Genomic DNA, 57,671 nt, shown 5'->3' on the forward strand with positions numbered 1-57,671 from the left:
GAAATCGCCCAGCGCTATAAGGAACGCTGGGGCATCGAACTGTTCTTTAAGTGGATCAAACAGCATTTGAAGATCAAGTCGTTCCTGGGCCGCTCGGAAAATGCAGTCAGAATCCAGATCCTGACTGCCCTGATCACTTACTTGCTCGTGGCTCTGCTGCACCATTCAAGGCAAGCCACCAACTCGCTGTGGGACTTTCTCTGCCTGATCAGCGCCACCCTTTTCCAACGTCCTGACGCGGAAGCCGCTGCTGTCCGAAGGCGACGAGAATGGCAGACGCACGCCAAAAATCAGGGGTGCCTATTCTGATGAAGAGGTCAACAGAATTATTCCGGACAGCAGTGCGCCTGCGCGGGGATGACGGTTTTTAGGCCAACATACTAAGCACGTCGTTCCCGCGAAGGCGGGAACCCAATCTTGCGTGAACAGCCTCTAGCTCAGGCCACTAGCGCCACTTCCTCACCCACCCATCATAAAACCCCAAATCCCGCGGCACCGCCCCCGGGATCGCGCAGATCGCCCCCGCGAACTCGTTGGCCCGCGCCAAGCTAAGCTCCAGCTCCCACCCCCGCATCCTGCCCAGCAGGAAAATCGCCGAGAACGCATCCCCCGCCCCCACCGTGTCGATGACAAACGGCGGCGCCGGATTGTCGCGGTTGAGCAGCACGCCGCCGTCGGCGCTGAAGTAGACCGAGCCGCGGTGGCCCAGCGTGACGATGAGGCCATCGAGCGAGAACATCTGGAGCAGCGCCTGGCACGAGGCGCGCACTTCGTCGGCCGCCAGCGCGCGCTCGTCCGGCGCGATCTGGAAGTACCACTGGAACATCGCCTGCAGTTCTTCCTCGTTGACCTTGGCGATGGAGGCCGCCTGCAGCGAGCGCGTGACGCAGCGTTCGTCGTACTGGCCTTCGCGCAGGTTCAGGTCGAGGTAGCGCGGGACCGCCGTGGCGCCGAGCAGCGCGGCCAGCGTGGTGCGCGAGCGCTCGCTGCGCTGGGCCAGGGTGCCGAAGTACAGGATGCCCGGCTCGACAGATGCCAGCGCGCCGAGCGCCTGGGCGCGGTCGATGAAATCATAGGCCTGGTTGGGCAGGATCGTGAAGCGGTGGCCGCGCGCGCCGCGCTCGACCAGCACGCGGCCGGTGTCTTCGATGGCATCGACCTGCAGCCCGGCTTCGCTCATCGCGAAGCGCTCGAACTCGGCGCGCACCGCCATGCCCGGCTGGTCGTTGCCGATCCGGGTGATCATCAGCTGCGGGGCCATGAAGGCCGCCAGATGGCGCGCCACGTTGAAGGGCGCGCCGCCAACCACCTGCTCGGTGCTGAAGTCGTCGACCAGCGCTTCGCCGAAGACGACCGTGGCGAGGAGTGCGCTCATGCGGCGAACGGCACGGTGTCGCGGAAGGACGCGCGCTCGGACAGTTTGTCGAACAGGCGCGCCAGGTTCGGATACTCGCCGCGCCAGTCGATCTCGGGGAAGCGCAGCGCCAGCCAGCCCAGGGTGCAGCCGACGGCGACGTCGGCCAGCGTGTAGTGCACGCCCATGCAGTGCGGCGACTCGCCCAGCTTGTCGGACATCACGCGCAGGCCCGCATGCACCTTGCCCATCTGGCGTTCGATCCATTTGGCGCTCTGCTGCTCCGGCGGGCGTTCGCGGCGCTCCAGGAAGACCGTGATGGCGGCATCGATCACGCCGTCGGCCAGCGCTTCCCACACCTTCACTTCGGTGCGCTCGCGCTTGATGGTCGGCAGCAGCTTGCACACCGGCGTGAGGGTGTCGAGATATTCGACGATGACGCGCGAATCGTAGAGCGTGGAGCCGTCTTCCATGACCAGGCAGGGGATCTTGCCGAGCGGGTTGACCGCCTGGATGGTGGTCTCCGGGGCCCAGACGTTTTCCAGCACCAGAGTGAAATCGAGCTTTTTCTCCGCCATCACGACGCGGACTTTGCGTACATAGGGACTGGTGACTGAACCGATGAGTTTCATAAGTGCCCGGGTAAGAAGATTGGATGCCAGTATAGCATCGCCGTTTTGCCTGCCGCCGGTGCGGGGCGGGCGGCGGCGGCACAATCGGCCCGATGGTAAAATCGACGTTTTTGCACGGACCGCCCGCCATGACCTCTACCGTCCCCTCCCCTACCCTGTCGGCCCTGTCCCCGCTGGACGGCCGCTATGCGTCGAAAACCGACAAGCTGCGCCCGATCCTGTCGGAAGCGGGCTTCATGCACCACCGCGTGAAGGTCGAGATCGCGTGGCTGCAGGCGCTGTCGCAGGCCGGTTTCCCGGAGATCAAGCCGTTCTCCAGCGAGGCCAACGCCCACCTGGAAGGCATGGCCGCCAGCTTCGGCGACGCACAGGCGGCGCGCATCAAGGAGATCGAGGCGGTCACCAACCACGACGTCAAGGCGGTGGAGTACTGGCTCAAGGAGCAGGTGAAGGACGTGCCGGAACTGGTAGCGGCGAGTGAGTTCATCCACTTCGGCTGCACCTCGGAAGACATCAACAATACCTCGCACGGCATGATGCTCAAAGCCGCGCGCGACGGTGTGATGCTGCCGATGCTGCAATCGATCATCGCCAAACTCACCGAGATCGCCCACACCAACGCGGACCTGCCGATGCTCTCGCGCACCCACGGCCAGACCGCCAGCCCGACGACGCTGGGCAAGGAGTTTGCCAACGTGGTCGCGCGCCTGCAGCGCGCCATCGAACGCATCGCCGGCGTCGAGATCCTCGGCAAGATGAACGGCGCGGTCGGCAACTACAATGCGCACTTGTCGGCCTACCCGGGCTTCGACTGGCCGGCCTTCTCGAAAGAAGTGATCGAGCAGCGCCTGGGCCTGGTGTTCAACCCGTACACCATCCAGATCGAGCCGCACGACTACATGGCCGAGATGTTCGACGCCTTCGCCCGCGCCAACACCATCCTGCTCGACCTGAACCGCGACATCTGGACCTACGTCTCGCTGGGCTACTTCAAGCAGAAGCTGCGCGCCGGCGAAATCGGTTCGTCGACCATGCCGCACAAGGTCAACCCGATCGACTTCGAGAACTCCGAAGGCAACCTGGGCCTGGCCAATGCGGTGCTGCGCCACATGGCCGAGAAGCTGCCGGTCTCGCGCATGCAGCGCGACCTCACCGATTCGACCGTGCTGCGCAATATCGGCGTCGGCTTCGGCTACACCCTGCTGGCCTACGACAGCTGCCTGCGCGGCCTGAACAAGCTGGAAGTCAATGCTGCCCGCCTGGAAGCGGACCTGGATGCGAGCTGGGAAGTGCTGGCCGAGCCGGTGCAGACCGTGATGCGCCGCTATGGCATCGAGAACCCGTACGAGCAGCTCAAGGAACTCACCCGCGGCAAGGGCATCACGAAAGAGGCGCTGCAGGAGTTCATCGGCAAGCTGGCGGTGCCGCAGGAAGCCAAGGACCTGCTGCTGGCGATGACGCCGGCGAACTACACCGGCATCGCCGCGCAGCTGGCCAAAGCCATTTGATGTCGTTGCCGGGCGGGTGGCATGGCCGCCCGCCCGGCATTGCATCGTCAGTTAGTCCACACCAGCTTCACTCCCACCCGGCGGCCGATCTCGGCCCGCGTCTCGCGCGGCCCGTATTCGCCATGGCTGCCGTTCAGGTTCTGTCCCACCACCGACAGCTCCAGATTGCGCGCCAGGCGCCAGCCGAAGCGCGCGTCCAGCGCCCAGTAGCCCGGCACCGCCGGATTCTCCAGCGCCGCCACCTTGCGCAGCGCCACTTCCAGCTCGCGCCGGTCGTCAAAAGCGTAGTGGGAACGCAGCTGCAGCGTGTGTTCCGGGTCCTTGCCGGTCGAGCCGGGGCCGGCGGCGTCGTTGCTGCCCGGTTTCAGGCGCAGCCGCTGATGCAGCGCCGTGAAGCCGGCCGACAGGCGCCACGCGCTTGACGCCTGGTAGCTGCCCCACATCTCGATGCCGGTGGCTTCCCCTTCCATCAGGCTGCCGAAGGTGAGGAAGGTCTGGGTCGGATCGATTTCCTGGGTGCGCAGGTGGTCGTACTGGTTGTGGAACATCGTCGCCGAATAGGACAGCCCGGCAAACGGCTGGCCGCGGTAGCCCAGTTCGGCCACGCGCGCCACTTCCGAGCGCACCTGCGGCCCGCCGCGCAGCAGGTAAGGCGGGCGGCCCGGGATGAAGGCGTCGACGTCGAGCCGGGTGGGCCCGCGCACGGTGCGCGACAGCGCGGCCCAGAGCGCGTGGCGCGGCGCCAGGCGCCACGACAGGCGCGCGGTGGGCAGGAATTCGTTGCCGGTATAGTCGTTGCGCTCGACCCGGGCGCCCAGCGTCAGGCTCAGGTCGGGGCGCAGGGCGATCTCGTCCTGCGCGTACAGGCTGGCCCAGGTCTGCTCTTCGCTCGCCGGCAGGAAGGCGATCACTTCGCTGTTGTCCACCTCGTCCCAGCTGTGGCGCAGGTTGGCTCCCCACATCAGGCTGTGGCGGCCCCAGGCCGGCAGGGTGTGCTCGAGCTGAAGGTCGGCAATCTGGAGCGACTCGGTAAACGTCGGCGGCACCGCGCGCCGCGTGTGGTCGAGGTAGGCCTGCACCGAGAGGCGCCCGCCGTCGTCCAGGGCGCGTTCCCAGCGCGCGCTCAGGTTGGCGCCTTCGGTGTCGATGTCGCCCAGGCGCAGCGCGGTGCCGGTGACCGAGATCGCGCCCGGCTCCGGCTGCCCGAGCGTGCCGCGAAACACGTTGCCGTTGACGCTGAAGCTGTCCGCGCCGCGTTCCCAGTCGGCGCGCATGCCCAGCTGGGCCTGGCGCCAGTCGTCCTCGATACGCAGGCCGGCGGCGGTGTCGCTGCGCGCATGGCGCAGCAGCTTGCCGTGCACGCGCCAGCTGGCCTCGCCGCTGCGCCCGCCCTGGCGGAAGGCGGCGTCGCCGCCATCGCTGCCGGCGCGCAGCACCGCCAGGCTGCCCTGGGTCGCGCCGGCCGGGCGGGTCGTGATGTTGATGACGCCATTGACGGCATTGACGCCCCACATGGTGCCGCCCGGGCCGCTGATGACTTCGATGCGTTCGACGTCTTCCAGCATCAGGTCCTGCATATCCCAGAACACGCCCGAGAACAGCGGCGCATACACCGAGCGGCCGTCGATCATCACCAGCAGCTTATTGGGAGCGCTGTTATTGCTGCCATTGAGGCCGCGCGCGCTGATGGCATAGCCGTAGCTCGAACCTTGCGCCACGTGCAGGTTCGGCGCCAGGCGCAGCGCTTCCGGCAGGCTGCGCGCGCCGGCGCGGCGGATATCGTCGGCGGTAATCACGAACACCGAGGCCGGCGCATCGAGCAGGCGCTCGGGCTTCTTCGACACCGACGTGACCTGGATATTGGCCAGCTCTTCGATCGACAGGTCGGCGAAATCGTCGGAGCCGGCAGCCAGCTGGTCTTCGGACGCGGCGGTGGCGGGAAGCGCCAGCATGGCTGCCAGGCAGGCCACGGCGAGGCGGCTCGGGGTGGGGTGGAACGGCAGGCGTCGGGTGGCGGACATGGTGTGCTCCCTGGCTCTTATATTGCCGCCAGCAATCTGTAATAAATGTCTAGTGCGATGGATTTTACATTCCGAACGCGGCAGCTGTGCAGTTTTTCCGAACCGTGCTAGTGTACCCAGCGGAAATAAGCACCCGCAGTGGGCTTCCGTAAACACTGGTATAGTTAGTCCTAATGCGTACAACTTTCCAAAATACTATGCATCGCTACACGCTTCCAGCCATCGTCCTGCACTGGCTGATCGCCTTGCTGATCGTCGGCACCTTCACGCTCGGCCTCGTGATGACCGACATCCCGGGCCTGACGCCTACCAAGCTCAAGTACTACTCCTGGCACAAGTGGGCCGGCGTGACCGTGCTGGCGTTGGCCGCGCTGCGCCTGCTGTGGCGCCTGCTGCGCCGGCCGCCCGCGTATGCCGATCCCATGCCGGCCTGGCAGCGCGGCGCCTCACATGGCCTGCACTGGCTGCTCTATGCGCTGATGTTCGCGGTGCCGCTGTCCGGCTATTTCTACAGCCTGGCCTCGGGCATCCCGGTGGTATGGTTCGGTATCGCCGAGCTGCCGGTGCTGATTGCGCCCGACCCGGCGCTCAAGGCCGTGCTGAAAGATGTCCACTACTGGCTCACCATGCTGCTGGCCGCCCTCGTCGGCCTGCACGTGGCGGCCGCGTTCAAGCACCTGCTGGTCGACCGCGACGGCGTGATGGGACGCATGCTGCCTTTTTCCACCCGTAAGGAACGATGATGAAACCATTCACAGGCCTGCTGCTCGCCTCCCTGCTCGCCAGCGCCATCGCCGGCGCCGCCCCGCTGAAAGCCGACCCCGCCAGGAGCAGCGTCACGGCTGTGTTCAAGCAGATGGGCGTGCCGGTCGAAGCGAAGTTCAAGCAGTTCAGTGCGCAGATCGACTACGACGCCGCCAAGCCGGCCGCGTCGAAAGCCAGCGTCGACATCATGACCGCCAGCTTCGACCTGGGCGACGCGGACATGAACAAGGAAGCGACCAACAAGGACTGGTTCAATGCGGCCCAGTTCCCGAAAGCGAGCTTCGTGTCCTCGAGCATCGTGCCGGCTGGCGCGGGCAAATTGACCGTCAGCGGCAAGCTGAGCATCAAGGGCCGCAGCGCCAACGTGAGCTTCCCCCTCACGACCAAAACCGAAGGCGGGAAACAGGTATTCGAGGGCCAGCTGCCGATCAGGCGCCTGGCCTTCAATATCGGCGAAGGCGAGTGGAAGGACACCAGCATGGTCGCCGATGAAGTTGTCATCAAGTTCCGCGTCACCGCGGGCCAGTAATCACCACGTACGTCAACAAGGATAGATTCAGATGAAAATCAAACACATGATCGCGGCCATCGCCGCCCTGAGCGCCGGCGTCGCCTTCGCTGCCGATACCTACAAGATCGACCCGAACCACACCTACCCAAGCTTCGAAGCCGACCACGGCATCTCGGTCTGGCGCGGCAAGTTCAAGAAATCCGAAGGCAGCGTGACCCTGGACCGCGCGGCGAAAACCGGCAGCATCGACATCACCATCGATACCAGCAGCGTGGACTTCGGCCACGACGGCATGAACGCACACGCGAAGAAAGCCGACATCCTCGACGCCGTCCAGTTCCCGACCGCCACCTTCAAGGCAAAATCGATCAAGTTCACCGGCGATGTACCGACCTCGGCCGACGGCGAATTCACCCTGCGCGGCGTGACCAAGCCGCTGACCCTGACCATCAACAAGTTCAAGTGCGTCGAGAACGCCCAGCTCAAGCGCGAAGTGTGCGGCGCCGACGCCAGCGCCGTGTTCAACCGCGGCGACTTCGGCGTGAACATCGCCCTGCCGCGCTTCGCGCCGGAAGTGAAGCTGGCCATCCAGGTGGAAGCCGTCAAGCAGTAATCGGCATTCCCATAGAAAAAGCCTCGCTGCCATAAGGCAGCGAGGCTTTTTTTCATCCGTACACCGCCCCGGCGGGGCGGCGCGGGGGAGGATTAACGGCCGTCGCGGTCCAGGTCACCAGGGATGGCGCGTTCGACCTTGTGCCATGCGGCGCGCGAAGCGTGCTTGGCCTGGTCCCAGCTCAGGCGCGAAGCACCCTTGGTACGGTCCCACTCGCTCGACAGCTCGTTTTCGTGCATGTCGTAGCCGCCTGGATAGCGGCCGGCCGAGTTGTAGCCCAGCGCATAGGCCGGTGCATAGTCGTCGTAGGTATAGCCAGGGGTGTAGTACGGCTGGGTCTGGTACTGGGTGCGCCAGTGGGCGTCTTCCTCGGCCGGGTTGACCATCTTGGCCACGCCCTTGCCCGCCATGCCGCCGATGGCCGCGCCGATGCCGGCGCCAGCCACCGCACCGATCGGGCCGCCCAGGGCTGCGCCGATCACGGTGCCGCCGACTGCCGCGCCGCCGGCTGCGCCGACGCCGGTGCCCAGGTGGTGGTCATTGAGTTCGTCGCCCGCTTTCGGGTTGACGACTTCGCCCGTCCCTTGGCCGGCCGCGCCGCCTGCCAGGCCGCCGATGATGGCGCCCGCAGCGGTGCCGATCGGGCCGGCCACCGAGCCGACCGCCGCGCCAACCGCTGCGCCGCCGGCGCCGCCGACGCCTTGCGCCAGGTGGTGGTCATTCAGGTCGTCGCTTGCTTTCGGGTTCACGACTTCGCCAGCACCCTTGCCGGCTGCGCCGCCCGCCAGGCCGCCGACGATCGCGCCAGCCGCCATGCCGATCGGGCCGGCGGCAGCGCCTGCCATGGCGCCGACTGCCGCGCCGGTACCGGCGCCGGTGCCCTTGGCCAGGTAGTGTTCCGACAGGTCGTCACCGGCCTTCGGGTTGACCACTTCGCCCACGCCCTTGCCGGCCATGCCGCCGGTCACGGCGCCGATGGCGGCGCCCGCCACGGTGCCGATCGGGCCGGCCACCGAACCGATGCCTGCGCCGACGATGGCGCCGCCGACCGCGCCGATGCCGGCGCCGATCACGTGGCTACCGCCGTTGTCGGTAAACGATTGTTCGATGTGGCGTGCATCTTCGTCCGAACGGGCGTTCACGCCCATCACGATGCCGCCCTGCTTGATGCCTTCTTCGTAGTGCGCAGCACGGTCTTCAGGAATGCCTGCGCCGATCAGCGCGCCGATCAGGCCGCCGGTGAGGCCGCCGGCGCCGGCGCCGGCCAGTGCCGCGGCCAGTGGGCCAGCGACGACCAGGCCGAGGCCCGGCAGCACGAGGGTGGTGCCGACGGCGGCGATACCCGCCAGCACGGCGCCGATGGTGCCGCCGATGCCGGCGCCGATGCCAGCACCTTCGGCGGCTTTGCTGCCCAGGTCGGTATCGGTGTCGTTGAAGTGGGTCTTGCGTGCGTCGTCCGACATCATCAGGTTGACGTCGTCCTTGGTGTAGCCGCGGGTCGAGATCGAGCTGTAAGCGCGTTCGGCGCTGGCACGGTCAGGGAACAGGCCGGTCACCATACGGGTATTCTGGTTGTTATTCGAATCGAAGTTGCTCATGGCGAATCCTTTCAAAGGTTCAGGTGCGAGGTCGTGCAAACAGGTATGTCGTTGCAAGTTATGAAACAGTATTCCCCGCGCCTCACCTCTTCTGTTCGCTGACGCACCTACCCGATCTTTTCGCGAGAACGACCGGTTTGAAAGAACGGGAAATGAGATTCGCCGTCTAACGTTCGTTGCCGCACCGACTTGAAGGGGAGCGGTCTTTAGACTTTTCTACATGGCCACGGCAATTCATCGGCCTGGGGGTATGTTTTCTTACTTTGACGGAGGTACACCATGTTATTCATCATTTGGATCGTTGTCGGTGGCATTCTGGGCTGGCTCGCCAGCATGGTCATGAAAACCGATGCAGAGCAGGGCATGATTCTGAACGTAGTTGTCGGTATCATCGGCGCCTTCCTGGGCGGCTGGCTCCTGTCTCCACTGTTCGGTTCCGGCACCATCAACTCGGACGACTTCAGCGTTTCGTCGCTGCTGGTCTCGTTCCTGGGCGCCGTCATCCTGCTGGCCATCGTGAACCTGCTGCGTCGCGGCCGCGTTCGTTAATCGGCACAGTGGATAGTATTTACTGAAAAACCAACGCCTTGTGCGTTGGTTTTTTTTTCGCCTTGATAAGCATATGAGCCCAAAATTGTTCTGGATAATCCTGGTAACGAGTGCCCTGACCCTGGTGGCAGGCATTCTCGTGCTCAATTTCATGCCGGGCGAGAAGCAGATCGAGACCCGCCTCACCCGGCATTACGATTCCAACGACCCCCAGTTCCGCCGCTCGCTCGGCGTGCTGCTCGGGCCACCCATCCTCGAAGGCAACAAGGTCGAGGTGCTGCTCAATGGCGACGAGATCTTCCCGTCGATGCTGGAAGCGATCCGCGCGGCTGAAAAGACAATCACCTTCGAAACCTACATCTATTGGTCCGAGACGATCGGACAGGAATTTTCCGATGCCCTGGCCGAGCGCGCCCGTGCCGGCGTCAGGGTGCACCTGATGCTCGATTTCATGGGCAGCATGAAGATGGACCTGGCCCAGATCGACGCGCTCAAGAAAGCCGGCGTGCTGGTGCAGCGCTACCACAAGCCGGTGTGGTGGAAACTGGCGCGCCTGAACAACCGCACCCACCGCAAGCTGCTCGTGATCGACGGCAAGGTGGGCTTTACCGGCGGCGTCGGCATTGCCGACCAGTGGCGCGGCAAGGCCCAGGACGAGAAACACTGGCGCGACACCCATTTCCGCATCGAAGGTCCGGCGGTCGGGCAAATGCAGGCCGTGTTCAACGACAACTGGCTCAAGGCCACCGGCACCGTGCTCGATGGCCCCGATTATTTCCCGGCCCTGCCGCCGGTGGGCGACATGCCGGCCCAGGTGTTTTCCAGCTCGCCTACCGGCGGCAGCGAATCGATGCACCTGATGTACCTGATGGCCATCACCTCGGCGCGCAAGACGATCGACCTGTCGGCCGCCTACTTCGTGCCCGACGACCTGACCATCCGCACCCTGATGGAGGCGGCCAAGCGCGGCGTGCGGGTGCGCATCATCATGCCGGGCAAATACATCGATTCCGACCTGGTGAAAGCGGCCTCGCGCGAACGCTGGCCGCAGTTGCTGGCCGCCGGCGTCAAGCTGGCCGAGTACCAGCCCACCATGTACCACGTGAAAGCGCTGATCGTCGACACGCTGCTGGTGTCGGTCGGGTCGACCAATTTCGACAACCGCTCCTTCAGCATCAACGACGAAGCCAACCTGAACGTGCTGCATCCGGAATTCGCGCGCCAGCAGGAAGCCATCTTCGAGGCCGACTGGCGCCTGGCCAAGGAAGTCACCAAGGAAGCCTTCCGCGAACGCCCCTGGTGGCAGCGCGTGACCACCGGCGTGGCATCGCTGGTCAAGGCCCAGCTGTAAATACGGTCGAAATAACGGTTGACGGTAGGGATAGGTATTGCCGATACTCTTGGATGCTCCGCGGAGCCCCAAGAGTGATCCCCTTCCTAAAAGACTGACGACGCGAATGAAAAAGACTCTCCTCTCGCTGGCCATCCTCACCAGCTTCGCCGCACACGCGGATGAAGGCATGTGGATGCCGCAGCAGCTGCCACAAGTAGCCAAGCAACTCAAAGCCGCCGGCCTCAAGCTGGACCCGGCCGCCCTGACCAAGCTGACCGAATTCCCGATGGGCGCGATCGTGAGCCTGGGCGGTTGCTCGGCCTCGTTCGTCTCCCCGCAGGGCCTGGTGGTGACCAACCACCACTGCGTGTACAACAGCATCGCGGTCAACTCGACCCCGGAACGCGACCTGCTCGCCAACGGCTTCCTGGCCAAGACCCTGGGCGAAGAACTGCCGGCCGCGCCAGGCAGCCGCGTCTACGTCACCGAGGAAGTGGCGAACGTTTCCGACCAGATCATCACCCCTGAAGTCGCCAAGCTGAACGGCAAGGCCCGCATCGACGCCATCGAAAAGAACCAGAAGAAACTGGTGGCCGAATGCGAAAAGGACGCCGGCTACCGCTGCACCGTGGCCAGCTACTACGGCGGCCTGGAGTTCTACCGCCTGAAACAGCTCGAAATCCGCGACGTGCGCCTGGTGCACGCGCCACCGGCCGGCGTGGGCAAGTTCGGCGGCGACACCGACAACTGGATGTGGCCACGCCACACCGGCGACTACGGCTTCTACCGCGCCTATGTGAGCAAGGACGGCAAGGCCGCCGAGTTCTCGAAGGACAACGTGCCTTACCAGCCGAAACACGTGCTGAAGATCGCCAAGGAAGGCTCGAAGGAAGGCGACTTCATCATGGTGCTGGGCTACCCCGGCCGCACCAACCGCCACCGCCTGCCGTCCGAAGTGTCGTCGACCTTCGACTGGAACTACCCTGCCTTCGTGGCAGCATCGGGTGAAACCCTGGCCATCATCGAGCGCGAGACCAAGACCGACCCGGCCGCCAAGCTCAAGTACGCCGGCCAGATCGCCAGCGTCAACAACTACTACAAGAACCGCAAGGGCATGCTGACGTCCTACGCGGGCAGCGACTTCCTGCAGCGCAAGACCGCCGAACACGCGGCCCTGAAAGCCTGGGTTAACGCGACCCCGGCCCGCAAGGCCCAGTTCGGCGCCGACATCGAGACGGCCGAAAAACTGATCGCGGAACGCGACGCCGGCGCCAAGAAGGGCTTCTACCTGGCCTACGCGCAGCCGAAATTCCTGTCGTCGGCACGTTCGCTGTACCGCCTGGCCAACGAACGCACCAAGCCGGACGCCGAGCGCAAGTCGGGCTTCCAGGAACGCGACCTGGCACGCTGGAACTCGGTCGTGACCGGCCAGGACCGCACCTACGACGAAAAAGTCGACAAGGCGCTGGTGCTGAACTTCCTGACCAAGTACAGCGCCCAGCCGGCCGCCGAGCACGACGCCGCTTTCGATGCTGCCCTCGGCATCCGCGCCGGCATGGGCGAAGCCGAACTGAAGGCCGCCCTGGACCGCATCTACGCCGGTTCCAAGCTGGCCAACAAGGACGAGCGCATCACCTGGCTGAAGAAGTCGCCGGCCGAGTTCCAGGCCTCGAACGACAGCTTCATCAAGGCCGCGGTCGCGATGTACGACGCGTCGATGAAGGAAGAAGCCAAGGACGAAGAACTGGCAGGCAAGATCCAGCAAGCCTACGGCAACTACATGAAGGCCAAGATCGCCTACATGAACAGCAAAGGCCAAGCGGTCTACCCTGACGCCAACGGCACCCTGCGCGTTACCTTCGGCAAGATCGCCGGCCGCGACGTCGGCGCCGACGGCACCGGTTCCTGGACCGCCTTCACCAGCACCAAGGGCGTGGTCGCCAAGCACACCGGCGAAGGCGAGTTCAACGCCCCAGCCGCGCAGCTGGCAGCGATCCAGGCCAAGGACTTCGGCAAGTACGTCGATCCGAAGCTGAAAACCGTGCCGGTCAACTACCTGGCCACGCTGGACATCACGGGCGGCAACTCGGGTTCGGCCGCACTGAACGCCAAGGGCGAACTGATCGGCCTGGCCTTCGACGGCACCCTGGATTCGATCATCTCGGACTGGGACTTCAACAAGGCCATGACCCGCTCGATCCAGGTCGACAGCCGCTACATGCTGTGGAACATGAAGCATGTGGACAAGGCCGACAACCTGCTGAAGGAAATGAACGTGCAATAAGCGTTCGTTGCGTGGCGCTGCAAGGCGCCGTGTGAAAAGCCACGCAACTGCGATGTTGCGTGGCTTTTTGTTTTTGGCGGATGCTCAACTGCGTTCCTTGTTTCGCCCGCCACCCCGCCCGCCCCACCGATCGCGCAGTTCGTCGCGCCCCATGCGCACGCATCGCGCCATGGCGCTATGCTTCCTCCATCAACGCACTCCCTGGGAAGACAAGCATGAAAAAACTCTGGCTGATCTGCGGCGCACTGCTCGTGCTGGCATGCTCCGGCGCCGCGGCGCAGGAACTCCCTGACCCGTACGCCAAGGCGCGCGCCATTGTCGAGGACCTGGGCCGCATCACCGCGCCAACGGGCGTGCAGGACAGCTACAAGACCCGCATCGGCGGCGTCGATCAGTGGCTCAGTGTGCGCGGCCAGGACCGCGCCAATCCCATGATCCTGTTCGTGCACGGCGGCCCGGCCTCGCCCGTGACGCCGACCATGTGGCAGTTCCAGCGCCCGATCGAGGAATACTTCACGGTGGCGAACTGGGACCAGCGCGGGGCGGGCAAGAGCTACGGCGAGACCGATCCGGACAAGGTGGCCGGGACCATCCGCATCGAGCGCTACGTGGACGACGCCATCGAAGTGGCCGAGCACCTGAAGGCGCGCTACGGCCAGCGCAAGCTGGTCCTGATGGGCCACAGCTGGGGCACCATCATCGGCATGCGCGCCGCGCTCAAGCGCCCGGACCTGTTCCATGCCTACGTGGGCGTCGGCCAGGTGCTGGACGTGCGCGAGAACGAGCGCATCAGCTTCGACTACGCCATGGCGCGCGCGACACGCGAGAACAACACGGAAGCGCTGAAGGAAATGGGCACGATCGCGCCCTACCCCGGCGACCAGCCGATCACGCGCGAGCGCATCATCGTCGCGCGCAAGTGGCCGCAGCACTACGGCGGCCTGTCGGCCTTCCGCAGCGATTCAGGCTACTTCTTCCGCGGCCCGCTGCTCTCGCCCGAGTACACCCCAGGCCAGGTAAAGGACATCGACAAGGGCAGCGTGCTGACCCTGGGCCGGGTACTGCCGGAGTTCCTCCAGGTGTCCTTCGCCGCTGTGAAGCGCTTCCCGATCCCGGTCGTGATGTTCGTGGGCCGGCACGACTACACGACGCCCGCGGCGCCGACCGTGGCCTGGATGGAGCAGGTGGACGCGCCGTACAAGCGCGTGGTGTGGTTCGAGCGCTCGGCGCACATGATTCCGTGGGAGGAGCCGGGCAAGACCCTGGTGAGCCTCCTCGAATTCGTCCGGCCGCTGGTTCGGTAAAGTGCGATACGTCGTTCGCGCCACTGGCGCCTACGACGTCCCGTGCAGGCGGGAATAACGCCACTGGCATTATTCCCCCCAAGTTCGATGCGATCCTAAACCTTCAAGCGGTGCGGGCGTGCACGCAAGATTGGATTCCCGCCTGCGCGGGAATGACCTTGGTGAGGCTGGCGATTTTTCCAGCACAGCGCTCCCCGAATCCGGCACACGTGCGTCATTACAAAGAAACCGCAAGGCCTGGGGCGAGGCGCTGGTGCGCCTGAAGACGATGCTCGAGGCCTAGGCCATCATTGCGTCCAGCTCGGCCGCGACCTGCTGCGCCAGCTGGTGGATGTGGAAGCCGTCCACGAAACCGTGGTGGGCCTGCACCGAGAACGGCAGCTCGAGGCGGCCGTTGGCGCTTTCCCTGAACTTGCCCCAGGCGAAGGACGGAATGTCCGGCTCTGCCAGCGAGAAGCTCGGGTGCTGGATCGACGTGAAGGCCAGCCAGGGGATGCAGGTGACGAACACCTGTTCCCTCGCTTCGCGCGGCGTGCGGGCCGCGTACTCCATGTTCAGCGCCACCATGCTGCTCGCCTGCTCGCGCGCCGCGATGCCGCGCGCGACGAATTCGTGCAGGTCGTCCGACCAGTCGAACTGGGCGAAATTCAGGTCATTGTGCTGGTTGACCACGGTGAAGGATGGAATCAGGCGGTCGATGCGGATGACTTCGCCGTCCAGCAGGCGGTAGCGGAAGTTCTCGAGCTTCAGGACCGCACGCAGCACGGCGCACAGCAGCACGTGGAAGGGCGCCAGGCCCTGCGCCTTGCACCACGGCCGGAAATCCGGCAGCGCGAGCGGGAAGCAGATGTTGACCGCCGCGCTGTCCATGGCGTCGAACAGCGCGAAGCGGTCGCGCCGGCGCTCGAAATTCTCCAACTTACGAAGCCTTGTTCAGGCGGCTGTGGCGCATGCTGTACAGGAAGTAGGTTGCCACGGCCGCCGCCATCCAGATGAAGAAGACGCGGAAGGTGGTCGCCGACAAATCCTTCATGATGTACAGGCAGGCGAAGATCGACAGGCCCGGGATCAGGTAGGGGCCGAAGGGCACGCGGAAGGCGCCCGGCTCGCCGCGGCCCTGCTTTGCGCGGATCACGGGCACCGCCACCGACACCACGATGAAGGCGGTCAGCGTTCCCATGCTCACCATGTCCCACAAGAAGGTCGCGTCGACCAGGCCGGCCACCGCGGCCACCACGGCGCACACGATCAGGGTATTGTTGGTGGGCGCCAGGGTGCGCTTGTTCACCTTCTGGAACACCTTCGGGATCAGGCCATCGCGGCTGATCGCATACAGGATGCGGGTCTGGCCGTAGATCGTCACCAGGGTCACCGAGAACACCGAGACCACGGCGCCCGCGGACAGCACCAGCGCCGGCCAGGCCTGGCCGGTCACGTTCTGCAGGATCACCGACAGGCCGGCTTCCTGGCCCGCGAACATGTGCGAAGGCTGGGCGCCCATCGCAGCCAGCGCCACCAGCAGGTAGAACACGGTCACGATCGCCAGCGCCGACAGGATCCCGATCGGCACGTTGCGGCGCGGGTTGTTCACTTCTTCGCCGGCGGTGGCGATGGTGTCCAGGCCAATAAAGGAGAAGAACACGGTGCCGGCGGCGGCGGTCACGCCGGCCATGCCGACGTAGCCGCTCTCGCGGTCGGGGTTGAAGAAGGGCGTGAAGTTGGCGGTGTCGAAACCGGTAAAGGCGATCACGCAGAAGAAGATCAGGATCGCCAGCTTGACCAGTACCATGACGGCGTTGGTGGTGGCCGATTCCTTGGTGCCGCGCACCAGCAGGATGCAGCACATGGCGATCAGGAGCACCGGCGGCAGGTTGAAGTTACCGGGCGTGAAATGGACGTTGTGGTGGTCCGATACGAACATCGGCGAGCGCAGGTGGGCCGGGATCTCCCAGCCGAAGGCGTTCTGCAGGAAGTTATTCAGGTAGTCCGACCAGCCGATCGCCACCGCGCTTCCCGCCAGGCCGTATTCGAGCAGCAGGCAGGCCGCCACGATGAAGGCGGCGAACTCGCCGACGGTCGCGTAAGCGAAGGAATACGAGGACCCAGCGGCCGGCACCCGGCCCGCCAGTTCGGCGTAGCACAGCGCGGTCAGGCCGGCGGTGACGGCGGCCAGCAGGAAGGACAGGATCACGGCCGGGCCGGCCTTTGGCACCGCCTCGACCATCGTGAAGAAGATGCCGGTGCCGATGGTGGCGCCGACGCCGATCATGGTCAGCGGGAACAGGCCGAGCGACCGTTGCAGCCCGCCGCCGGCGCTGTCCCCATCCTCGTGAGGATGCTCAGCTGTTTTCGTGCGGATCAGCTTTTGGCCCAGGGTCAGATTCACGGCATGTCCTTTGGTTAGGCGACTTCAGCGGCGGCATGGGGCCGCCAGCAATCAAAAGGAGCGATTATAGGGTAGTTGTGTTTTCTCAAACAAAATAGTTTTCTTAAAGATGCATTCTTTGAGCATGTTTGATAGAATGGGCGCGTCCGCACGGATTTCCCCATCCCGTCTGGACCATTTTTTTGGCCCTAAACATTCATACTCAATACATCAATCAGGAAACCACCATGATCTCGAGCGCTTCCCGTCCCTACATCGATGCCTCCGTTCCCGTCCTGCGCGAACACGGCGTTGCCATCACGACCACCTTCTACGCCAGCATGTTCGCCGCCCATCCGGAGCTGACCAAGCTGTTCAACATGGGCAACCAGGCCAATGGCGCGCAGCAGCAGTCGCTGGCGTCGGCCGTGTTCGCGTACGCCGCCAACATCGGCAATGCCGGCGCGCTCGGGCCCGTGGTGAGCCGCATCGTGCACAAGCACGCCTCGGTGGGCATCCGCGCCGACCACTACCCGATCGTCGGCCACCACCTGCTGGGAGCGATCAAGACGGTGCTGGGCGAAGCCGCTACCGAACCGCTGCTGGCCGCATGGGAAGAAGCCTATACCTCGCTGGCGCGCCTGCTGATCGAAGCGGAAGAAAAGATGTACGCGCAAGCCGGCGTGGCGCCGGGCCAGACCCGCCCGATGCGGGTGACGGAAGTGGCGCGCGAGAGCGACAACGTGATCTCGATCCGCATGGCGCCACTGGACGGCGGCGTTGTGCCGCCGTTCCAGGCCGGCCAGTATGTCAGCGTGGCGGTGGACTTCAAGGACGGCCGGCGCCAGCTGCGCCAGTACAGCTTGTCGGACGCGCCGGGCAAGGACATGCTGCGGATCTCGGTCAAGCGCGAGGAAGGCGGCGCCCACCCGGCCGGCGAAGTCTCGACCTGGCTGCACAACAACGTGAGCGTGGGCGACATCTTGCACCTGACCCACCCGTTCGGCGACTTCCTCCCCGATACCGAATCGAACGAGCCGGTGGTGCTGCTGTCGGCCGGCGTGGGCATCACCCCGATGATCGCGGCGCTGAACCGCATCGCGATGGTGAACCCGGAGCGCCGCGTGATCTTCGCGCACGCCGCCCGCAACGCAGCCCACCACGCGCACCAGGTCGATGTCGCCGCCGCAAGAGCGCGCATGCCGCACCTGCACGTGGTGAGCTTCCATGAAGAAGGCGACGCGGCCGGCGCCCTGCCCGGCAAGATGGACCTGGCGCGCCTGCCGTCGTGGCCACGCACCGAAACCGATGTCTATATGTGCGGCCCGCTGCCGTTCATGCAGGCGCAATGGAGCGCCCTGCTGGCAGCCGGCGCGCCGGCGGGCCGCCTGCACCGCGAGGTGTTTGGCCCTGACCTGCTGGATAACCTGCTGTAAGCCGATCGCGACAGGCGTCAATCCAGCAGGTGCACGCCCTTGCCGGTGATGTTGCGCTGGCCCGGCTGCCCGTACACCCGGATCCCGCCCGAGCCGCCGCCGTGGGCAACCAGGGATTGCCTGACGGTGGCGCGGATGCCGCCCGACCCATTCGTGGCCAGGTCGGCATCCTGGGTCGACAGGCTGGCCAGGTCCACGCTGCCGGAACCGGCCACGCGGGCGTTCAGCGAGCGCACCACGCCGCCCGCCTGCAGCACGCCCGAGCCATCCACGCTGACGCGCGCATAGTCGCCGCGAATCTCTCCCACGTTCATGCGGCCCGAGCCCGACAGGCTGAGGTCCGCGCTGGCGCTGCGCAGCGCACCCGCATCGAGGATGCCCGAGCCGCTCACCCTGGCGTTCAGGCTGTCGACCTTCCCGGCCAGCCGCACCTGCCCCGAACCGCTCTTGCGCACGTCCAGCGGCGCGCCATCGAGGTTGCTGACCGTGACCTGGCCCGAGCCCGAGGCCCGCACGTCGCTCAGGCGCGGCGTGGTGTAGACGATGCGCACCGGCGCCTTGCTGCGCAGCTGGCGCTCGCTGGCGATGTACAGCGTGTCGCCGCGTTGCTCGGTGCGGATGAAGGGCAGCAGGTTGCCGTCGGCTTCCACCAGCAGCGAGGGCGCGGGGCCGACCCGCACCTCGACCTGCATCGCGCCGCTCACTTCCAGCCGGCCGAGCGTTCCCACCTGGCGCTGGTCGCGCGCCGGAATGCCGTCGCCGTCCACGGCGCTGTCGCTGAACACTGTGCGCATGCGCACGTCGTCATCGTTGGGCGAGACGATGATGGCGCAGCCGCTCAGGGCGGCAATGGCGGCGAGGGCGATGAGGGTACGCATGGCAGGTGTCCTTGATGGGGGTTGTTGACTTGGCATGACTCTAGCAAGCCCCCTCCCCTGCCGCCCGGCGCCTGCGACAGGATGCAAGAATCGCATGCTGAGCTGCGGCCGTGGGCCGCGAACGTCAGCGCTGGCCCAGGCGGGTGCTGCCGAACAGCGCCTTGTGCTCGCGCGGCTGCGAGCGCCAGTACTGGGGCGGCGCGAACACCTGGTCGCCCAGGGTCGCCGCCGCATGCCACGGCCAGCGCGGGTCGTAGAGCATGGCGCGCGCCAGGCCAATGACGTCGGCCTGGCCCTGCTGCAGGATGTCTTCGGCCTGCTGCGCTTCCGTGATCAAGCCCACCCCGATGGTGGCCAGGCCCGTTTCCGCCTTGATGCGCTGCGCGAACTCGACCTGGTAGCCCGGCCCCAGGGGAATCTCTTGCCGCGGCGAGACGCCGCCGGTGGAGACATGCATGAAGTCGCAGCCACGCGCTTTCAGCTCCTGGGCGAAGCGCACGCTCTGCTCGATCTCCCAGCCGCCCTCCACCCAGTCGGTCGCCGAAATGCGCATGCCCACCGCCATCTCCCGTGGCACCGCGGCGCGCACCGCGTCGAAGACTTCCAGCGGGAAGCGCATGCGGTTCTCCAGCGCGCCGCCGTAGGCATCGCTGCGGCGGTTCGACAGCGGCGACAGGAACTGGTGCAGCAGGTAGCCGTGGGCGCCGTGCAGCTCGATGCCGTCCAGTCCCAGCGCGTGGGCGCGCCGGGCTGCGGCCACGAAGCCATCTTTTACGCGCGCCAGGCCCGCGTCGTCCAGCGCCAGCGGCACGGTTTCGCCGTCGGCATGCGGTACCGCGGACGGGGCGACCGTTTGCCAGCCCCGCGGCTGGCCTGGGGGAATATTGGCGCCCCCTTCCCACGGCACCTCGCTCGAGGCCTTGCGGCCCGCGTGGGCCAGCTGGATCGCGATCTTGATGGGGGAATGGCGGCGGATGGCCCGGATGAGCGGGGCCAGCGCGTCCGTGTGCGCGTCGGACCAGAGGCCCAGGTCGTCGGGAGAAATGCGGCCTTCAGGCGTGACGGCGGTCGCTTCGAGGATCAGCAGGCCGGCGCCGGACAGGGCCAGGCCGCCGAGGTGGATCATGTGCCAGTCGGTGGGCAGGCCATCGACGGCTGAATACTGGCACATCGGCGCGATGGCGATGCGGTTGGGGAGTTGCAGGGGGCCCAGGGTGACTGGGGAGAAAAGCATGCTGCTCATGAGGCCTCCGCGTCTTTTCGGGAAAGGCTTCAGTCTAGTGCAGTGGTGGTTTTGGTGCTGGCGACGTCGGTGGGGAACTTGGATTCCCGCCTGCGCGGGAATGACGTGCTGATATTGTTGGCCCCAAGACCGTCGCTCCCGCGCAGGCGGGAGCCTAATTTCGTGTGATCACGCGACCCGCGTCACCATCAACCCCGCACGCAAACCAACCCGCACATCCGGATTCGGAAACACCACCAGCTCCTCCTCATGCTCCACGGTATACACCGTATCGCCGTCGGTCGCGATGACATCGCCCTTCTTCATCGGCGTGAAGTTCCAGGTCTCGCGCCCCACCGACATGGTGAAGGCATCCGACAGCTTGATCACCTGGCGCGCCGTGGCAAACACGTGCGGCGCCGCCCTGGCGGCAAGCCCGGGCTGCCCGCGCAGCAGCCGGTCCAGCGCCTCCGACGCATCGGCAAATTGCGACAAATCGTTCTGCCCCAGCGTGCCGACCCTTCCCAGCTCCACCGTGGTACCGGCAGCGCCATGGTGCTCGCTTGAATAGTAACTATAGGTGCCCACCGACTTCGGGTTCATGATCACCGCCCCGATCGCCGCCTGCCCCAGCCAGTCGATCAGCGCCTTGCGCGCTTGGTCAGCAATCAGCTCCGGCACGATCGCGAACATCGGGTAGTGCGAAGGGCGGATTGCCGTATGCAGGTCCAGGTGCCAGCGCTGCGGCCCTGCCCCGGCAAAGAAATCCACCGTCGCGGCAATCAGGCGGTCGGCGCGCGCCGCTTCGAAGGTGCCGGCCAGCGAACCACGCTCGGCGCGGAACATGCGGTTCAGGTCCGCATCGATGAAACGCTTGCCCTGGGCGATCGCGTCGATGTTCCCGACGCACAGCATCAGGTCCACCGCCAGTGCTTGCGGGGTGCGCGACAGGGCTTCGATGACCAGGGCGACCATTTCGATCGGCCCGGTCTCGTCGCCATGTACGCCCACCGACACCAGCACGCTGGCGCGCGCCGGGTCGGCAAGCGCCGCCTTCACCGTGATGACGCCGCTCGCCGGCAGGCCGACGGCGAAGCCAGCCTCCGTGAAGCGCTGCGCGACCTGGCTGAAGTCTCCTCCAGCCAGCGCGCGCACCGCTTCCGGCAGCGCAGGGTTATCGGCTGCGCTCATCGCCTCAGGCAGCCAGGCGGTCTGGGCTCGAGCCTTCCGACAGGGCCCACACATCCAGCATGGCCTGCTCGAGCTCCACTGGCTGTGCGAAGCCGGTGAGGCCGCGCGCCTCGGTGACTTCCTTCACGGCTGCCAGCGGGTCGCCGCCCTTGCCGACACGCTCGATCACCTGCAGCAGCAGGCGCTGCTGGGTGCGGCGCAGTGCCTGCATCGCGTAGTTGCGCAGCTGTTCCTGCGACTTGCTCTGGGCCGGCAGTTTCAGGCCGCGCTCGAGCGTGTCGATGCCGGCCTGCTGGCGCAGGGCCATGCCGACCTGCAGGAACTGGGCCAGGCTCATGCCGTTTGGACGCTGCACCGACACGGCCGCGAACAGGAAGGTGGCCAGCGACTCGATGGTCTCGACCGCCTTCCAGGCGCCGGTGAACGGTGCCGGCAGGCCGCTGTGGCCGTCGGCTTCCGAACGGGCCGGGCTCAGGCTGCGCAGCTGGTCGGCCTGGCCGAACAGCGTGGACAGCTCGGCCATGCCGTCGGTACCGGCTGGCAGCGACAGCACGCCTTCGATCACGGCGCGCAGCAGCGCACGGGTGCGCGCATCGACCGCCATCGAGACGTCACGCGGCACCTTCAGCGCGTCGGCGTCGAGCGCGTCGAACACCGGCGCCAGGTGCAGCGCCGACCAGGCGCGGGCCCAGGCCTTGACCACTTCGGTCTCGTCGACACGGTGCTCGGCCGCCAGGTCGCGCAGCATCAGCGGACCGCAGCGGTTGACCGCTTCGTTGGCCAGCACGGTCGCCAGGATGGTGTTGGCCAGCGGATGGTCCAGCGGGTCGCGCGTGGCCACCAGCTGGGCCGGGAAGTAGGGGCGCAGCAGCGAGTCGGCCCACGATTCGCCCGTGAGGTCGAGCACCGACAGCGTGCGCTTGAAGCGGTTCTTGACGTTGGCGATGACCACCGCCAGTTCCGGCGCCGTCAAGCCCATGCCCAGTGCCTTGCGGCGGGTCAGCTCGGTGTCGCTCGGCAGCTGTTCCAGTTCGCGCGAGACCGAACCGTCCGACTCCAGGTTCGTGATCAGGGCCGCATAGCCCTCCACGATGGATGCGGTGGCCTGGGCTTGTGCTTCGCGGGTCAGGAGGTGGGTCTGCTGCGTGTTGTCGCGCAGGACCAGGTCTTCCACCGCGCCGGTCATCTCGTTGAGCACGCGGTTGCGGTCTTCTTCCGACAGCTTGCCAGCGTTGACTTCGGTGTCGAGCCAGATCTTGATGTTCACTTCATGGTCGGAGCAGTCCACGCCGGCCGAGTTGTCGATCGCATCGGTGAAGATGCGGCCGCCAGCCAGTGCAAACTCGATACGGCCGGCCTGGGTAGCGCCCAGGTTGCCGCCTTCGGCCACCACCTTGCAGCGCAGTTCGTTGCCGTTGACGCGGATGCGGTCGTTGGCGCGGTCCTTCACCTGGGCGTGGGTCTCGGTCGAGGCCTTGATATAGGTTCCAATGCCGCCGTTGTAGAACAGGTCGACCGGCGCGAGCAGGATGCGGTGCATCAGTTCTTCAGGCGCCAGCGCGGTTTCCTTGATGTCGAGCGCCGCCCGGATTTCCGGCGACAGCTCGATCGAGCGCGCGCTGCGCGGGAACACGCCGCCGCCCTGCGAGATCAGGCCCTTGTCGTAGTCTTCCCACGACGAGCGTGGCAGCACGAACATGCGCTGGCGTTCCTTGAACGAGGTTTCGACGTCCGGCGCCGGGTCGAGGAAGATGTGGCGGTGGTCGAACGCGGCCAGCACCTTCAGCTGGCGCGACAGCAGCACGCCGTTGCCGAACACGTCGCCCGACATGTCGCCCACGCCGACCATGGTCACCGGGGTGGTGCCCATGTCGTGGCCCAGTTCGTAGAAGTGGCGCTTGACCGCTTCGAACGCGCCCTTTGCGGTGATGCCCATCTTCTTGTGGTCGTAGCCGTTCGAGCCGCCCGAGGCAAACGCGTCGCCCAGCCAGAAGCCGCGCTTGACGGCGATGCTGTTGGCGATGTCGGAGAAGGTCGCGGTGCCCTTGTCGGCAGCCACCACCAGGTACGGGTCGTCCTGGTCGTAGCGCACGGTGTTCTCCGGCGGGACGATGGCGCCGCGCACGCGGTTGTCGGTCACTTCCAGCAGGCTGGCAATGAACAGGCGGTACACCGATTCACCCTCGGCCGCGATCACTTCACGCGCGGCGCCGGTCGGCATCTGCTTGCACACGAAGCCGCCCTTGGAGCCGGCCGGCACGATGACGGCGTTCTTCACCATCTGGGCCTTGACCAGGCCGAGCACTTCGGTACGGTAGTCTTCCATGCGGTCCGACCAGCGCAGGCCGCCGCGGGCGACCGGGCCGCCACGCAGGTGCACGCCCTCGAAGCGGCGCGAGAACACATAGATCTCGCGGTAAGGACGCGGTTCCGGGGCCAGCGCCAGGTTGCTGGTGTCGACCTTGAAAATCATCTTTTCGCCGTCGTTCTGGAAATAATTGGTGCGCACCGTGGCCAGGGCCAGGTCCACCAGCGCGGCCATGATTTCTTCGGTGTCGGCGTGGTTCAGGGTCGACACGCCGGCCTTGAGCGCGGCCAGCTTGGCGGTGCCGGCGGCGTGCTCGGACTCGCCCAGTGCCGGGTCGAAGCGCAGCACGAAGGCAGTGACGAATTCCTTGACCAGCGCAGGCTGGGTGCGCAGGGTCTCGGCCATGTAGCGCACCGAGAACTTGGAGCCGAGCTGGCGCCAGTAGCTGATGTAGGCGCGCACCAGCTGCACTTCGCGCATCGACAGGCCGCCTTCGATGGTCAGGCCGTTCATGCGGCCGTCTTCGGCGTCGTTGTTGAACAGCGCCGTGAACAGTTCTTCGGCCACTTCGATGATGCCCGGCTTGACCAGCTTGTCGCCGCTCTCGTCGTCCACCGCCAGTGCGGTGACGTTGTGGCGCACGCCGTCGGCGGTGGTGAAGGACCAGGTCTGCTCGCGGTCGACCGCGATGCCGGCGTTGGCCAGCGCCGGAAGGATGCGCGACAGCGATGGCACGTTTTCGCCCGAGTACAGGCGGATCGAGGCGTCGCGCGCGGCATTGCCTTCGCCGCTACCCGGCTCGACGCGCACGGCGACGCGGTCGGGCTGGCCGTTCTTCATCATGGCGACCAGGTCGCGGAAGGCGATTTCAGGCGCGGTGGCGGTAACAAACGACACCGGCAGATTGGCGCCGAGCTTGCGCACGGCGCTGCGCTGGGCGTGGTCTTCCACGCCATTGGTCAGGGCCGCGAAGCGGTCATGCCAGCCGTCCAGCACCGCCAGCAACGGCTGCTGGATATCGGTTTCCAGGTCGAGCGGATAGCGCGCGGCGTGGGCGATCAGGTAGACGCGGGCCAGTGGGCCGTCGGCCACCAGGGTCTGCACGCGCACGTCGACCGCGCCCGAGCTTTGTTTCAGGGCCTGGGCCAGGGCGGCGGCCACGGCGGCGCTGTAGCGCTCGCGCGGCAGGTAGACCAGCACGTTCAGGTGGCGCGCATACACGTCGCGGCGCGCGAAGACTTTCGGGCGCGGCTGCTTGTACATCGACACGACCGAGCTGCACACCTGGGCCAGCCATTCCGGATCGGCTTCCAGCGCTTCGGTGCGCGGCAGCGATTCGAGGATCTCGACGAACTTCTCGGCGCGGAAGCCTTCCTGGCGCACGCCGGCGATCGACAGCACCTTGGCCACGCGGCCGCGCGCGAACGGCAGCCGCGCCAGCGGGGTGGTGGTGGCGGCGCGGGTCAGCAGGCCGACGAAGCAGTGCTCGCCCAGGATCTTGCCTTGGGCGTCGGTGTTGCGCACGCCGATGAAGTCCAGCGGCTGGTCGCGGTGCAGGGTGCCTTCGACGTCGGCCTTGACGATCGAGAGGGTATCGGCGCGGCGCGACAGGGTTTCGAAGTCGCCCGGGATGTTGGCCAGGCAGGTGCCGTAGACCGGGTGCGCGGTGTCGGCCAGCACGCCGATGCGGCTTGGGATGTCGCGTTCGAGTTCGCGCACGCCTTCCTTGACTGCGTAGTAGGCGTAGCCGAAGGGCTCGAAGCCTTCGTTCTTGGCCCACTCGAGGAAGGCGGCGGCTTCCTGGCCTTCCGGCGTGGCGGCCTGGGACGCCGCTGCGGCAACCGCCGTCATGCGGTCGGCCATTTTCACGGCGTCGCGGTGCACCACGGCGGCGTCGTTGGCCACCATGCGGATGCGCGCGGTCAGCGCGTCAAGTTCGGCGAATTCGAGTTCGTCGCTCATGAGGATCAGCACGATCGATTCCAGCGGCGCGCCGGCTTCGCCGACCGCGCTGGCCAGGCCATTGGCGTCGCGGCGCACGGCCAGCACGGCGTTCATCACGCCGGCCGCCGTCTGGCGCTCCTTGCGCAGGGCCATGACGAAGGAATCGACCAGGTAAGGCATGTCGTCGTTCAGGATCAGCAGTGCGGTGGCCATGCCGCCACGTCCGTCGGAATACTTCATCTGCGCGATCTGGCAGCCAGGGCCGGTGCGCTGGGCCAGCTGCGAGAAACCTTCCCACAGCACCGGCGCCAGGCTCTCGGGCGCGGTGCCGGCCAGGTCTTCGTCATCGAGCGATCCGAGCCACGCGCTGATCAAGGAGCCCACCTGCGTCGGGGCGCCTGCGGCGGACTGGTTTGCATTCACCAGCGCGAGCGTCTGGTTGCGCAAATCTTGAGGCATGTCTTTCATGTTGCTTCTCCAAAGTTGTGTGCCGGGGGCGCGCCTGGCTTGTGGCTTCGCGCCGCCCTGCACTTATATGGACGGGGGTGTCCCGTCCGAATTCCGTGGGCGCCTTTTCAATCCGGGCGCGCCAATCCGTTATTAGAACATGCCGTGCGGGCCAGGTCACCCCGTCGCGCACGGCCCCGTTCATGCAAGGTCGTACAGGCCGGGCAGGCCGAGGATGCGTTCGAGTTCCTCGAGCGCCGCGGTGCATTCGAGCGCCAGCTGCGGGTCGGCCAGGTCCTTCGGCTCGACCCGGTCGCGGTAGGTTTTTTCGACCCAGGCCGCCAGTTGTGCGTACAGCGTTTCCGTCATGATCACGCCCTGGTGCATGGCGCTTGCTTCGTCGTCGGTGAGGGCCACGCGCAGGCGCAGGCAGGCCGGCCCGCCGCCATTGCGCATGCTCTGGCGCAGGTCGAATTCCACCAGCTCGTCGATCGGGCCGCCGCCGGCCACCAGGCTTTCCAGGTAGCGCGACACGGCGGCGTTCTCGCGGCATTCGTGCGGCACCACCAGCGCCATGCGGCCGTCCGGCTTGGTGAGCAGCTGGCTGTTGAACAGGTAGCTGGCCACCGCATCGCCCACCGGCACCTGGCTGGTGGCCACCCGTACCGGCGCCAGGTCGGTGTCGACGCCGGCCAGCGCGCGGCGCAGCGCGTCGACGGTGGCAGCTTCATCGGCGAAGGCCTGCTCGTGGTAGAACAGCACGTTGCCGTTGCCGACCGCGATCACGTCATTGTGGAACACGCCCTGGTCGATCACGTCCGGGTTCTGCGACGCGAACACGGTGCGCGCCGGGTCCAGGCCGTGCAGGCGGGCCACCGCCTGCGAGGCTTCCAGGGTCTGGCGCGCCGGGTATTTTTTAGGGCTTGGCGCCGAGGGGTCGAACTCCACCCGCCCATACACGAAGAACTCGACGCCGGCCGCGCCGTGCGAGGCGGCGAAGCGGGTGTGGTTGGCCGCGCCCTCGTCGCCGAAGGCCGGCACCGGCGGCAGCGCGTCGTGCACCACGAAGCGGCTGGCGTCGCCAAAGATGGCGCGCAGCGTGCGGGTGGCCTGCACGTGTTCTTCCGAGCGGTGCAGCTTGTTGTTCAAGTTCGCCGCCGTGAAGTGCACGCGGCCGTCCTGCGAGTCGGCCGAGGGGCTGACGGTGGCCGCGTTGGCGGTCCACATCGGCGCGGCCGACCAGGCGCAGGCCAGCACCACGGGCGCCTCGCGGAAGGCGCGCGCCAGCACGTCGGCGTCGGTGCCGGAAAAACCGAGGCGGCGCAGCAGCCGGAAGTTAGGGCGCGCCTGCGGCGGCATCACGGCCTGGGCAAAGCCGCGTGCTTCCAATGCCCGCATCTTGGCCAGGCCCTGCAGGGCAGCCTGGCGCGGGTTGGCGCTGCTGCGCACATTGCTGAACGAGGCGACGTTGCCGAACGAGAGCCCGGCATAGTTGTGGGATGGGCCAACCAGGCCGTCGAAGTTGAATTCGCGAGCGGTACGCATACGTTAGAAGCTCAGTCCCGGCGACAGCTTGGCCGGCATCTCGAGGGCGGCCGTCTCGATCGAGGCGACCGGGTAGGCGCAGTAGTCGGCCGCGTAATACGCGCTCGGGCGGTGGTTGCCCGATTTGCCGACGCCGCCGAACGGCGCCGAGCTGGCCGCGCCCGTGGTCGGGCGATTCCAGTTGACGATGCCGGCGCGGGCGCGCACCGAGAAGCGCTTCCACAGTTCTTCGGACGGCGACAGCAGCGCCGCTGCCAGGCCGTATTCGGTGGCATTGGCCACCCGCAGCGCTTCGTCGAAGTCTTTTACGCGGATCACCTGCAGCAGGGGGCCGAACCACTCTTCGTCGGCAATGCCCTGCACGCCCGTGGTGTCGACGATGCCGGCGGTGACGAAACCGGCGTTCGGGTCGGGCTGCTTCATCTGCAGCAGCACCTTGCCGCCCTTGGCGGCCATGTCGGCCTGCGCCTGCACCAGGCGCGCGGCGACGGCGCTCGATACGACAGGGCCCATGAAGGGCTGCGGCTCGGCGTTCGACGGGCCCACCTGCAGGGTCGCTGCGATTTTTACCAAACGGTCAAGAAACGCCTGCCCTTGCGGGCTGTCCTGGATGACCAGGCGGCGCGCGCAGGTGCAGCGCTGGCCGGCCGAGATGAAGGCCGACATCACCGCGTGGTGCACGGCGGCGTCGATATCCTGGGGGGTGTCGTTGAGGTCCCACACCACCAGCGGGTTGTTGCCGCCCATTTCCAGCGCCAGCATCTTGCCCGGCTGGCCGCCGAACTGCTTGTGCAGGGCGGCGCCGGTCTGGCTGCTGCCGGTGAACAGCACGCCGTCGATCTGCGCTTCCTGGCCCAGCACGATGCCGGTCTCGCGGCCGCCGTTCACCAGGTTCAGCACGCCCTTCGGCAGGCCGGCCTGTTCCCACAGCTGCACGGTTTTCACCGCAGTGCGCGGCGCGTATTCGCTCGGCTTGAACACCACGGTGTTCCCGGCGATGAGGGCCGGCACGATGTGGCCGTTGGGCAGGTGGCCGGGGAAGTTGTAGGGCCCGTACACGGCGAACACGCCATGCGGGCGGTGGCGCAGCACGGCGTTGCCGTCGGCGACCTTGTTGCTGGCCTCGCCGGTACGCGCGCCGTAGGACTGCACCGAGATGTCGATCTTGGCGGCCATGGTCGCCACTTCCGTGCGCGCTTCCCACAAGGGCTTGCCCACTTCCTCGGCGATGATGGCGGCCAGCTCTTCGGCGTGCTCCTTGAGCAGGTCGCGAAAGCGCGTGGCGATGGCGATGCGTTCTTCCAGCGGCGTCAAGGCCCAGGCTTCGAAGGCGCCGCGCGCCGCGTTCGCCGCACGCGCGACATCGTCCGCGGTGGAGCCGTTGCTGGTCCAGGTCTGGCGGCCGGTCGACGGGTCGATGGTGGCCAGCTCGGCGCCGCTGCCGGCGAGCCACTCGCCGGCGATGTAGTTCGACAGGTTAGGCATGCGCATTCTTCCTTACGTTGAGGGGCAGCGTTCGTACGTCGTCGCCGGCCTGCACGTGCAGCTGCGACAGCTCCTGGGCCGACAGCGCGACGTGCTTGGCGCCGGGTACGGCGCGGGTGAGGATCATCCGGAAATCGGCCAGCTTGGTGTTCGATACCAGCAGGTGCTCGGTCTCGCCTTCCGGCACGCCTTCGGAGGCGACCGCCAGTACGCTGTCGCGCACCGCGCGCAGCTCGGACACGCGGCCCTGCAGCACCGGGCCGGCGTCGAAGATGTCGACGTAGCCTTCGTAGTGCATGCCTTCGCGTTCCAGCAGCTTGCGCGCCGGCTGGGTCGAGGTATGGACCTGGCCGATCACGTCGCGCGCCGATTCCGGCAGGTAGTCGACATATAGGGGCTGGCGCGGCATCAGTTCGGCGATGAAGGATTTCTTGCCGATGGCGGTGAGGCCGTCCACATGGTTGAAGTCCATCTTGAAGAAGTGGCGGCCCAGGCCTTCGTAGAAGGGCGAGACGCCGTTCTCGTCCTGGTAGCCGCGCATCTCGGCGATGATCTTCTCGGTGAACATCTGCTGGAACTGGGCGATGAACAGGAAGCGGCTCTTGGACAGCCACTTGCCGTTGAAGCCCGCGCGGTACTGGGGCAGCAGGAACAGCGAGCACAGTTCGGTCGAGCCGGTGAGGTCGTTCGACAGGTACAGCGTCTCCATGCGCGTGAACACGTCGAGTTCGCGGCTGCAGTGCACCAGGGTGCCGATGCGGTAGTTGTAGAACGGCTCGGTGAGGCCGACCGCGCCCTTGATGGCGCATACGCCGGCGATGCTGGCGGCTTCTTCGCCATTGGCCGTATGCTCGAGCACGAACATGTAGTCGCGCTGCTCGGGCGGGATGGTTTCATTGAACGAGGCCACCGCGGTATCGACGCGGTCGCCCAGCATCTTGCGGTCGGGCTTGAGGGTGGTCATGCCACTGCCGGCCTGGCGCGCCATCTCGATCAGGGCGTCCAGGTCGGAAGTTTGTACTGCACGGATAACGAGCATGGAGTCCTCTCTCAGATGCGCACGCAGGTGACGCTGTCACCCACGGATACGCCCAGCGCCTGCTGGGCGTCGCGCGACAGGCAGATGGCCTGGGCGGAGTCGGCCGATGGGCAGGCGGCGATGACGGCGCGGAAGTTCTGTTCGGTGCTGGCGACCGCGTACGTTACCAGTTCGTCGCTGCCGGCGGCGCGCCCGGCGTTTTCCACCTGGCGCAGGTGCGAGCCGTTGAAGGAGCGCAGCGAATTCTTGTGGGCCTGCAGGATCGGGCCGCCGTCGAAGATGTCGATGTATTCGTCGGCTTCGAAGCCTTCCTGGGTCAGCAGCTTGAAGGCCAGCTCGCCGCTCGGGTGGATCTGGCCCAGCGCGGCCTGGGCGTCGCCGGGCAGCAGCGGCACGTAGACCGGGTAGTGCGGCATCAGCTCGACGATCAGGGTGCGGTTGCGGGCGCCCTCGATGACGCGCTCGGCCTCGAGGAAGTCCATCTTGAAGAACTTGCGGCCCAGCGCATTCCAGAACGCCGACTGGCCGTCCTGGTCGGTGACGCCGGCCAGCGGCACGAAGAAGCGGTCGCCGAAGCGCTGCGGCGCCAGCACCGCGTACAGCAGGCGCGCGCGCGACAGCAGGGCCGCCTCGCTGCCCGCGCTGTCGCGGTTGCGGATATAAAAGCCCGACAGGTGCGAGTAGGCCGTCAGTTCGGAGCACAGCGTCAGGGCGTGCACGCTGTGGCTGATGTTCAGGTCGCGCGAGACCTGCTGGATCACGTCGTTGCGAAACGCGAAATAAGTGCCGTTCGATCCGGCCGACGCATGGATCGACGAGGTGCCCACCACCTCGCGCGTGCGCAGGTCTTCCAGCACGAACTGGTAGGACTCCTCGCTCGGGATGTCGACGTGGGCGGCGAACGAAGCGATGGAACGCTCGACCGCCGCATTGATGGCTTCGCGCGTGCGCGGCAGCGTGTGGATGCCGGGGAGCGACACCGCCCCCAGCGCCTCGAGGGCGCCGATATCCCCACGTTCAACCGGTCGGACTACATACATGCGGACTCCTGGAAAGCGTACTCGAACTCAAACGGCGCAGCCGGCCCCACCCTGTCGGGCGGGCCGGCCGCGGCCAGGCATGCATCAGGCGGCGATGAAGGCCTCGACGGCCGCGCGCATCACGCGGTCGGCTTCCGCGATGTGCTCGTCCGACACGATCAGTGCCGGCGCCAGGCGCACCACGTCGGGACCGGCGATCAGCAGCATCAGGCCCATCTTCTCGGCCAGCTTGGTGTAGTCCTTGGCACGGCCCTTGAAGTCGCCCGCCATCGGCAGGCCGATCAGCAGGCCCTGGCCACGCGCCTTGCCGAACACCTGCGGGTACTCGCTCGAGAGCTTCTCGAGGTTGGCGAAGATCTTGGCGCTGGCTTCCTTGACGCGGCCCAGGAAGGCTGGGGTGTTGATGGTCTCGACGACCTTCAGGCCGACGGTGGCCGCCAGCGGGTTGCCGCCGTAGGTGGTGCCGTGCGAGCCGACGCCGAAGTGCTGGGCAATCTCTTCGGTGGTGAGCATGGCGCCGATCGGGTAGCCGTTGCCCAGGGCCTTGGCCGAGGTCAGGACGTCCGGGGTCACGCCGGTGTCCATGTAGGCGTAGAAGGCGCCGGTGCGGCCCACGCCCGACTGCACTTCGTCGAACACCAGCAGCGCGCCGGTGGCGTCGCACAGTTCGCGCAGCGCTTTCAGGAATTCCTTGTCGCCCGGGATCACGCCGCCTTCGCCCTGGATCGGCTCGACGATCACGGCCGCGACGTCGTCAGTGATCGCGGCGCGCGCGGCCTCGATGTCGTTGTACGGGATGTGGTTGATTTCCTGCGGCAGCGGCTCGAAGCCTTCGGTGTACTTCGGCTGGCCGCCGACCGATACGGTGAACAGGGTGCGGCCGTGGAAGGACGACAGGCAGGACACGATGCGCGACTTGTGCGGGCCGAACTTGGTGTGCGCATATTTACGCGCCAGCTTCAGGGCCGCTTCATTGGCTTCGGCGCCCGAGTTGCAGAAGAAGGCGCGGTCGGCGAAGGTGGCTTCGGTCAGCGCGCTACCCAGGCGCAGTACCGGCTCGTTGGTGTAGCCGTTACCGAGGTGCCAAAGGGTGTTGACCTGCTTGGTCACCGCCTCGACCAGGGCCGGGTTGCAGTGGCCCAGGCTGGAGACGGCGATGCCGGAGGTGAAGTCGAGGTAACGCTTGCCTTCCTGGTCCCACACTTCCAGGCCCGCCGCGCGCACCGGCACCATGGCGGCCGGAGCGTAGGTCGGGACGAGGACTTCGTCGAAGGTCTGCCGAGTGACAGGCCGCGTGGTGACACCCGAATCAAGCTTTGCGTTCATGGCTTCTTCCTCATCAATAGTCGGTTGTGCGCGGCAGGAGGTCCGCGCAGGTTCGAGCCATTATAGGAAGGCCACCTGACAAGTTCTTGCAGAAGTGCGACAGGGTTTTTCGTTTTTAGTCGGAGAAAGATTGTGGGAATGATAAGGGGTGGGTTGATGCATGGCCAGCACCTCGCTGACAGGGAGACGGCCTCGTCCGTTAGCCCGTCGTACCGGCGCAGGCCGGTACGACGGATCGAAGGGACGGGTGGAAGGAGGCGATACCGCGTGCGGCGACAGGGTACGACATAGGGCGACAAAACCTTATTGCCCCAGCTTCCTCTGCCGCTCCTCCCTCGGCGTATTCCCAAACAAAGCCCCGAACGCCGTCGAAAAATGCGAGCCCGATGAAAACCCGCACATCAGCCCCACCTGCACGATCGAATTATTGGTTTCCAGCAGCAACTTGCGCGCCCGTTGCAGGCGCAGTTCCAGGTAGTAGCGCGAAGGCAGACTGCCCAGGTATTGCTTGAACAGGCGTTCCAGCTGGCGCCGCGAAATGCCCGACAGCTGGGCGATATCGTCGGTCGACAAGGGCTCTTCGATATTGGCCTCCATCAGCGCCACTGCTTCGGTCAGCTTGGGCTGCAGGGTGCCGAAACGGGCCTGCAGCGCCACCCGCTGGCGCTCGTCCTTGCCGCGCACGCGGTCGACGCACAGGATTTCCTTGACCTGGGCCTGCACTACCCCGCCGAACAGCATCTCGACCAGGGTCAGCGCGAAGTCGATGCTGGCGGCGCCGCCGCAGCAGGTCAGGCGGTTGCGGTCGAATTCGAACAAATTGGGTGTGAACAGGGCCTGCTCGGCCAGCGCATTGGTGTCGGGATACAGGGCCCAGGGCAGCGCGGTGCGGATGCCGTGCAGGGCGCCGGCGTCGGCCAGCCACAGCACGCCGGCGCCGACCCCGCCCCAGAAGGGCGCGGCGCGGCAGCGTTCGACGAGGGCGCGGGAGTTGGCCGGCTTCAGTGCAGCCTCGGCCTCGTCGGCCACCAGCAGCACCAGGTGCCAGTGGCGCTGGGCGTCGGCCATGAACTTGTCGGGGCTGCGCACGTCGACGTGCAGCAGTTCCGGGCCCAGCAGCTTGGCCGCCAGCCGCAGCGGCTGGACCAGGCCGGACCAGGTCAGCATGTCCGGCTCGCCCGCATTCACCAGCAGCACGCGCAAGGGCTTTTCCTGTGCCAGCGGGGACAGGTCAGCAGGGTGCATCGGAACGGGCGGGCGGTGTCATTCTGAGGTCGGGCTTGGCCCGGTGGGTCGCATCGCCGCTATCATACCGGAGAACAAATGCGCAGACTTGGGGGGCGGGCCAAGCCGCCGTTCGCATGCGTTTGTCGGAAAAGCCTTGGCAGGCAGCTATAATCCTGCCCCATGGGGGAACGATATTTAAAGAGCGTGCGGTTGCTGGCCGAGTGCATGCAAGGCTTCGAGCGTTTTTCCGGCGAATCGGTGCGCCAGCACGGGCTGACCCACGCGCAGTTCGATATCATTGCCACGCTGGGCAATACGGCCGGCATGAGCTACAAGGAACTGGGCGAGCGCACCCTGATCACCAAGGGCACGCTGACCGGGGTCATCGAGCGCCTGGAACAGAAAGGCCTCGTGGTGCGCGAACGCAGCAATGACGACAAGCGCTCGTTCTTCGTGCGCCTCACCCCAGCCGGCGAGCAGATGTTCGGCGATGTGTTCCCCAAGGTGGTGGCGCATGGCAAGCGGCTGTTCACCGGCTACGGCGACGCCGAATTCGATGCCCTCGACGCCGCGCTGGGCAAACTTCGCGACCAGGTCGCCGCCGGCGGCGTCCCCCCTCATCCATCACAAGCAAAGGAATCGCCTTGAAAACTTCCCTGATCGACGGCAAGAAGCCCGCCCATTTCGACACCCACATCATCGGCAACATCCTGCTGGACGTTGCACCCCTGGCAGAAGTGAAAGAGGAAGCGATGCTGATCGGCGTGCGCAACGAAGCCGGCGAGATCTACCGCCTGATTGGCGCAACCAAGCTCAACAGCTTCATGAACGCGGTCGAGGAACTGCTCGACCTGGGCCTGGAAGACGAGCTGCAGGATACCGAAGAGCAAAAAGAAGGCTGCGACGCCATCTTCGGCGAGGCTTGATGCCGCAAGGCAATCTCTGCAACCCGGCAATGCATTAGGGGTATAATTTTTCGATGGACCGACTCTCTGCCCTCAAGAGCATTGCCGCCGAGGCTAGCCGCGGCGACCTCAGCTTTCCGACCAATGTCGACGCCACGCTCAGGCTGCAGCGCGCCTTGGGCGAGCCCGACTGCCACACCGAGATGGCGGCGCGCCTGGTGCAGGCCGAACCGCTGCTGGCGGCGCGTACCGTCGCCATCGCCAACTCGGTCGCCTACAACCGCGCCGGCCACGACGTCACCAATGTGCGCGCAGCAGTGCAACGGGTCGGCTTCCGCACCCTGGGGGCGCTGGCGGCCTCGGTCATCGTGCGCCAGCTGGCCAGCGAGATCAGCGACCCCGGCCTGCGCGCCAAGGCCGACCAGCTGTGGATCCACTCGGCCCACGTGGCCGCGCTGGCCCAGGTGATCGCGCGCCGCGTCTCCTTCGTCGACCCGGAAACCGCGATGTTCGCGGGCATCGTGCACGAAGTGGGCGGCTTCTACCTGCTCTCGCGCGCCGAGGAATTCCCCGACCTGGTCGAGGGCGGCGCCGACGAATGGATCGAGCATGGCGAAGTGGCGATTGGCCGCGGCGTGCTGCTCAAGCTGGGCGTGCCGGTGCCCGTCATGGGCGCGATCGAGGCACTGTGGAACGGCATGCGCGCGCTGCCGCCGGAAACCCTGGGCGACACCCTGCTGCTGGCCAATGACCTGGCGCCCTTCCCTTCCCCGCTGCACCAGCGCCCGGGCGCCACCACCCAGGCCAGCGCCGCCACCATCGACTTCACCACCGGCCATGGCACCCTGGCGCAGATCCTCGCCGAATCGGCCGAGGAAGTGAAGAGCCTGACCACCGCCCTGCTCTGAACGGACAAAAAAAATGCCCGCTTGAAAGAGCGGGCAAAGTCCAAAACTAGGGATGTCCTGAAAGAGACAGTTCCACTATATTTCCCCTGCGCTGGCGCATCGGTGCGCTGACTCACTTATGTCGCCAATTAACTGTTAGCAATCGTTCAGCGCCAGCGGGCGCTTCCGGACCACGTAACATCAGTTACGACTTTCTCGTTGCTGCATGGCGGAAAATTGCTTAGGATCGTAAATACTTTCCGATAGCCAACCCCGACACCATGGCCCACTCCGACTCCACCATCGCAGGCAGCGATCACGCCGTCTCGACAGCACCTGCGGCCGCGGCGACCGCCCTGCCGCTGGCTCTACTTTCGGCCTGCGGCGGCGGCGCCACTTCCCCGCCTGTGTCGGCGCCGCCATCAGGGTCGACGCCGCCGCCGCCCCCTCCGGTGGCCGGACCTACCGCTGCGGAAGCGTCGCGTTTCCTGTCCCAGGCCTCGATGGGCGCCACCCGGGAACAGATCGCCCGGGTCCAGTCGCTCGGCTATGCCGCGTGGCTCGACGAACAGATCGCGCACCCCGCCTCCCCGACGCGCTGGGACTACCTGGTGGCGCGGGGCTTGAATGGACCGGCCAACAAGAATGGCGAAGCCGGCGCCGACGCGGCGATCTGGCGCAAGTTGCTGTCTTCTCCCGACACCCTGCGCCAACGGATCACCTTTGCCTTGTCGGAAATCCTGGTGACGTCGATTTCCGGCTTGAGCGGCGGATGGAAGGCCTTTACCGCTGCCGCCTTCCTGGACCTGATGGAGGCGGAAGCCTTCGGCAATTACCGTCGCCTGCTCGACAAGGTTTCGACCAGCGCGGCGATGGGCGAATACCTGACCTACCGCGGCAGCGTCAAGTTCCGGGCCAGCACCGGCGCGCTGCCGGACGAGAACTATGCACGCGAGCTGATGCAGCTATTCACCATCGGCCTGGTCACGCTGAACCTGGACGGCACGCCCAAGCTCGTGGGCGGCCAACAGGAAGAAACCTACGGGCTGGACGACATCGCCGGCCTGGCGCGGGTGTTCACCGGCTGGAACTACGACCTGGCCGGCGCCAATACCGACACTCCCGACTACAAGCGCCGCCCCATGACGGTGAATGCCAGCGCCCATGAAACGGGAACCAAGATTTTCCTGGGCAAGACGATCGCGGCCGGCACCAGCGGCGAAGAGAGCCTCAAGCAGGCGCTCGACACGATCTTCGGGCATGCCAACGTGGCGCCGTTCGTCAGCCGCCAGCTGATCATGCGCCTGGTCTGCAGCAACCCTTCCCCGGCCTACGTCACCCGGGTGGCGACGGTGTTCAACAACGACGGCGCCGGGGTGAAGGGCAACCTGGCAGCCGTCGTCAAGGCGATCCTGCTCGACAGCGAGGCGCGCTCGTCGCCGCTGGTGTCCGACCTGCGCTTCGGCAAGCAGCGCGAGCCCATCCTCCGGCTGGCGGCCTGGGCGCGCGCCTTCAAGGCTGGCTCCGCCAGCGATGCCTGGGCCATCGGAAACACCTCGGACCCCGCTACGCGCCTTGGCCAGAGCCCGCTGCGCGCGGCCAGTGTCTTCAACTTCTTCCGTCCCGGTTACATGCCGCCCAACAGCGCCGTCGCCAGCGCCGGCATGGTGGCGCCGGAATTCCAGCTGACCAACGAGTCGAGCGTGGTCGGCTACATCAACTTCATGCAGGGTGTGGTCAGCCGCGGGGTGGGCGACGTCAAGGGCGATTATGCAAGCCTGCTGCCGCTGGCCGACAGCGCCCAGCAACTGCTGGACGAACTCAATCTCGTCTTGGCCGCAGGGCAGTTGTCGACAACCACGGTGTCGCTGCTCAAGGGAGCCATCGACGGCATGCCGGCCGGGACCGATGCAGCGCGGTCCAACCGCATCCATGCGGCGCTCACGCTGGTCATGGCAGCGCCCGAATTCATCATTCAAAAATAGGAAGCAGCCATGGCCATCAAGCACCAACATCCTGCGTCGCGCCGTGCCTTCCTGAAACGGGCCTCGGCCCTGTCGGTGGCCGGCGTGGCCGCTCCCTGGGCGCTCAACCTGGCCGCGATGGCGGAGGCATCGGCCGCCACAGCCGGGGACTACAAGGCACTTGTTTGCGTGTTCTTGTACGGAGGCAACGATTACGCCAACACCCTTGTGCCCTACGACCTGGCCAGTCACACGGCCTACCAGCAGATGCGCCCCGGTTTTGCCTACGCCCGCGCCAGCCTCGATGCAAACGTGCTGCAATCGGCCACCGCGCCGCTGGACAGCAGCGGTGTCGCGCACCAGTATGCGCTGGCGCCGGAACTGGCGCCGCTGCTACCGCACTTCAATGCCGGCAATATGGCAGTCATGCTCAACGTTGGCACCCTGATACAACCAACATCCAAGCAGCAATACCTCAACCGTTCGGTCAAGCTGCCTCCCAAGCTGTTCTCGCACAACGACCAGCAGTCGGTCTGGCAATCGTCATCGCCAGAGGGTGCAAGCTCCGGCTGGGGCGGACGCATGGGCGACCTGTTCGAAGCCGGCAATGGCAACGCAACCTTTACGTGCGTTAACGTGTCCGGCAATGCCATCTTCATGTCGGGAAAGTCGGCGGTGCAATACCAGGTCTCGAGCACCGGTTCAGTGCCGCTGGCCGGTATCAAGTCGCCGCTGTTCGGATCGGCTGCCGCCAGCACTGCCCTGGCGACACTGGTGAGCCAGCCGCGCGCCCACCTGCTGGAGAACGAATACACGCGCGTGACGAAGCGTTCGATCGACGCCGACAGCATCCTGACCGGCGCACTGGCCTCGTCGCCGGCGCTGGCCACGCCTTTCGCAGCGGGCAACAGCCTGGCCAGCCAGCTGAGCATGGTGGCGCGGATGATCTCCGCCGCACCCAAGCTGGGCGCGAAGCGGCAAGTGTTTTTTGTCTCGATGGGTGGCTTCGATACACACGACAACCTGCTTGGCACGCATCCGGGCCTGCTGTCGAACCTCGCTTCGGCGCTCGCTTCGTTCCAGGCCGCCACCGTCGAACTGGGCATGAGCGAGCAAGTCACGACGTTCACGGCATCGGATTTCGGCCGCACGATGGCGGGCAACAGCGATGGCTCCGATCACGGCTGGGGGAGCATGCACTTCGTGCTCGGCGGCGCCGTCAAGGGCAAGCGCTTCTATGGCAAGGCCCCGGTCGTCGCCAACGGCGGCCCCGACGACGTGGGCCAGGGCCGGCTGTTGCCGACCACGTCGGTCGACCAGTTTGCCGCGACCCTGGGGAAATGGCTGGGCGTGTCCGATAGCGAACTGCTGGCCATGCTGCCCGGACTGTCCAACTTCGATGCCGGGGTGCGCAATCTCGGCTTCGTCTGACCCCTGGCAAGGGCGAGGTCGGCGCCCATGCTGGAGGCCAAAAAAAACCCGCTCGAACCGAGCGGGTGAAGTCCAAAACTAGGGATGTCCTGAAAGAGACAGGTCCACTATAGGCCGTCGGGCTGACGCACTCGGTGCGCCACTTAACCGTGGCACCAAGGTTTCTGCTGGCCAATGTGTGCCGGAACGATACGCAGGGTAGTAGCCCACGCTACCGCCACAGGATTGCTTTGCCAGCCAGATCACTGTTGCGCGAAGCTCGGGTTTTGCCATACAGGCTCTTCCCTTCCCATGACAACCATGTCTCCACCGCGCCGCCGCTTCCTCGTCCACGCCATGGCTGGAGCCGGGCGGCTGGCGCTCAAGCGCCAGGTCGACCCGGCAGGCAGGTTCTCCAACGAGTTGTGGACGACGTATCTGTTGGACATTTAAAGCAGGCAAAAAAAACCCGCACCGGTAAGGGAGCGGGTTGAAGTCCAAAACTAGGGATGTCCTGAAAGAGACAGTTCCACTATAAGGATCGTCCTACCCTACCTCTGTGCGTTACCGCACGAAATCGCCGATTTTGTCACATCGGGTTTGATTAAATGTAAAAAAGCCGCCGCGGCAGGGCCGGGGCGGCTTTCTTCAACGGGGTGGAATCAGACCACGGCGCCGTCGGTCTCGTCCTTTTCCTTGACCGGCTTGACCAGGTCTTCGCGCTTGACGCCCAGCCACATGGCCAGCGCGGCGGCAACGAACACCGACGAGTAGATACCGAAGCAGATGCCGATGGTCAGCGCAATCGCGAAGTTGTGCAGGGCGTGGCCGCCGAAGAACAGCATCGACAGCACCATCAGCTGGGTCGAACCGTGGGTGATGATGGTACGCGAGATGGTGCTGGTAATCGCGTGGTCGATCACTTCCGGCACCGTCATCTTGCGCTGCTTGCGGAACATTTCACGGATCCTGTCGAAGATGACCACCGATTCGTTGACCGAGTAGCCCAGCACCGCCAGGATCGCGGCCAGCACCGTCAGCGAGAATTCCAGTTCGAAGAAAGCGAAGAAGCCGAGGATGATGACGACGTCGTGCAGGTTGGCGATGATCGCGGCGACCGCGAACTTCCACTCGAAGCGGATCGCCAGGTAGGCGACCACGCCGACGATCACCATCAGCAGCGCGTTCAGGCCGTTCTGGGCCAGCTCTTCGCCGACCGCCGGGCCAACGTATTCGACCCGTTGCAGGCTCACCACTTCCTGGCCGGCGGCGTTGACGCAGCTGGTGCGGTTGACCGTTTCGCCCTTTTCGGTGGTCACTTGCGTCACCTTCGGCGTGCCCTGTTCGGACACGCAGACGGCGTTGAAGGCCTTGTCCGAGGTGCCGGCCTGGGCCTGGCCCTCGACGATCGGCAGGCGCAGCAGGACGGCCTGCGCGGTGCCGAAGCTGGTCACTTCAGGCGCTTCGTAGCCGACGCCGCGCAGCGTGGTACGGATCTTCTCCTGGTCCGCGGCATGCGGGTAGTGCAGTTCCATCACGGTGCCGCCGGTGAATTCCACCGAATAATGCAGGTTCTTGGTCACCAGGAAGAACACCGCCGCCAGGAAGGTCACCGCCGAGATCACATTGAGGATCAAGGCATGGCGCATGAACGGGATGTCCCGTTTGATCTTGAAAAATTCCATCGTTATTCCTGAGGTACGTTTTGCTTGTTAGGCGTGAAGCCTTCTTTCCAGACCGTGCCGATCGAGATGCTCGTGAGCTTCTTCTTGCGGCCGTACCAGAGATTGAGGAAGCCACGGGCCACGAACACGGCCGAGAACATCGAGGTCAGGATGCCGAGGCAGTGCACCACGGCGAAGCCGCGGATCGCGCCCGAACCGAAGATCAGCAGCGCCAGGCCGACGATCAGGGTGGTGACGTTGGAATCGAAAATGGTATCCCAGGCGTGCTTGAAGCCGGCGCTGATGGCAGTCTGCGGCGCGGCGCCGGCACGCAGTTCTTCGCGGATACGCTCGTTGATCAGCACGTTGGCGTCGATCGCCATGCCCAGCGCCAGCGCGATTGCCGCGATACCCGGCAGGGTCAGGGTGATCTGCATCATCGACAGCAGGGCCAGCAGGAACAGCACGTTGGCCGCCAGCGCCAGCGCACTGAAGAAGCCCACCAGGTGGTAATACAAAATCATGAAGATGGCGATCGCCACGAAGCCCCACACCGTGGAATGCAGGCCGCGCTCGATGTTCTCGGCGCCCAGCTGGGGGCCGATCACGCGTTCTTCGATGAATTCCATCGGCGCCGACAGCGCGCCCGAGCGCAGCAGCAGCGCCAGTTCGTTCGCGTCTTCCGAGGTACCCATATTGGTGATCTGGAAGGTCGAACCGAGTTCGCTCTGGATGGTCGGGGCCGACAGCACGCTGTACTTGCCCTTTTCCTTCAGCAGGATCGCCATGCGCTTGCCGACGTTTTCGCGGGTGGCCTGGCGGATGCGGCGGCCGCCGTCGCCGTTCAGGTCGAGCGAGACGGCAGGCTGCTGGTTCGAATCGAAGCTGGCGACGGCGCTGGAAATATAGTCGCCGGTCAGGATGATGTCTTTCGACACCACGATCGGGGCGCCGCGGCCCTCGAGGAAGAGTTCCGAGTTCAGCGGGATGGCGGCCGACTGTTCGGTGCCAGGCGTCACGGTGCTGTCGACCATGCGCAGTTCTAGGGTGGCGGTGCGGCCGATGATGTCCTTGGCGCGCGCCACGTCCTGAACGCCCGGCAGCTGGACGATGATGCGGTCGGCGCCCTGCTGCTGGATCAGCGGCTCGGTGGTGCCCAGTTCGTTGATACGCTTGGACAGGGTGGCGATGTTCTGCTTGACGCCGTCTTCGACGGTGCGGCGCAGCGCTTCGGCCTTGAGGGTGACGACCAGCTTCAGGTCGGTGCCATCGGCGGCATCGGCAAAGGCCAGGTCGGGCATCTGCGAGGCCAGCGCATTGCGCGCGGCGCTACGGGTAGCGGCGTCGCGGAAGCGCACTTCGATGCTGTTGCCGGCGCGGTCGATGCCGGCGTGGCGGATGTTCTTGTCGCGCAGGTGGCTGCGCACGCTGGCCTGGATGCCCTTGACCTTGGTGTCGAGCACGGCCTTGCCATCGACCTGCAGCAGGAAGTGCACGCCGCCGCGCAAGTCCAGGCCCAGGTTCATGGGCTTGGCGTTGATCGCCTGCATCCATGCGGGGGTGTTCTTCACCAGGTTGACGGTGACGATGTAATCGGGATTGTCGTGGTCGCGGTTGAGGTCGCGTTCCAGCGCCAGCTTGGCCTTGAACTGGGCGTCGGTGCTGGCGAAGCGCGCGCGCACCGAGGTGCTGTTGCCGCTGCCTTCGAGGGAGACCCCGGTGGCGGGAACGCCGGCGCGCTTGAGCGCATCCGCGACCAGGCCGGTAGTGGCGCTGGTGATATTGACCGTCGATTTACCGGTGGTGACCTGCAGTGCCGGCGATTCGCCGAAGTAGTTCGGCGCCGTGTACAGCGCGCCCAGCAGGAGCGCGACGGCGATCAGTAGATATTTCCAGACGGGATAGCGGTTCATAGTGTTCCAGCGTTCAATGTTGAGCACGGTGCGGCCCCGGGGGGCCGCCGCATTGTGCTAACTGCTTACAGGCCTTTCAGGGTGCCTTTCGGCAGCAGGGTCGTCACTGCATTCTTCTGGACCACGATTTCGGTACCGGTTGCCACTTCCAGGGTCACATAGGTGTCGGCCACCTTGGTGACGCGGCCCAGGATGCCGCCGGCGGTCGCCACTTCGTCGCCCTTGGCCAGCGCGTCCATCATCGCTTTCGCTTCACGCTGCCGCTTCTGCTGAGGGCGGATCATGAGGAAGTACATGACCACGAACATCAGGATCAGCGGCAGGAAAGTCGTCATGCTACCCAGGATGCCAGGGTCAGCCGCAGTCGTGGTTTGCGCGTACGCGTTGGAAATGAACACAAGAACTCCGATTGTGAGATTAAAAAAATAAGCGGTGTATTCTAGCACCGGCAGTGCGGCGCGAGCCAATCTGGAGGTATGTAGGTTTGCAATTCCTAATTGCAAGATGTTGGCGGAAAAATAAGGTGGGGGTGTTTACGTGGGTTGGTGGGTTGCGAAGAACTTGGGTTCCGGCCTGCGCCGGAACGACGGTTTTGAGGCTAGCGCAGAGAACGATGTCTCTTTTTCGACCACCTACGCCAGCACGTCGTCCCGGCGCAGGCCGGGACCCAAATTTGCACGCTGCAAGTTAGCGTTCACTCACACCCCACGACCCCGGTCCGCCGCAAACCTGATCCGAAACGCGTTAAACCCATCCGCATCGATCGCATCGCGCATCTCCTGCATCAGCTTCAGGTAGTAATGCAGGTTGTGGATCGTATTGAGCCGCGCCCCCAGGATCTCGTTCGAGCGGTGCAAGTGATGCAGGTAAGCGCGCGTGAAGTTCTTGCAGCAGTAGCAGTCGCAGGACTCGTCCAGCGGCGCCGTGTCTTCCTTGTAGCGCGCATTCTTGATCTTCACGTCGCCGAAGCGCGTGAACAGCCAGCCGTTGCGGGCGTTCCGGGTTGGCATGACGCAGTCGAACATGTCGACGCCATTGGCCACGCCGTCCACCAGGTCTTCCGGCGTGCCGACACCCATCAGGTAGTGCGGCTTGTTTTCCGGCAGGCGCGGGCCGACGTGGGCCAGGATGCGCTTCATGTCTTCCTTCGGCTCGCCCACCGACAGGCCGCCGATGGCCAGGCCCGGGAAGTCGATGTCTTCCAGCCCGGCCAGCGATTCGTCGCGCAGGTGCTCGTACATGCCGCCCTGGACGATGCCGAACAGCGCGTTCGGGTTCTCGCCGCCCTTGAATTCATTCATCGAGCGCTGGGCCCAGCGCAGCGACATGCGCATCGATTTCGCCGCTTCGTCGGCCGTCGCCGGACGGCCGTCGATTTCATACGGCGTGCATTCGTCGAACTGCATCACGATGTCCGAATTCAGCGAACGCTGGATCTGCATCGAGATTTCGGGCGACAGGAACAGGCGCGAGCCGTCGATGGGCGAGGCGAACTTCACGCCCTCTTCGGTGATCTTGCGCATCGCGCCCAGCGAAAACACCTGGAAGCCGCCCGAGTCGGTCAGGATGGGGCCATCCCAGCCCATGAACTTGTGCAGGCCGCCGAATTTATCGAGCACCTTGGTGCCCGGGCGCAGCCACAGGTGGAAGGTGTTACCCAGGATGATCTGCGAGCCCACGTCCTTCAGTTCGGTCGGGTCCATCGCCTTGACCGAGCCATAGGTACCGACCGGCATGAAGATCGGGGTTTCGATGGTGCCGTGGTTGAGCTTCAGGCGGCCGCGGCGCGCGTGCGACAGGCCGCTGGTGTCTTTTTTAAGCAGGGTAAATTCGAGCATCGGGTATCTACTATTAACGTGAGGTCGTGGTCAGCAGCATGGCGTCGCCGTAGCTGAAGAAGCGGTATTCGTTGGCGATCGCATGGGCATAGGCCTTGCGGATGGCCTCATAGCCGGCAAAGGCCGACACCAGCATCAGCAGGGTCGACTTGGGCAGGTGGAAGTTGGTCACCAGGCGGGTGACCGTCTTGAAGGTATAGCCCGGCGTGATGAACAGCGCGGTGTCGGCGCTGCCGGCCAAGAGCTCCCCCGTCTGCGAGCCCGACTCCAGCGCGCGCAGGGACGTCGTGCCCACCGCCACCACCTCGCGGCCGGCAAGCTTGGCCGCGCGCACCGCATCGACCGTCTCCTGCGGGATGGTGTACCACTCGGTATGCATCTGGTGCGCCGACAAATCCTCGACCCGCACCGGCTGGAAGGTGCCGGCGCCGACGTGCAGCGTCACGTACGCGAACTGGACGCCCTTGGCCGCCAGGCGGTCCAGCAGCGGCTGGTCGAAGTGCAGGCCGGCGGTGGGTGCGGCTACGGCGCCCGGCTCTTTCGAATAGACGGTCTGGTAGCGCTGCTCGTCGAATTCGTCCGCGCTGTGCTCGATGTAGGGCGGCAGCGGCAGGCGGCCATGGGCCTCGATCAGGTCGAACACGTCGCCTTCCAAATGCAGCGTGAAGAATTCGCCGGCGCGCTCGCCAGTGACCACATCGAAGGCGTTGGCCAGGCGGATGCGGTTGCCGGGTTTGGGCGACTTGGAGGCGCGCACCTGGGCCAGCACGGTGCGGTTGTCCAGCACGCGCTCGACCAGCACTTCCACCTGGCCGCCGGTTTCCTTGACGCCGAAGAAGCGCGCCTTGAGCACGCGCGTATTGTTCATCACCAGCAGGTCGCCCGGCTGGAGCTGGTCGACGATGTCGGCGAAATGGCGGTCCGTGATGCGGTCGCCATCGAGCTGCAGCAGGCGCGACGCGCTCCGGTCTGGCAGCGGCAGCTGCGCGATCCGCTCTGGCGGCAGGTCGAAATCGAAATCGGAAAGCGAGTACATTGTTGTCAATTCTGGGAAAATGGGTGCTGACAGCCTTACAATAGAGGCTACAGTGCGTGCGGCGAACCCTCTATTTTACGCCAGCAAAGCCCGAAATGCCGCAATATGCCCGCCACCAAGACCACATCCGCACCTAAAACCATCGAATCCAAGCTCGCCCGGCTGGGCCTGCGCACCGACATGGACCTGGTGCTGCACCTGCCGATGCGCTACGAGGACGAGACCAAAGTGGTCTCGATCCGCGACGCCTGCCTGCGCGGCCTGCAAACCTGGCAGGTCGAAGGCGTGGTGGTGAAAAACGAGATCACCTACAAGCCGCGGCGCCAGCTGCTGGTGCAGATTGCCGACGAGTCCGGCGAACTGCAGCTGCGCTTCATGAACTACTACGGCAGCCAGGTCAAGCAGATGGCCGAAGGCGTGCGCATCCGAGCGCGGGGCGAGCTCAAACACGGCTTCTTCGGCGCCGAGATGGTCCACCCGGCCTATAAAGTCATCAACGAAGGCGCGCCGCTGCCCACCGCGCTCACCCCGGTCTACCCGTCGGGCGAGGGCCTGTCGCAAACCATCCTGCGGCGCGCCGTCACCGACGCCATGAAGCGCATCGACTGGCGCGACACCCTGCCCAACGCTTTCCTGTCGCGCCTGCAGCTGTGGGACTTCGAACCGTCGGTGCGCCTGCTGCACTACCCGCCGGCGGACGTCGACGAATACGCGCTCACCGAGCGCAGCCACCCGGCCTGGACCCGCATGAAGTTCGACGAGCTGCTGGCGCAGCAGTTGTCGCTCAAGCGCGCCCAGCGTGCCCGCCGCGAAAAAGGTGCGCCCCAGCTGCGCGCGGTCGGCGCGTTGTCCGACGCCTTCCTGGGCGCCCTGCCCTTCGCCCTCACCGGCGCCCAACAGCGCGTGGTGAAGGAGATCCGCGCCGACCTGGTCGAAGGCTTCCCGATGCAGCGCCTGCTGCAGGGCGACGTCGGCAGCGGCAAGACCGTGGTGTCGGCGCTGGCCGCCGCCCAGGCCATCGACTCCGGCTACCAGGCCGCGCTGATGGCGCCTACCGAGATCCTGGCCGAGCAGCACTTCCGCAAGATCGCTGCGTGGATGGAGCCGCTCGGCGTGCGGGTTGCGTGGCTGACGGGCAGCCTGAAAAAGAAGGACAAGGACGCGGCCAAGGAAGTGATCGAGTCGGGCGAAGCGCACCTGGTGATCGGCACCCACGCCCTGATCCAGGACACGGTGCAGTTCGCGAAACTGGGCCTGGTGATCGTCGACGAGCAGCACCGCTTCGGCGTCGGCCAGCGCCTCACCCTGCGCAACAAGGGCAGCGACGGCCTGGTGCCGCACCAGCTCATGATGTCGGCCACGCCGATCCCGCGCACCCTGGCCATGACCTACTACGCCGACCTGGAAGTATCGGTCATCGACGAACTGCCCCCGGGGCGCAGCCCCATCGTCACGCGCGCCATCGACCAGAACCGGCGCGACGAAGTGATCGAGCGGGTGCACGCCGCCGCGCAGGAAGGCCGCCAGGTCTACTGGGTCTGCCCGCTGATCGAGGAATCCGAAGTGCTGCAGCTGCAGACCGCCACCGAAACCTTCGAGACCCTGGCCGAGGCCCTGCCCGACCTGGTGGTGGGCCTGGTGCACGGCCGCATGAAGCCGCTGGAAAAGCAGGCGATCATGGACGCCTTCACGGCCGGCGACGTGCACGTGCTGGTGGCGACCACCGTGATCGAAGTCGGCGTCGACGTGCCGAACGCCTCGCTGATGGTGATCGAGCATGCCGAACGCTTCGGCCTGTCGCAGCTGCACCAGCTGCGCGGCCGCGTCGGCCGGGGCTCGGCTGCGAGCGTGTGCTTACTTCTTTACCAGAGCCCACTAGGCCAGGTCGCCAAGCAGCGCCTGCTGACCATGCGCGAAACCACCGACGGCTTCGAGATCGCCCGGCGCGACCTGGAAATCCGCGGCCCCGGCGAATTCCTCGGCGCCCGCCAGTCCGGCGAAGCCATGCTGCGCTTCGCCGACCTGGAAGCGGACCAGTGGATCGTCGACAAGGCCAGGGAGGTCGCCCAGTACCTGCTCGACAACAGCGAGCGTCCCGAATACATGGCGATCATCGACGCCCACCTGACCCGCTGGCTGGGCGGGCGCGAAGAGTTCCTGAGGGTGTAGCGTTTGCATTCCTGCCGTCCCGCGCAACGGCCACGAACTCCAGCACCGTCGTACCGGCGAAGGCCGGTACCCAATTCCGTCGCACACCCACCCCGCATCCCCCACCCGTGACAATCCGATAGACATTCAGGCCACAGAACAGGATATCGTACCCCCAGCCCCTCCCTCCACCCGCCCACGACACGCCATGCCCATCCTCGGACTCGGTCTCCACCTGATCGTTGCCATCTTCTTCGCCATCCACGCTGTGCGCACCGGACGGCCGCTGTACTGGCTCCTGATCCTCTTTTCCTTCCCCCTGCTCGGCAGCCTGGTGTACTTCGGCGTGGTGTTCCTGCCCCACTCGCGCATCGAGCGCCAGGCACGCCAGGCCGGACGCGCCATCCAGAAGACCCTGGACCCGGGCCGCGATGTGCGCGACGCCCGCCAGCTGTTCGACCTGACACCCACCGCCCACAACCGGATGCGCCTGGCCGCCGCCCTGCTCGAGGCAGGCCAGGCCGCCGAAGCGGTGGCGCAGTACGACGCCTGCCTGCAAGGCCCGTTCGCCGGCGACGCCGAAGTCATCCTCGGCGCCGCCCGCGCACGGGCCGCGAACGGCGAGCACGCGGCGGCAGTCGCCCTGCTGGCGCCGCTGCAATCGAAGCAGCCAGCCTACCGCCCGCAGGAAGTCGGCCTGGCGCTGGGCCGCGCCTGTGCCGCGCTGGGACGGCCGGACGAAGCGGCTGCCCAGTTCTCGATGGTGGTGGAACGCTTCGGCAGTATCGAGGCGCGGGTGGAGCTGGCATTGTGGGCGCTCGCCCACCGCAACGAGGCGGCGGCGCAGCGCGAGCTGGCGGAAATCGCCCACGCGCGGCGGCACATGGCCAAGCACACGCTGGACTTGCATCATGAATTGTTCCGGCGGCTGGATGCCGCCTCAAACGCGCGCCCAGGATCCCAGACGTAGGATGGTCGGCTCTGCCGACCACCCTACCAGTCAGCAAATCAAGTACTGATCGCGCTCGTAAACGTCAGCCGGTTCCCGAACGGATCCTTGATCGACATGTCGCGCGAACCCCATGGGGTGTCCTCGATGCCGGGCCGCGAGTAGCCGTACTGCTTGGCCGTGAGCTCCGCATGGTAGGCATCGATGTCGTCCACTTCGATGCGCATGGCTGCGCCGGGGCAGCAGTCGCCGTGGTGCTCGCTCAGGTGCAGCACGCAGCCGTCGCGCGACACCTGGAGGTAGAGCGGAAGATCGGGTTCGAAGCGGTGTTCCCAGTCGACCCGGAAGCCCAGGAAGTCCACATAGAATTCGCGGGCCTTCGCTTCATCGAAGCTGCGCAGGATGGGGGTGACGGTGCGCAGCTCCACCTTATTCATCCTTCGTCAGTTCGACCCCATCCACCGTCATCTTCCACTGCTTGCCTTCGCGGTGCGGCGGCTGGCTGACCACGAAGGTGGAACGCACGATGCCATAGCCGACGTCGAAGTTATTCCCGCTGAAACCCAGCAGGTCGATGCTGAGGTCGAGATTCTTGCCCGGCTGCTTGCGCTTGTATTTGACCTTGCCTTCCTTGGACAGCGCCAGGTGCATGTCCTTGCCGCTCCAGCTGCCGACATAGGCCATCTTGTCGGCCGGGACCGGATCAGCCCAGGCAGCGGCGCTGAACAGCAGGCCGCCAGCAAGAAGGAGGGGACGAAGACTATGCATATGGGCTCCATGGGAATCGGGTTGATCGGCGCAAGCCCAGTATTCGCACACTGCCCGCCAAAGTCAACCCGGCCTGCATGCCTTTAGCGGTCGCTGTCGTAAGCCAGGCCGACCTGGCGCCGGATTTCATCCATCACGCCCATCAGCGCCAGCGTATCCGACAGCTTCATCGCCGGGCTCTCGGTGAGGCCGGCCAGGAAGCAGCGCTGCGCTTCCATCACTTCGTGCACGTAGCCGTTGCCAAGGTAAGGGGTTTCGATGGTCTGCGTGCTGCCGTCCGCGAGCGCCAGCGTCACGCTGGTCGCGCGGTGGAACATGGTGTTCATGCGCACGTGGCCAAGCGTGCCGGACACCGTCAGCTCGCATGGCGAGCGCGCCAGGAAGGAGCAGCTGCACACAGACATGCCGCCGTCCGCATGCTTGAGGGTGAAGGCGGTCTGCACATCGACGCCGGTCTCGCCCATGATGGCCTGGGCCCGGATATCGGTCACGGGGCCCAGCAGCGCCGCGGCGAGCGAGAGCGGATAGATCCCCAGGTCGAGCAGCGCGCCGCCGCCCAGCGCCGCATTAAAGATGCGGTGTTCCGGGCCGAAGGGCGGGGTGACGCCGAAGTCGGCCACCACCTGGCGCACCTGCCCAATCTGGCCGGAGGCGATGATGCGCTGGACTTCGGCGAAGGCCGGCAGGTAGCGCGTCCACATCGCTTCCATCAGGAACAGGCGGCGCGTGCGCGCCAGGGTCACCACCTGCTCGGCTTCGCGCAGGTTCATCGTGAAGGCTTTCTCGACCAGCACGCCCTTGCCGGCGCGCAGCGCCATCAGGGCGTTGCCGACATGCTCGGTATGCGGCGTGGCGACGTAGACCAGGTCGATATCGGCCGCGTCGGCCAGGGCCTGGTAGGAGCTGAAGGCGAGGCCGCCGAAGTCCCGGGCGAAGGCTTGCGCCTTGTCCAGGCTGCGCGAGGCGACCGCCGCCAGCACGGCGCCCGGCACGTCGGCCAGCGCGCTTGCGAAGGCACGGGCGATCTTGCCCGTGCCGAGGATTCCCCAGCGTACTGCGTTGGCCATCGGCCTTCCTTTCAGTGTGATGCCTGGTGCTGCCGTTTGGGACGGAAGACCGTCGCATCGAGGTAGAAGTCCTGGTCCTGCCCCGGCCACCAGCCGGGAACGCCCAGCACCGGCAGCGGCGTGAAGCCGGAGGTGTGCAGGCCTTCGCCCGCCAGCTGGACCGCCACATGGCGATCCAGCCAGGCCTGCTGCGCCTCGGGCGCCAGCAGGAAGTAATCATCGCCTACGAAGATGACACGCGTATGCGCGGTGATCGCCTTGCGTGGCGCGACCAGCTTTTCCATCAGCGCGTGGCCGAACAGCCAGACTTGCGCGTCAGGGCCGAACATGGCGCGCTTGTCGAACAGCGCGGCGAGCCAGCAGTGCCCGCGCAACTCGTCCACCAGCGCGCGCCCGGCGCTGTTGGCGCGCACCACCAGCAGCGCGGCGTTCTCGTCGAAGATGGTGGCGGCGTCGCGCGCCGGCCCGCGCGACTTGCCGATGCCGGCCTGCGCGATCTGCGCCGCCTGCAGAGCGTTCAATTGGCGCTTGATGAGCGGGAAGCTCTGCCACACCAGGCCATTGAAGAAGTCGTGCAGGTTGTCGCGGGTCGGGACCTGGCCGGTGGCGCCGATGAATTCTTCGTAGGCCGTCCCTTCCGGCAGGGCCGCCTGCGGCACGAAGCGTAGCGGCAGGCCCTCGTGGTTGCACAAGCCAAGGGCCAGCGCGCTGCGGTTGAACGCCGCGATAAAATCGGGGCCGCCCAGCGCCAGCCGCGCGAACGCCGGCCGCACCGAGTCGTACCACGGGTGCGACCAGTCGATCTGCGGCAGCATGCCCGGCTTAGACCATCTTCCAGTTGATGGTCTCGCCGGCGTTGAGCGGCACCAGCTGGTGCTCGCCGAACGGGAGGGTTTCCGGCAGGGTCCAGCTTTCGCGCTTGAGCGTGATGGTTCCCTCGTTGACCGGCAGGTCGTAGAAGGCCGGGCCGTTCAGGCTGGCGAAGGCTTCCAGCTTGTCGAGCGCGCCGGCCTGGGCGAAGGCTTCGGTGTACATCTCCATTGCGTGCAGCGCGGTGTAGCAGCCGGCGCAGCCGCAGGCGGCGTACTTGGTGTGCACGGCGTGCGGCGCCGAATCGGTGCCCAGGAAGAAGCGTTCGTCGCCGCTGGTGGCGGCGGTGACCAGCGCCAGGCGGTGTTCTTCGCGCTTGAGCACCGGCAGGCAGTAATAGTGCGGGCGGATGCCGCCCTTGAAGATCTCGTTGCGGTTGTAGAGCAGGTGGTGGGCCGTGATGGTGGCCGCGATCGGGCCTTCGGCTTCGGCCACGTACTGGGCCGCTTCCTTGGTGGTGATGTGTTCGAAGACCACCTTCAAGACCGGCATGGCGCTGCGCAGCGGGCGCATGACGCGTTCGATGAACACGGCTTCGCGGTCGAACAGGTCGATGTCGCCGTCGGTCACTTCGCCGTGCAGCAGCAGCGGCATGCCGACTTCCTGCATCACCTCCAGCACCTTGTAGCAGTTGCGCAGGTCGGTCACGCCGGCGTCGGAATTGGTGGTGGCGCCGGCCGGGTAGAGTTTCACGGCGTGGATGAAGCCCGAATCCATGGCGCGCCGGATCTCGTCCGGATCGGTGTTATTGGTCAGGTAGAGCGTCATCAGCGGCTCGAACGACATGCCCTGCGGGAGAGCGGCCAGGATGCGCTCGCGGTAGGCGGCGGCGGCTGCGGTCGTGGTGACCGGGGGTTTGAGGTTGGGCATCACGATCGCCCGCGCGAACTGGCGCGCGGTGTGCGGCAGGACGTCGGCCAGCGCCGCGCCGTCGCGCAGGTGCAGGTGCCAGTCGTCGGGGCGGGTGATGGTGATGCTGTCGGGGGTCTCGATGGGGGACATGGCGGCTCTCGGATTGCGGATGCCGACATTTTACCCGCAGCGCCGCCCGGGCAGCGCGCCTCGGGCGGTTCCGCGGCGACTGGATTGTCTAATGAATAATACGAGCCAGGAATTCGCGCGCCCGCTCCGAGCGCGGGGCGCCGAAGAACTCGTCCTTGGGGCTGTCCTCGACGATGCTGCCGTGGTCCATGAAGACGATGCGATCGGCCACCTTGCGCGCAAAACCCATCTCGTGGGTGACCACCATCATGGTCATGCCTTCCTGGGCCAGTCCCACCATTACATCCAGCACCTCGCCGATCATTTCGGGGTCGAGCGCGGACGTCGGTTCGTCGAACAGCATGGCCATCGGGTCCATCGCCAGCGCGCGGGCGATTGCCACGCGCTGCTGCTGGCCGCCCGACAGCTGGCTCGGGAACTTGTCCTTGTGCGCCAGCAGGCCGACCCGGTCGAGCACCTTCAGGCCACGCTCGAGCGCCTCGTCCTTGCCGCGGCCGAGCACCTTGACCTGGGCCAGCGTCAGGTTTTCGCGTACCGACAGGTGCGGGAACAGCTCGAAGTTCTGGAACACCATGCCGATGCGGGCGCGCAGCTGCGGCAATTTGGTCTTCGGGTCGCCCACCGAGATACCGTCGACCCGCACCACGCCTTGCTGGAAGGGTTCGAGCCCGTTGACGGTCTTGATCAGGGTCGACTTGCCCGAGCCGGAGGGCCCGCACACCACCACGACGTCGCCGCGCGCCACCTGCGTGCTACATTCGCGCAGCACCTGGAAGGCGCCGTACCATTTGCTGACATTCTCGATTTCGATCATCTGGTGCCTGTATGTGCGCCTATTTACAAGGCTTATTGCGTGGGCTGTTGTGTCTGTGTAAGCATGCTTGACAGCATTTCCAGCGCCTAGGATACTGCGGAACTTGCCATAATCTACAGAACGAACTGGCCGTTCGCCTTCACAACGCCAGGTATTTTGCCCCAATAATTCCACCAGCGACAGCGCAACCCCTTGTCGCCGGCTTTGCACAGGTCCACGAGACAGGAAGCTTTATGAATAATCGAAACCGCCTGACCACTTATATCCTGATCGGCCTCGCCCTCGGGATCGTCGTCGGCTACTTCGCGAACGCCAATCTCGCGGACCCGACCGGCTTCGCCGACGCCATGGCGCTCGTCACGACCCTGTTCCTCCGCCTGATCAAGATGATCATCGCGCCGCTGGTGTTCTCGACCCTGGTGGTGGGCATTGCCAAGATGGGCGACGCCAAGGAAGTCGGCCGCATCGGCGTCAAGGCGCTGGGCTGGTTCGTGATTGCCTCGATCATCTCGCTGTCGCTCGGCCTGGTCCTGGTGAACCTGTTCCGTCCGGGCGACGCGATGGCCCTGTCGGGCGCGCTGCCGCCGGTCGGCACCTCGAGCGGCATCGTCACCACCGGCCTGACGCTCAAGGAATTCATCACCCACCTGGTGCCGTCCTCGATCGTCGACGGCATGGCCAGGAACGAAATCCTGCAGATCGTCGTGTTCTCGATCTTCTTCGGCACCGCGGCAGCAGCCGTGGGCGCGCGCGCCACCCCGCTGATCGACGCGGTCGACGGCATCGCGCACATCATGCTCAAGCTGACCGGCTACGTGATGAACTTCGCGCCGATCGCCGTGTTCGCAGCCGTCGCCGGCATCATCGCCAAGAGCGGCCTGGGCGTGCTGTCGACCTACGGCATCTTCATGGCCGAGTTCTACCTCGGCATCGTGCTGCTGTGGGTGGTGCTGATCCTGATCGGGATGGCCTTCCTCGGCCCGCGCGTGCTGCGCCTGATCTCCGAACTGAAGGAACCGACCCTGCTGGCCTTCTCCTGCGCCTCGTCGGAAGCGGCGTTCCCGAAAACCCTGGAAGGCCTGGAGCGCTTCGGCGTCAAGAACCGCCTGGCCGCCTTCGTGCTGCCGATCGGTTACTCGTTCAACCTCGACGGCTCGATGATGTACTGCACCTTCGCGGCCGTGTTCATCGCACAGGCCTATGGCATCGAGCTGGACATCTCCACCCAGCTGACCATGATGCTGGTGCTGATGCTGACCTCCAAGGGCATGGCCGGCGTGCCGCGCGCCTCGCTGGTGGTGATCGCCGCCACCCTGGCCCAGTTCAACATCCCGGAAGCGGGCCTGCTGCTCCTGCTGGGCATCGACCACTTCCTCGACATGGCCCGCTCGGCCACCAACGTCATCGGCAACGGCATCGCCACCGCGGTGGTCGCCAAGTGGGAGGGCGAGCTCGGGGAGCCGGTGAAGGATGTCACCGTGGCGCCGCTGCGCTGACGCCAGCAGATTGAAAACCGAAGGCCTTCCAGCGATGGAAGGCCTTTTTCACAATAACGATAACAGGAGACAGACATGAAACAGCTGTATGCAGCGGGACTGATGCTTGCCATGACCGGCGCCCACGCCGCCACCCAGACCGTCGACTGCGGCCGCCTGCTGGACGTGAAAAGCGGCGCCTGGCGCGAGCGCGTCAGCATCGTCGTCGAGAACGGCGTCGTGAAATCGGTGGGCCCGATGACGCAGGCGCCCGGCAACATCGACCTGTCGCGCCACGCCTGCCTGCCCGGCCTGATCGACATGCACGTGCACCTGACCGGCGAAACCCAGCCGGTGGTGGACTCCTACCGCGACCGCCTCACCGCCGATACCTCCGACCTGGCCTACCGCTCCATCAAGTACGCCCAGCGCACCCTGCTGGCCGGCTTCACCACGGTGCGCGACCTCGGCGCCCAGGATGGCCTGAACGTGTCCCTGAAGCGCGCCATTGCCGCAGGCGACGTGCCGGGCCCGCGCATGTACACCGCCGGGAAATCGATCGCCACCACCGGCGGGCACGCCGACCCGACCAATAACCTGTCGCATTTCCTGGGCGAGAAAATCGGCACGCCGGGGCCGGAGCAAGGCGTCATCGACAGCCCCGAACAGGGCCGCCAGGCCGTGCGCGCACGCTACAAGGAAGGCGCGGACCTGATCAAGATCACCGCCACCGGCGGCGTGCTGAGCCAGGCCGCCAACGGCCACAACTCGCAGTACACCGAGGACGAACTGAAAGCCATCGTCGACACCGCCAAGGACTACGGCTTCCGCGTCGCGGCCCACGCCCACGGCGCCGAAGGCATGAAGCGCGCGCTGCGCGCCGGCGTCGACTCGATCGAGCACGGCACCCTGATGGACGACGAGACCATCGCCCTGTTCAAGAAGACCGGCCACTGGTACGTGCCGACCATCTCGGCCGGCCGCTACGTGGCCGACAAGGCCAAGATCGACGGCTACTACTCGGCGCTGGTGCAGCCGAAAGCGGCCGCCATCGGCCCGCAGCTGCAGGCTACCTTCGCGCGCGCCCACAAGGCCGGGGTGAAGATCGCCTTCGGCACCGACGCCGGCGTGTTCCCGCACGGCGAAAACGCCAAGGAGTTCGGCTACATGGTGGAAGCGGGCATGTCGCCGGTGGAAGCGATCCGCGCGGCCACCGTGCATGCGGCGAACCTGCTCGACCAGTCGAAACGCCTCGGATCGGTGGAAGCGGGCTTCGCTGCCGACATCATCGCCGTCGAAGGCGACCCGCTGCGCGACGTGAAGCTGCTCGAGCAGGTGAAGTTCGTGATGAAAGAAGGCGTCGTCTACAAGAAGCCGTAATGTTTTACCCAATGGAGAAGACCATGCTGTTCCAGAAATCCAAGCACACGTTGTTCGTATTCCTGTTCGCGCTCGCGGGCGCGGTGCAGGCGCAGGCAGTGAAACTGCCGAACGTGACCATCCTGGCCACCGGCGGCACCATCGCCGGCACCGGCGCCACCAGCACCACCACCGTCGGCTACACCGCCGCCACGGTGGGCGTGCAGGCGCTGATCCAGGCCGTGCCTGAAATTACCAAGGTGGCCAACGTCAGTGGCGAACAGGTGTTCCAGATCGCCAGCGAAAACATGAGCAACGAGCACTGGCTGACCCTCGCCAAGCGCGTCAACGTGCTGCTGTCCCAGCCCAATGTCGACGGCATCGTGATCACCCACGGCACCGACACGCTGGAAGAAACCGCCTACTTCCTGAACCTGGTCGTCAAGAGCAGGAAGCCGGTGGTGGTGGTGGGCTCGATGCGCCCGTCCACGGCGCTGTCGGCCGACGGCCCGATCAACCTGTACAACGCGGTGCAGCTGGCCGGCAGCCAGGCGGCCGTCGGCCGCGGCGTGCTGGTGGCGATGAACGACCAGATCCACGCCGCGCGCGACGTCACCAAGTCCAACACGACCACCGCTGACACCTTCCGCACGGCGGAGCTGGGCATGGTCGGCTACCTCCAGGGCGGCAAGCCCTTCTTCTACCGCGACGTGACGCGCAAGCATACGGTGGAGACCGAATTCGACGTATCGAAGCTGGACGTGCTGCCGCAGGTGGACGTGGCGTATGCGTATGCGAACGTGGGCGATGTCGCGGTGAAGGCGCTGGTGGCGGCCGGCGCCAAGGGGCTGGTGCACGCGGGCGTGGGCAATGGCAGCCTGCCTGCCAAGACCAAGCCGGCACTGGTGGCAGCGCGTGAGAAGGGTGTTGTCATCGTACGCTCGGCGCGCGTCGGCCAGGGCATCGTGGCGCGCAATGGCGAGGCGAATGACGACCAGCTGGATTTTGTCGTGTCGGATACACTGAGCCCGCAGAAGGCACGGATCTTGTTGATGCTGGCGTTGACCAAGACCAGCGATACGAAGGACATCCAGCGGATGTTTTATACCTACTGATCCACCGAAGTCATTGTCCCCAGAACCGTCCTCCCGGCGCAGGCCGGGACCCAATTCCGTAGCGCAGTGTTAACGCAGGCTGTACCGGCACGCACGCAACTTGGGTACCGGCCTTCGCCGGTAGTCGTAGGCGCCAGTGGCGCGTACGACGGTTTTTAGCGTAGCGGTGATAGCGAAGTCACGGATTGCGCCCCGACCGCAGTGGCCACTACTTCGCCAACTCCAGCGGCGGCGACGCCAGCTCCTCATCCGGCCGCGCCAGCTGTCTTTCCCACATCTGCTGGTACAAGCCCCGCGCCGCAAGCAGTGACTGGTGCGTTCCCCGCTCCACGATCCGCCCATGATCCAGCACGATGATCTGCTGCGCATCCGCGATCGTCGACAGCCGGTGCGCAATGACCAGGGTGGTGCGGTCCTTGGCGATCTCCTTCAGCTGCGCCTGGATCACCTGTTCGGCTTTCGAATCCAGCGCCGATGTCGCCTCGTCGAAAATCAGGATCGCCGGGTCTTTCAATAAGGTGCGCGCAATCGCCACCCGCTGCTTCTCGCCCCCGGACAGCTT

47 protein-coding genes and 1 pseudogene (1 of these 48 running past the window's edge) are annotated in these 57,671 nt (G+C 65.9%); 20 read left to right on the forward strand and 28 right to left on the reverse strand.

What is annotated here, in order from left to right:
- Positions 1-154, forward strand: a pseudogene (locus BM031_RS26075) (transposase); the annotation flags it as partial.
- Positions 155-445: 291 nt separating this feature from the next.
- On the opposite strand, the gene BM031_RS19155 reads toward BM031_RS26075, so the two are convergent.
- Positions 446-1,375 carry a PfkB family carbohydrate kinase gene (locus tag BM031_RS19155; RefSeq protein WP_091876157.1) on the reverse strand — a complete coding sequence of 310 codons (930 nt, stop codon included), beginning with the start codon at positions 1,373-1,375 and terminating at the stop codon, positions 446-448.
- On the reverse strand, positions 1,372-1,986 hold the full coding sequence (locus BM031_RS19160) for a glutathione S-transferase family protein (protein WP_091876158.1): 615 nt from the start codon (positions 1,984-1,986) through the stop codon (positions 1,372-1,374). The genes BM031_RS19155 and BM031_RS19160 overlap by 4 nt, the downstream gene beginning before the upstream one ends.
- Before the next feature lie 128 nt (positions 1,987-2,114).
- Here BM031_RS19160 and purB point away from each other — a divergent pair, with 128 nt between their 5' ends.
- Positions 2,115-3,494 (forward strand): adenylosuccinate lyase, encoded by a 1,380-nt coding sequence (gene purB / locus BM031_RS19165; RefSeq protein WP_091876159.1) that lies wholly within the window; start codon positions 2,115-2,117, stop codon positions 3,492-3,494.
- Between the two features lie 47 nt (positions 3,495-3,541).
- On the opposite strand, the gene BM031_RS19170 is transcribed toward purB, so the two are convergent.
- Positions 3,542-5,515 carry a TOL_0244 family TonB-dependent receptor gene (locus tag BM031_RS19170; RefSeq protein WP_091876160.1) on the reverse strand — a complete coding sequence of 658 codons (1,974 nt, stop codon included), beginning with the start codon at positions 5,513-5,515 and terminating at the stop codon, positions 3,542-3,544.
- Between the two features lie 197 nt (positions 5,516-5,712).
- On the opposite strand from BM031_RS19170, the gene BM031_RS19175 reads away from it, so the two are divergent.
- The 3 genes from BM031_RS19175 to BM031_RS19185 are packed head-to-tail and all read left to right on the forward strand — an operon-like array spanning position 5,713 to position 7,404.
- Positions 5,713-6,258 carry a cytochrome b gene (locus BM031_RS19175; protein WP_091876161.1) on the forward strand — a complete coding sequence of 182 codons (546 nt, stop codon included), beginning with the start codon at positions 5,713-5,715 and terminating at the stop codon, positions 6,256-6,258.
- Complete coding sequence (locus BM031_RS19180; protein WP_091876162.1) at positions 6,258-6,809, forward strand: YceI family protein; 552 nt, start codon at positions 6,258-6,260, stop codon at positions 6,807-6,809. The genes BM031_RS19175 and BM031_RS19180 overlap by 1 nt, the downstream gene beginning before the upstream one ends.
- Positions 6,810-6,840: 31 nt before the next feature.
- Complete coding sequence (locus tag BM031_RS19185) at positions 6,841-7,404, forward strand: YceI family protein (protein WP_091876163.1); 564 nt, start codon at positions 6,841-6,843, stop codon at positions 7,402-7,404.
- 92 nt (positions 7,405-7,496) lie between these two features.
- Here BM031_RS19185 and BM031_RS26080 read toward each other — a convergent pair whose 3' ends face one another.
- Entirely contained in the window at positions 7,497-9,002 is a 1,506-nt protein-coding gene (locus tag BM031_RS26080) for a hypothetical protein (protein WP_091876164.1), read from the reverse strand.
- Between the two features lie 279 nt (positions 9,003-9,281).
- Between BM031_RS26080 and BM031_RS19195 the strand changes: the two genes are divergently transcribed.
- The 4 genes from BM031_RS19195 (at position 9,282) to BM031_RS19210 (ending at position 14,472) form a co-directional block, all read left to right on the forward strand.
- A complete protein-coding gene (locus BM031_RS19195) occupies positions 9,282-9,551 on the forward strand; it encodes a GlsB/YeaQ/YmgE family stress response membrane protein (RefSeq protein WP_091876165.1) in 270 nt (89 codons plus the stop codon).
- Positions 9,552-9,624: 73 nt separating this feature from the next.
- Complete coding sequence (gene cls, locus BM031_RS19200; protein WP_177207822.1) at positions 9,625-10,902, forward strand: cardiolipin synthase; 1,278 nt, start codon at positions 9,625-9,627, stop codon at positions 10,900-10,902.
- Positions 10,903-11,008: 106 nt separating this feature from the next.
- Complete coding sequence (locus BM031_RS19205) at positions 11,009-13,168, forward strand: S46 family peptidase (protein WP_091876166.1); 2,160 nt, start codon at positions 11,009-11,011, stop codon at positions 13,166-13,168.
- A 215-nt stretch (positions 13,169-13,383) separates the two neighbouring features.
- Positions 13,384-14,472, forward strand: a complete 1,089-nt coding sequence (locus BM031_RS19210) for an alpha/beta fold hydrolase (protein WP_091876167.1) — start codon at positions 13,384-13,386, stop codon at positions 14,470-14,472.
- A 279-nt stretch (positions 14,473-14,751) separates the two neighbouring features.
- Here BM031_RS19210 and BM031_RS19215 read toward each other — a convergent pair whose 3' ends face one another.
- Together BM031_RS19215 and BM031_RS19220 are read right to left on the reverse strand one after the other, a co-directional pair.
- Positions 14,752-15,390 carry a CatA-like O-acetyltransferase gene (locus BM031_RS19215; RefSeq protein ID WP_091876168.1) on the reverse strand — a complete coding sequence of 213 codons (639 nt, stop codon included), beginning with the start codon at positions 15,388-15,390 and terminating at the stop codon, positions 14,752-14,754.
- A 1-nt stretch (position 15,391) separates the two neighbouring features.
- The gene (locus BM031_RS19220) at positions 15,392-16,858 is read right to left on the reverse strand and encodes an APC family permease (RefSeq protein ID WP_091876169.1); all 1,467 of its coding nucleotides are present in this window, start codon (positions 16,856-16,858) and stop codon (positions 15,392-15,394) included.
- Between the two features lie 227 nt (positions 16,859-17,085).
- On the opposite strand from BM031_RS19220, the gene BM031_RS19225 reads away from it, so the two are divergent.
- The gene (locus BM031_RS19225) at positions 17,086-18,273 is read left to right on the forward strand and encodes a globin domain-containing protein (protein ID WP_091876170.1); all 1,188 of its coding nucleotides are present in this window, start codon (positions 17,086-17,088) and stop codon (positions 18,271-18,273) included.
- Between the two features lie 17 nt (positions 18,274-18,290).
- On the opposite strand, the gene BM031_RS19230 is transcribed toward BM031_RS19225, so the two are convergent.
- From BM031_RS19230 to BM031_RS19275, 10 genes are all read right to left on the reverse strand, one after another.
- Positions 18,291-19,151: a GIN domain-containing protein gene (locus tag BM031_RS19230; RefSeq protein ID WP_091876171.1), complete on the reverse strand. Its 861-nt coding sequence runs from the start codon at positions 19,149-19,151 to the stop codon at positions 18,291-18,293.
- A gap of 124 nt (positions 19,152-19,275) precedes the next feature.
- A complete protein-coding gene (locus BM031_RS19235) occupies positions 19,276-20,394 on the reverse strand; it encodes an NADH:flavin oxidoreductase/NADH oxidase (RefSeq protein WP_091876172.1) in 1,119 nt (372 codons plus the stop codon).
- Positions 20,395-20,562: 168 nt separating this feature from the next.
- A complete protein-coding gene (locus BM031_RS19240; protein ID WP_091876173.1) occupies positions 20,563-21,564 on the reverse strand; it encodes a succinylglutamate desuccinylase in 1,002 nt (333 codons plus the stop codon).
- Positions 21,565-21,568: 4 nt separating this feature from the next.
- Complete coding sequence (locus BM031_RS19245) at positions 21,569-26,284, reverse strand: NAD-glutamate dehydrogenase domain-containing protein (protein WP_091876174.1); 4,716 nt, start codon at positions 26,282-26,284, stop codon at positions 21,569-21,571.
- A 180-nt stretch (positions 26,285-26,464) separates the two neighbouring features.
- Positions 26,465-27,808: an N-succinylarginine dihydrolase gene (gene astB / locus BM031_RS19250; RefSeq protein WP_091876175.1), complete on the reverse strand. Its 1,344-nt coding sequence runs from the start codon at positions 27,806-27,808 to the stop codon at positions 26,465-26,467.
- Between the two features lie 3 nt (positions 27,809-27,811).
- On the reverse strand, positions 27,812-29,293 hold the full coding sequence (gene astD / locus BM031_RS19255; protein WP_177207823.1) for a succinylglutamate-semialdehyde dehydrogenase: 1,482 nt from the start codon (positions 29,291-29,293) through the stop codon (positions 27,812-27,814).
- A complete protein-coding gene (gene astA / locus BM031_RS19260; RefSeq protein WP_091876177.1) occupies positions 29,286-30,332 on the reverse strand; it encodes an arginine N-succinyltransferase in 1,047 nt (348 codons plus the stop codon). The genes astD and astA overlap by 8 nt, the downstream gene beginning before the upstream one ends.
- Positions 30,333-30,343: 11 nt before the next feature.
- The gene (locus BM031_RS19265; RefSeq protein WP_091876178.1) at positions 30,344-31,372 is read right to left on the reverse strand and encodes an arginine N-succinyltransferase; all 1,029 of its coding nucleotides are present in this window, start codon (positions 31,370-31,372) and stop codon (positions 30,344-30,346) included.
- Positions 31,373-31,456: 84 nt separating this feature from the next.
- A complete protein-coding gene (astC, locus tag BM031_RS19270) occupies positions 31,457-32,698 on the reverse strand; it encodes an acetylornithine/succinylornithine family transaminase (protein ID WP_091876179.1) in 1,242 nt (413 codons plus the stop codon).
- Positions 32,699-33,001: 303 nt separating this feature from the next.
- A complete protein-coding gene (locus tag BM031_RS19275; protein WP_091876180.1) occupies positions 33,002-33,943 on the reverse strand; it encodes a GlxA family transcriptional regulator in 942 nt (313 codons plus the stop codon).
- Between the two features lie 207 nt (positions 33,944-34,150).
- Here BM031_RS19275 and BM031_RS19280 point away from each other — a divergent pair, with 207 nt between their 5' ends.
- From BM031_RS19280 to BM031_RS19300, 5 genes are all read left to right on the forward strand, one after another.
- Positions 34,151-34,573, forward strand: coding sequence for a MarR family winged helix-turn-helix transcriptional regulator (locus tag BM031_RS19280; RefSeq protein ID WP_229409043.1), 423 nt, complete (start codon positions 34,151-34,153; stop codon positions 34,571-34,573).
- Entirely contained in the window at positions 34,570-34,851 is a 282-nt protein-coding gene (locus BM031_RS19285) for a hypothetical protein (RefSeq protein WP_091876182.1), read from the forward strand. The genes BM031_RS19280 and BM031_RS19285 overlap by 4 nt, the downstream gene beginning before the upstream one ends.
- 53 nt (positions 34,852-34,904) lie before the next feature.
- Complete coding sequence (locus BM031_RS19290; RefSeq protein WP_091876183.1) at positions 34,905-35,738, forward strand: HDOD domain-containing protein; 834 nt, start codon at positions 34,905-34,907, stop codon at positions 35,736-35,738.
- 260 nt (positions 35,739-35,998) lie between these two features.
- A complete protein-coding gene (locus BM031_RS19295; RefSeq protein ID WP_091876184.1) occupies positions 35,999-37,702 on the forward strand; it encodes a DUF1800 domain-containing protein in 1,704 nt (567 codons plus the stop codon).
- A gap of 9 nt (positions 37,703-37,711) precedes the next feature.
- Entirely contained in the window at positions 37,712-39,112 is a 1,401-nt protein-coding gene (locus BM031_RS19300; RefSeq protein ID WP_229409044.1) for a DUF1501 domain-containing protein, read from the forward strand.
- 641 nt (positions 39,113-39,753) lie between these two features.
- Here the strand turns inward: BM031_RS19300 and secF are convergent.
- From secF to queA, 5 genes are all read right to left on the reverse strand, one after another.
- Positions 39,754-40,776 (reverse strand): protein translocase subunit SecF, encoded by a 1,023-nt coding sequence (secF, locus tag BM031_RS19305; RefSeq protein WP_091876185.1) that lies wholly within the window; start codon positions 40,774-40,776, stop codon positions 39,754-39,756.
- Positions 40,777-40,778: 2 nt separating this feature from the next.
- Positions 40,779-42,668 carry a protein translocase subunit SecD gene (secD, locus tag BM031_RS19310; protein ID WP_091876186.1) on the reverse strand — a complete coding sequence of 630 codons (1,890 nt, stop codon included), beginning with the start codon at positions 42,666-42,668 and terminating at the stop codon, positions 40,779-40,781.
- 65 nt (positions 42,669-42,733) lie between these two features.
- A complete protein-coding gene (gene yajC, locus BM031_RS19315) occupies positions 42,734-43,066 on the reverse strand; it encodes a preprotein translocase subunit YajC (protein ID WP_091876187.1) in 333 nt (110 codons plus the stop codon).
- A 300-nt stretch (positions 43,067-43,366) separates the two neighbouring features.
- On the reverse strand, positions 43,367-44,506 hold the full coding sequence (tgt, locus tag BM031_RS19320) for a tRNA guanosine(34) transglycosylase Tgt (protein ID WP_091876188.1): 1,140 nt from the start codon (positions 44,504-44,506) through the stop codon (positions 43,367-43,369).
- A gap of 13 nt (positions 44,507-44,519) precedes the next feature.
- Positions 44,520-45,542 (reverse strand): tRNA preQ1(34) S-adenosylmethionine ribosyltransferase-isomerase QueA, encoded by a 1,023-nt coding sequence (queA, locus tag BM031_RS19325; RefSeq protein ID WP_091876189.1) that lies wholly within the window; start codon positions 45,540-45,542, stop codon positions 44,520-44,522.
- 105 nt (positions 45,543-45,647) lie between these two features.
- Here queA and recG point away from each other — a divergent pair, with 105 nt between their 5' ends.
- Entirely contained in the window at positions 45,648-47,711 is a 2,064-nt protein-coding gene (gene recG, locus BM031_RS19330) for an ATP-dependent DNA helicase RecG (RefSeq protein ID WP_091876190.1), read from the forward strand.
- A 187-nt stretch (positions 47,712-47,898) separates the two neighbouring features.
- On the forward strand, positions 47,899-48,660 hold the full coding sequence (locus tag BM031_RS19335; protein WP_091876191.1) for a hypothetical protein: 762 nt from the start codon (positions 47,899-47,901) through the stop codon (positions 48,658-48,660).
- 38 nt (positions 48,661-48,698) lie between these two features.
- On the opposite strand, the gene BM031_RS19340 is transcribed toward BM031_RS19335, so the two are convergent.
- From BM031_RS19340 to BM031_RS19365, 6 genes are all read right to left on the reverse strand, one after another.
- The gene (locus tag BM031_RS19340) at positions 48,699-49,076 is read right to left on the reverse strand and encodes a glyoxalase superfamily protein (RefSeq protein ID WP_091876192.1); all 378 of its coding nucleotides are present in this window, start codon (positions 49,074-49,076) and stop codon (positions 48,699-48,701) included.
- A complete protein-coding gene (locus BM031_RS19345; RefSeq protein WP_143084646.1) occupies positions 49,069-49,407 on the reverse strand; it encodes a hypothetical protein in 339 nt (112 codons plus the stop codon). The genes BM031_RS19340 and BM031_RS19345 overlap by 8 nt, the downstream gene beginning before the upstream one ends.
- A gap of 83 nt (positions 49,408-49,490) precedes the next feature.
- Complete coding sequence (locus BM031_RS19350) at positions 49,491-50,474, reverse strand: Gfo/Idh/MocA family protein (RefSeq protein ID WP_091876194.1); 984 nt, start codon at positions 50,472-50,474, stop codon at positions 49,491-49,493.
- A gap of 11 nt (positions 50,475-50,485) precedes the next feature.
- Complete coding sequence (locus BM031_RS19355; protein ID WP_091876195.1) at positions 50,486-51,289, reverse strand: DUF3025 domain-containing protein; 804 nt, start codon at positions 51,287-51,289, stop codon at positions 50,486-50,488.
- 7 nt (positions 51,290-51,296) lie between these two features.
- Entirely contained in the window at positions 51,297-52,346 is a 1,050-nt protein-coding gene (gene pyrC, locus BM031_RS19360; protein WP_091876196.1) for a dihydroorotase, read from the reverse strand.
- Positions 52,347-52,434: 88 nt separating this feature from the next.
- Positions 52,435-53,160, reverse strand: a complete 726-nt coding sequence (locus tag BM031_RS19365) for an amino acid ABC transporter ATP-binding protein (protein WP_091876197.1) — start codon at positions 53,158-53,160, stop codon at positions 52,435-52,437.
- 233 nt (positions 53,161-53,393) lie between these two features.
- Here BM031_RS19365 and BM031_RS19370 point away from each other — a divergent pair, with 233 nt between their 5' ends.
- The 3 genes from BM031_RS19370 to BM031_RS19380 all read left to right on the forward strand — a co-directional run bounded on the left by BM031_RS19370 (position 53,394) and on the right by BM031_RS19380 (position 57,109).
- Positions 53,394-54,656 (forward strand): dicarboxylate/amino acid:cation symporter, encoded by a 1,263-nt coding sequence (locus BM031_RS19370; RefSeq protein WP_091876198.1) that lies wholly within the window; start codon positions 53,394-53,396, stop codon positions 54,654-54,656.
- 75 nt (positions 54,657-54,731) lie between these two features.
- Complete coding sequence (locus BM031_RS19375; protein WP_091876199.1) at positions 54,732-56,015, forward strand: metal-dependent hydrolase family protein; 1,284 nt, start codon at positions 54,732-54,734, stop codon at positions 56,013-56,015.
- Complete coding sequence (locus BM031_RS19380) at positions 56,015-57,109, forward strand: type II asparaginase (RefSeq protein WP_229409046.1); 1,095 nt, start codon at positions 56,015-56,017, stop codon at positions 57,107-57,109. The genes BM031_RS19375 and BM031_RS19380 overlap by 1 nt, the downstream gene beginning before the upstream one ends.
- Positions 57,110-57,317: 208 nt before the next feature.
- Here the strand turns inward: BM031_RS19380 and BM031_RS19385 are convergent, their stop codons facing one another.
- Positions 57,318-57,671: the end of an ABCB family ABC transporter ATP-binding protein/permease gene (locus BM031_RS19385; RefSeq protein ID WP_091876200.1), read on the reverse strand. Its footprint extends 1,494 nt past the window's final position; only the last 354 of its 1,848 coding nucleotides appear in the window; its start codon lies beyond the right edge, outside the window; it ends in the stop codon at positions 57,318-57,320.

The organism is Massilia yuzhufengensis (assembly GCF_900112225.1).
In the GTDB taxonomy this organism is placed as follows: Bacteria; Pseudomonadota; Gammaproteobacteria; order Burkholderiales; family Burkholderiaceae_D; genus Telluria; species Telluria yuzhufengensis.

Bases quoted from the DNA above. Each gene is read 5' to 3' on its own strand.
- BM031_RS19180 (WP_091876162.1), top strand. From the start codon at position 6,258: ATGAAACCATTCACAGGCCTGCTGCTCGCCTCCCTGCTCGCCAGCGCC.
- BM031_RS19230 (WP_091876171.1), bottom strand. From the start codon at position 19,151: ATGCGTACCCTCATCGCCCTCGCCGCCATTGCCGCCCTGAGCGGCTGC.
- BM031_RS19265 (WP_091876178.1), bottom strand. From the start codon at position 31,372: ATGTATGTAGTCCGACCGGTTGAACGTGGGGATATCGGCGCCCTCGAG.
- astC (WP_091876179.1), bottom strand. From the start codon at position 32,698: ATGAACGCAAAGCTTGATTCGGGTGTCACCACGCGGCCTGTCACTCGG.
- BM031_RS19345 (WP_143084646.1), bottom strand. From the start codon at position 49,407: ATGCATAGTCTTCGTCCCCTCCTTCTTGCTGGCGGCCTGCTGTTCAGC.
- BM031_RS19240 (WP_091876173.1), bottom strand. From the start codon at position 21,564: ATGAGCGCAGCCGATAACCCTGCGCTGCCGGAAGCGGTGCGCGCGCTG.
- cls (WP_177207822.1), top strand. From the start codon at position 9,625: ATGAGCCCAAAATTGTTCTGGATAATCCTGGTAACGAGTGCCCTGACC.
- BM031_RS19175 (WP_091876161.1), top strand. From the start codon at position 5,713: ATGCATCGCTACACGCTTCCAGCCATCGTCCTGCACTGGCTGATCGCC.
- astA (WP_091876177.1), bottom strand. From the start codon at position 30,332: ATGCTCGTTATCCGTGCAGTACAAACTTCCGACCTGGACGCCCTGATC.
- BM031_RS19375 (WP_091876199.1), top strand. From the start codon at position 54,732: ATGAAACAGCTGTATGCAGCGGGACTGATGCTTGCCATGACCGGCGCC.
- BM031_RS19205 (WP_091876166.1), top strand. From the start codon at position 11,009: ATGAAAAAGACTCTCCTCTCGCTGGCCATCCTCACCAGCTTCGCCGCA.
- pyrC (WP_091876196.1), bottom strand. From the start codon at position 52,346: ATGTCCCCCATCGAGACCCCCGACAGCATCACCATCACCCGCCCCGAC.
- BM031_RS19380 (WP_229409046.1), top strand. From the start codon at position 56,015: ATGTTTTACCCAATGGAGAAGACCATGCTGTTCCAGAAATCCAAGCAC.
- BM031_RS19370 (WP_091876198.1), top strand. From the start codon at position 53,394: ATGAATAATCGAAACCGCCTGACCACTTATATCCTGATCGGCCTCGCC.
- BM031_RS19355 (WP_091876195.1), bottom strand. From the start codon at position 51,289: ATGCTGCCGCAGATCGACTGGTCGCACCCGTGGTACGACTCGGTGCGG.
- BM031_RS19210 (WP_091876167.1), top strand. From the start codon at position 13,384: ATGAAAAAACTCTGGCTGATCTGCGGCGCACTGCTCGTGCTGGCATGC.
- BM031_RS26080 (WP_091876164.1), bottom strand. From the start codon at position 9,002: ATGAGCAACTTCGATTCGAATAACAACCAGAATACCCGTATGGTGACC.
- BM031_RS19290 (WP_091876183.1), top strand. From the start codon at position 34,905: ATGGACCGACTCTCTGCCCTCAAGAGCATTGCCGCCGAGGCTAGCCGC.
- astB (WP_091876175.1), bottom strand. From the start codon at position 27,808: ATGCGTACCGCTCGCGAATTCAACTTCGACGGCCTGGTTGGCCCATCC.
- BM031_RS19300 (WP_229409044.1), top strand. From the start codon at position 37,712: ATGGCCATCAAGCACCAACATCCTGCGTCGCGCCGTGCCTTCCTGAAA.
- BM031_RS19335 (WP_091876191.1), top strand. From the start codon at position 47,899: ATGCCCATCCTCGGACTCGGTCTCCACCTGATCGTTGCCATCTTCTTC.
- BM031_RS19295 (WP_091876184.1), top strand. From the start codon at position 35,999: ATGGCCCACTCCGACTCCACCATCGCAGGCAGCGATCACGCCGTCTCG.
- secD (WP_091876186.1), bottom strand. From the start codon at position 42,668: ATGAACCGCTATCCCGTCTGGAAATATCTACTGATCGCCGTCGCGCTC.
- astD (WP_177207823.1), bottom strand. From the start codon at position 29,293: ATGCCTAACCTGTCGAACTACATCGCCGGCGAGTGGCTCGCCGGCAGC.
- BM031_RS19235 (WP_091876172.1), bottom strand. From the start codon at position 20,394: ATGAGCAGCATGCTTTTCTCCCCAGTCACCCTGGGCCCCCTGCAACTC.
- purB (WP_091876159.1), top strand. From the start codon at position 2,115: ATGACCTCTACCGTCCCCTCCCCTACCCTGTCGGCCCTGTCCCCGCTG.
- BM031_RS19170 (WP_091876160.1), bottom strand. From the start codon at position 5,515: ATGTCCGCCACCCGACGCCTGCCGTTCCACCCCACCCCGAGCCGCCTC.
- BM031_RS19195 (WP_091876165.1), top strand. From the start codon at position 9,282: ATGTTATTCATCATTTGGATCGTTGTCGGTGGCATTCTGGGCTGGCTC.
- BM031_RS19160 (WP_091876158.1), bottom strand. From the start codon at position 1,986: ATGAAACTCATCGGTTCAGTCACCAGTCCCTATGTACGCAAAGTCCGC.
- BM031_RS19365 (WP_091876197.1), bottom strand. From the start codon at position 53,160: ATGATCGAAATCGAGAATGTCAGCAAATGGTACGGCGCCTTCCAGGTG.
- BM031_RS19245 (WP_091876174.1), bottom strand. From the start codon at position 26,284: ATGAAAGACATGCCTCAAGATTTGCGCAACCAGACGCTCGCGCTGGTG.
- BM031_RS19280 (WP_229409043.1), top strand. From the start codon at position 34,151: ATGCAAGGCTTCGAGCGTTTTTCCGGCGAATCGGTGCGCCAGCACGGG.
- BM031_RS19155 (WP_091876157.1), bottom strand. From the start codon at position 1,375: ATGAGCGCACTCCTCGCCACGGTCGTCTTCGGCGAAGCGCTGGTCGAC.
- queA (WP_091876189.1), bottom strand. From the start codon at position 45,542: ATGTACTCGCTTTCCGATTTCGATTTCGACCTGCCGCCAGAGCGGATC.
- BM031_RS19185 (WP_091876163.1), top strand. From the start codon at position 6,841: ATGAAAATCAAACACATGATCGCGGCCATCGCCGCCCTGAGCGCCGGC.
- BM031_RS19275 (WP_091876180.1), bottom strand. From the start codon at position 33,943: ATGCACCCTGCTGACCTGTCCCCGCTGGCACAGGAAAAGCCCTTGCGC.
- secF (WP_091876185.1), bottom strand. From the start codon at position 40,776: ATGGAATTTTTCAAGATCAAACGGGACATCCCGTTCATGCGCCATGCC.
- recG (WP_091876190.1), top strand. From the start codon at position 45,648: ATGCCCGCCACCAAGACCACATCCGCACCTAAAACCATCGAATCCAAG.
- tgt (WP_091876188.1), bottom strand. From the start codon at position 44,506: ATGCTCGAATTTACCCTGCTTAAAAAAGACACCAGCGGCCTGTCGCAC.
- BM031_RS19350 (WP_091876194.1), bottom strand. From the start codon at position 50,474: ATGGCCAACGCAGTACGCTGGGGAATCCTCGGCACGGGCAAGATCGCC.
- BM031_RS19340 (WP_091876192.1), bottom strand. From the start codon at position 49,076: ATGAATAAGGTGGAGCTGCGCACCGTCACCCCCATCCTGCGCAGCTTC.
- BM031_RS19225 (WP_091876170.1), top strand. From the start codon at position 17,086: ATGATCTCGAGCGCTTCCCGTCCCTACATCGATGCCTCCGTTCCCGTC.